57 protein-coding genes (2 of these 57 only partly in view) are annotated in these 54,904 nt (G+C 63.5%); 29 read left to right on the top strand and 28 right to left on the bottom strand.

Annotated features, from left to right (window positions below):
* Positions 1-178, top strand: partial view of a carboxymuconolactone decarboxylase family protein gene (locus tag BM338_RS07960; RefSeq protein WP_090450357.1) — the 3' portion only. Its footprint begins 164 nt before the window's first position; the window shows 178 of its 342 coding nt (coding positions 165-342); the start codon falls outside the window, past its left edge; its stop codon occupies positions 176-178.
* Positions 179-219: 41 nt separating this feature from the next.
* Here the strand turns inward: BM338_RS07960 and BM338_RS07955 are convergent, their stop codons facing one another.
* Positions 220-645 (bottom strand): hypothetical protein, encoded by a 426-nt coding sequence (locus BM338_RS07955; RefSeq protein WP_143109271.1) that lies wholly within the window; start codon positions 643-645, stop codon positions 220-222.
* 61 nt (positions 646-706) lie between these two features.
* Between BM338_RS07955 and BM338_RS07950 the strand changes: the two genes are divergently transcribed.
* Both BM338_RS07950 and BM338_RS07945 read left to right on the top strand, forming a co-directional pair.
* Positions 707-1,771: a class I SAM-dependent methyltransferase gene (locus BM338_RS07950; RefSeq protein WP_090450355.1), complete on the top strand. Its 1,065-nt coding sequence runs from the start codon at positions 707-709 to the stop codon at positions 1,769-1,771.
* Positions 1,768-2,469 carry a pseudouridine synthase gene (locus BM338_RS07945; protein WP_090450354.1) on the top strand — a complete coding sequence of 234 codons (702 nt, stop codon included), beginning with the start codon at positions 1,768-1,770 and terminating at the stop codon, positions 2,467-2,469. Before BM338_RS07950 ends, BM338_RS07945 begins: the two co-directional genes overlap by 4 nt.
* Before the next feature lie 6 nt (positions 2,470-2,475).
* On the opposite strand, the gene BM338_RS07940 is transcribed toward BM338_RS07945, so the two are convergent.
* Entirely contained in the window at positions 2,476-2,778 is a 303-nt protein-coding gene (locus BM338_RS07940; protein ID WP_090450353.1) for a hypothetical protein, read from the bottom strand.
* 131 nt (positions 2,779-2,909) lie between these two features.
* On the opposite strand from BM338_RS07940, the gene BM338_RS07935 reads away from it, so the two are divergent.
* Positions 2,910-4,469, top strand: a complete 1,560-nt coding sequence (locus BM338_RS07935; RefSeq protein ID WP_090450352.1) for a protein adenylyltransferase SelO — start codon at positions 2,910-2,912, stop codon at positions 4,467-4,469.
* Positions 4,470-4,912: 443 nt separating this feature from the next.
* On the opposite strand, the gene trxC is transcribed toward BM338_RS07935, so the two are convergent.
* Entirely contained in the window at positions 4,913-5,350 is a 438-nt protein-coding gene (trxC, locus tag BM338_RS07930; protein ID WP_090450351.1) for a thioredoxin TrxC, read from the bottom strand.
* A 130-nt stretch (positions 5,351-5,480) separates the two neighbouring features.
* Between trxC and BM338_RS07925 the strand changes: the two genes are divergently transcribed.
* Positions 5,481-5,915 (top strand): hypothetical protein, encoded by a 435-nt coding sequence (locus BM338_RS07925; RefSeq protein WP_090451210.1) that lies wholly within the window; start codon positions 5,481-5,483, stop codon positions 5,913-5,915.
* A 667-nt stretch (positions 5,916-6,582) separates the two neighbouring features.
* Here the strand turns inward: BM338_RS07925 and BM338_RS07920 are convergent.
* The 6 genes from BM338_RS07920 to BM338_RS07895 all read right to left on the bottom strand — a co-directional run bounded on the left by BM338_RS07920 (position 6,583) and on the right by BM338_RS07895 (position 15,267).
* Complete coding sequence (locus BM338_RS07920) at positions 6,583-7,995, bottom strand: YfgM family protein (protein ID WP_090450350.1); 1,413 nt, start codon at positions 7,993-7,995, stop codon at positions 6,583-6,585.
* On the bottom strand, positions 7,992-9,374 hold the full coding sequence (locus BM338_RS07915) for a glycosyltransferase family 2 protein (protein WP_090450349.1): 1,383 nt from the start codon (positions 9,372-9,374) through the stop codon (positions 7,992-7,994). The genes BM338_RS07920 and BM338_RS07915 overlap by 4 nt, the downstream gene beginning before the upstream one ends.
* A 376-nt stretch (positions 9,375-9,750) precedes the next feature.
* Positions 9,751-10,506: an SH3 domain-containing protein gene (locus BM338_RS07910; protein ID WP_090450348.1), complete on the bottom strand. Its 756-nt coding sequence runs from the start codon at positions 10,504-10,506 to the stop codon at positions 9,751-9,753.
* A gap of 96 nt (positions 10,507-10,602) precedes the next feature.
* A complete protein-coding gene (locus tag BM338_RS07905; protein WP_090450347.1) occupies positions 10,603-11,904 on the bottom strand; it encodes an amino acid permease in 1,302 nt (433 codons plus the stop codon).
* The gene (locus BM338_RS07900; protein WP_090450346.1) at positions 11,901-12,995 is read right to left on the bottom strand and encodes an aromatic ring-hydroxylating oxygenase subunit alpha; all 1,095 of its coding nucleotides are present in this window, start codon (positions 12,993-12,995) and stop codon (positions 11,901-11,903) included. The genes BM338_RS07905 and BM338_RS07900 overlap by 4 nt, the downstream gene beginning before the upstream one ends.
* 400 nt (positions 12,996-13,395) lie before the next feature.
* Entirely contained in the window at positions 13,396-15,267 is a 1,872-nt protein-coding gene (locus BM338_RS07895; protein WP_255367233.1) for a 3'-5' exonuclease, read from the bottom strand.
* A 150-nt stretch (positions 15,268-15,417) separates the two neighbouring features.
* Between BM338_RS07895 and BM338_RS07890 the strand changes: the two genes are divergently transcribed.
* The gene (locus BM338_RS07890) at positions 15,418-15,882 is read left to right on the top strand and encodes a VOC family protein (protein WP_090450344.1); all 465 of its coding nucleotides are present in this window, start codon (positions 15,418-15,420) and stop codon (positions 15,880-15,882) included.
* A 461-nt stretch (positions 15,883-16,343) separates the two neighbouring features.
* Here BM338_RS07890 and BM338_RS07885 read toward each other — a convergent pair whose 3' ends face one another.
* On the bottom strand, positions 16,344-17,267 hold the full coding sequence (locus tag BM338_RS07885) for an oxygenase MpaB family protein (RefSeq protein ID WP_090450343.1): 924 nt from the start codon (positions 17,265-17,267) through the stop codon (positions 16,344-16,346).
* Positions 17,268-17,557: 290 nt separating this feature from the next.
* Here BM338_RS07885 and BM338_RS07880 point away from each other — a divergent pair, with 290 nt between their 5' ends.
* A complete protein-coding gene (locus BM338_RS07880; RefSeq protein WP_090450342.1) occupies positions 17,558-18,655 on the top strand; it encodes a 3-deoxy-7-phosphoheptulonate synthase in 1,098 nt (365 codons plus the stop codon).
* 1 nt (position 18,656) lies between these two features.
* Here the strand turns inward: BM338_RS07880 and BM338_RS21590 are convergent, their stop codons facing one another.
* Positions 18,657-19,478, bottom strand: a complete 822-nt coding sequence (locus BM338_RS21590; protein WP_177229271.1) for an intradiol ring-cleavage dioxygenase — start codon at positions 19,476-19,478, stop codon at positions 18,657-18,659.
* A gap of 86 nt (positions 19,479-19,564) precedes the next feature.
* Entirely contained in the window at positions 19,565-19,990 is a 426-nt protein-coding gene (locus BM338_RS07870) for an OsmC family protein (protein WP_090450341.1), read from the bottom strand.
* 152 nt (positions 19,991-20,142) lie between these two features.
* Between BM338_RS07870 and BM338_RS07865 the strand changes: the two genes are divergently transcribed.
* Both BM338_RS07865 and BM338_RS07860 read left to right on the top strand, forming a co-directional pair.
* On the top strand, positions 20,143-20,421 hold the full coding sequence (locus BM338_RS07865) for a GNAT family N-acetyltransferase (protein WP_090450340.1): 279 nt from the start codon (positions 20,143-20,145) through the stop codon (positions 20,419-20,421).
* An 83-nt stretch (positions 20,422-20,504) separates the two neighbouring features.
* Positions 20,505-21,182 (top strand): DUF1345 domain-containing protein, encoded by a 678-nt coding sequence (locus tag BM338_RS07860; protein ID WP_090450339.1) that lies wholly within the window; start codon positions 20,505-20,507, stop codon positions 21,180-21,182.
* Positions 21,183-21,233: 51 nt separating this feature from the next.
* On the opposite strand, the gene BM338_RS07855 is transcribed toward BM338_RS07860, so the two are convergent.
* On the bottom strand, positions 21,234-21,716 hold the full coding sequence (locus tag BM338_RS07855) for a YajQ family cyclic di-GMP-binding protein (RefSeq protein ID WP_090450338.1): 483 nt from the start codon (positions 21,714-21,716) through the stop codon (positions 21,234-21,236).
* Between the two features lie 110 nt (positions 21,717-21,826).
* On the opposite strand from BM338_RS07855, the gene BM338_RS07850 reads away from it, so the two are divergent.
* Together BM338_RS07850 and BM338_RS07845 are read left to right on the top strand one after the other, a co-directional pair.
* A complete protein-coding gene (locus tag BM338_RS07850) occupies positions 21,827-23,005 on the top strand; it encodes a BaiN/RdsA family NAD(P)/FAD-dependent oxidoreductase (protein ID WP_090450337.1) in 1,179 nt (392 codons plus the stop codon).
* 64 nt (positions 23,006-23,069) lie between these two features.
* The gene (locus BM338_RS07845; RefSeq protein ID WP_343124153.1) at positions 23,070-23,948 is read left to right on the top strand and encodes an NAD(P)-dependent oxidoreductase; all 879 of its coding nucleotides are present in this window, start codon (positions 23,070-23,072) and stop codon (positions 23,946-23,948) included.
* 109 nt (positions 23,949-24,057) lie between these two features.
* On the opposite strand, the gene BM338_RS07840 is transcribed toward BM338_RS07845, so the two are convergent.
* On the bottom strand, positions 24,058-24,531 hold the full coding sequence (locus tag BM338_RS07840) for a YaiI/YqxD family protein (RefSeq protein WP_090450335.1): 474 nt from the start codon (positions 24,529-24,531) through the stop codon (positions 24,058-24,060).
* Positions 24,528-25,412, bottom strand: a complete 885-nt coding sequence (locus BM338_RS07835; RefSeq protein WP_090450334.1) for a PhzF family phenazine biosynthesis protein — start codon at positions 25,410-25,412, stop codon at positions 24,528-24,530. The genes BM338_RS07840 and BM338_RS07835 overlap by 4 nt, the downstream gene beginning before the upstream one ends.
* 128 nt (positions 25,413-25,540) lie before the next feature.
* On the opposite strand from BM338_RS07835, the gene BM338_RS07830 reads away from it, so the two are divergent.
* The 4 genes from BM338_RS07830 (at position 25,541) to BM338_RS07815 (ending at position 29,139) form a co-directional block, all read left to right on the top strand.
* On the top strand, positions 25,541-26,146 hold the full coding sequence (locus BM338_RS07830) for a rhomboid family intramembrane serine protease (RefSeq protein ID WP_090450333.1): 606 nt from the start codon (positions 25,541-25,543) through the stop codon (positions 26,144-26,146).
* Between the two features lie 114 nt (positions 26,147-26,260).
* Complete coding sequence (locus BM338_RS21585) at positions 26,261-26,665, top strand: hypothetical protein (RefSeq protein WP_090450332.1); 405 nt, start codon at positions 26,261-26,263, stop codon at positions 26,663-26,665.
* A 30-nt stretch (positions 26,666-26,695) separates the two neighbouring features.
* Entirely contained in the window at positions 26,696-27,760 is a 1,065-nt protein-coding gene (locus BM338_RS07820) for an aminopeptidase (RefSeq protein ID WP_218156316.1), read from the top strand.
* 95 nt (positions 27,761-27,855) lie between these two features.
* Positions 27,856-29,139 carry a dicarboxylate/amino acid:cation symporter gene (locus BM338_RS07815; protein WP_090450330.1) on the top strand — a complete coding sequence of 428 codons (1,284 nt, stop codon included), beginning with the start codon at positions 27,856-27,858 and terminating at the stop codon, positions 29,137-29,139.
* Between the two features lie 58 nt (positions 29,140-29,197).
* Here BM338_RS07815 and BM338_RS07810 read toward each other — a convergent pair whose 3' ends face one another.
* A complete protein-coding gene (locus tag BM338_RS07810; protein ID WP_090450329.1) occupies positions 29,198-30,010 on the bottom strand; it encodes a c-type cytochrome in 813 nt (270 codons plus the stop codon).
* Between the two features lie 336 nt (positions 30,011-30,346).
* Between BM338_RS07810 and pncB the strand changes: the two genes are divergently transcribed.
* Positions 30,347-31,540, top strand: a complete 1,194-nt coding sequence (pncB, locus tag BM338_RS07805; RefSeq protein ID WP_090450328.1) for a nicotinate phosphoribosyltransferase — start codon at positions 30,347-30,349, stop codon at positions 31,538-31,540.
* A 59-nt stretch (positions 31,541-31,599) separates the two neighbouring features.
* Here pncB and BM338_RS07800 read toward each other — a convergent pair whose 3' ends face one another.
* The 3 genes from BM338_RS07800 to BM338_RS07790 all read right to left on the bottom strand — a co-directional run bounded on the left by BM338_RS07800 (position 31,600) and on the right by BM338_RS07790 (position 34,201).
* Entirely contained in the window at positions 31,600-32,400 is an 801-nt protein-coding gene (locus BM338_RS07800; RefSeq protein WP_090450327.1) for a MetQ/NlpA family ABC transporter substrate-binding protein, read from the bottom strand.
* A 110-nt stretch (positions 32,401-32,510) separates the two neighbouring features.
* Entirely contained in the window at positions 32,511-33,194 is a 684-nt protein-coding gene (locus BM338_RS07795) for a methionine ABC transporter permease (protein WP_090450326.1), read from the bottom strand.
* Positions 33,191-34,201, bottom strand: coding sequence for a methionine ABC transporter ATP-binding protein (locus tag BM338_RS07790; protein ID WP_090450325.1), 1,011 nt, complete (start codon positions 34,199-34,201; stop codon positions 33,191-33,193). Before BM338_RS07790 ends, BM338_RS07795 begins: the two co-directional genes overlap by 4 nt.
* 95 nt (positions 34,202-34,296) lie before the next feature.
* On the opposite strand from BM338_RS07790, the gene BM338_RS07785 reads away from it, so the two are divergent.
* Positions 34,297-34,782 (top strand): glutathione peroxidase, encoded by a 486-nt coding sequence (locus BM338_RS07785; protein WP_090450324.1) that lies wholly within the window; start codon positions 34,297-34,299, stop codon positions 34,780-34,782.
* On the opposite strand, the gene dacB is transcribed toward BM338_RS07785, so the two are convergent.
* Together dacB and BM338_RS07775 are read right to left on the bottom strand one after the other, a co-directional pair.
* Complete coding sequence (gene dacB / locus BM338_RS07780; protein WP_090451209.1) at positions 34,767-36,341, bottom strand: D-alanyl-D-alanine carboxypeptidase/D-alanyl-D-alanine endopeptidase; 1,575 nt, start codon at positions 36,339-36,341, stop codon at positions 34,767-34,769. The genes BM338_RS07785 and dacB overlap by 16 nt on opposite strands.
* A 5-nt stretch (positions 36,342-36,346) precedes the next feature.
* A complete protein-coding gene (locus BM338_RS07775; protein WP_090450323.1) occupies positions 36,347-37,711 on the bottom strand; it encodes an MATE family efflux transporter in 1,365 nt (454 codons plus the stop codon).
* A gap of 134 nt (positions 37,712-37,845) precedes the next feature.
* On the opposite strand from BM338_RS07775, the gene BM338_RS07770 reads away from it, so the two are divergent.
* Together BM338_RS07770 and BM338_RS07765 are read left to right on the top strand one after the other, a co-directional pair.
* The gene (locus BM338_RS07770) at positions 37,846-38,328 is read left to right on the top strand and encodes an FKBP-type peptidyl-prolyl cis-trans isomerase (protein WP_090450322.1); all 483 of its coding nucleotides are present in this window, start codon (positions 37,846-37,848) and stop codon (positions 38,326-38,328) included.
* A gap of 91 nt (positions 38,329-38,419) precedes the next feature.
* Positions 38,420-39,604, top strand: a complete 1,185-nt coding sequence (locus tag BM338_RS07765; protein WP_090450321.1) for an FAD-dependent oxidoreductase — start codon at positions 38,420-38,422, stop codon at positions 39,602-39,604.
* Positions 39,605-39,631: 27 nt separating this feature from the next.
* On the opposite strand, the gene BM338_RS07760 is transcribed toward BM338_RS07765, so the two are convergent.
* Together BM338_RS07760 and BM338_RS07755 are read right to left on the bottom strand one after the other, a co-directional pair.
* Positions 39,632-40,723 carry a phospholipase A gene (locus tag BM338_RS07760; RefSeq protein ID WP_090450320.1) on the bottom strand — a complete coding sequence of 364 codons (1,092 nt, stop codon included), beginning with the start codon at positions 40,721-40,723 and terminating at the stop codon, positions 39,632-39,634.
* A gap of 112 nt (positions 40,724-40,835) precedes the next feature.
* Positions 40,836-41,240, bottom strand: coding sequence for a hypothetical protein (locus tag BM338_RS07755; RefSeq protein WP_255367232.1), 405 nt, complete (start codon positions 41,238-41,240; stop codon positions 40,836-40,838).
* 215 nt (positions 41,241-41,455) lie between these two features.
* Here BM338_RS07755 and BM338_RS07750 point away from each other — a divergent pair, with 215 nt between their 5' ends.
* Positions 41,456-42,658: a winged helix-turn-helix domain-containing protein gene (locus BM338_RS07750; protein ID WP_255367287.1), complete on the top strand. Its 1,203-nt coding sequence runs from the start codon at positions 41,456-41,458 to the stop codon at positions 42,656-42,658.
* Between the two features lie 4 nt (positions 42,659-42,662).
* Here the strand turns inward: BM338_RS07750 and BM338_RS07745 are convergent, their stop codons facing one another.
* Positions 42,663-43,136 carry a hypothetical protein gene (locus tag BM338_RS07745; protein WP_090450317.1) on the bottom strand — a complete coding sequence of 158 codons (474 nt, stop codon included), beginning with the start codon at positions 43,134-43,136 and terminating at the stop codon, positions 42,663-42,665.
* Between the two features lie 400 nt (positions 43,137-43,536).
* Between BM338_RS07745 and BM338_RS07740 the strand changes: the two genes are divergently transcribed.
* The 6 genes from BM338_RS07740 (at position 43,537) to BM338_RS07715 (ending at position 47,647) form a co-directional block, all read left to right on the top strand.
* Positions 43,537-43,746 (top strand): cold-shock protein, encoded by a 210-nt coding sequence (locus BM338_RS07740; protein ID WP_090450316.1) that lies wholly within the window; start codon positions 43,537-43,539, stop codon positions 43,744-43,746.
* Positions 43,747-44,015: 269 nt separating this feature from the next.
* Entirely contained in the window at positions 44,016-44,225 is a 210-nt protein-coding gene (locus BM338_RS07735) for a cold-shock protein (protein ID WP_090450315.1), read from the top strand.
* 120 nt (positions 44,226-44,345) lie between these two features.
* Complete coding sequence (locus BM338_RS07730; RefSeq protein ID WP_090450314.1) at positions 44,346-45,257, top strand: alpha/beta hydrolase family protein; 912 nt, start codon at positions 44,346-44,348, stop codon at positions 45,255-45,257.
* 53 nt (positions 45,258-45,310) lie between these two features.
* On the top strand, positions 45,311-46,369 hold the full coding sequence (locus BM338_RS07725; protein WP_090451208.1) for an NADH:flavin oxidoreductase/NADH oxidase: 1,059 nt from the start codon (positions 45,311-45,313) through the stop codon (positions 46,367-46,369).
* Positions 46,370-46,397: 28 nt separating this feature from the next.
* Positions 46,398-47,273, top strand: a complete 876-nt coding sequence (locus tag BM338_RS07720; protein ID WP_090450313.1) for a pirin family protein — start codon at positions 46,398-46,400, stop codon at positions 47,271-47,273.
* Positions 47,274-47,344: 71 nt separating this feature from the next.
* Positions 47,345-47,647 carry an Mpo1-like protein gene (locus tag BM338_RS07715; RefSeq protein ID WP_090450312.1) on the top strand — a complete coding sequence of 101 codons (303 nt, stop codon included), beginning with the start codon at positions 47,345-47,347 and terminating at the stop codon, positions 47,645-47,647.
* Between the two features lie 199 nt (positions 47,648-47,846).
* Here BM338_RS07715 and BM338_RS07710 read toward each other — a convergent pair whose 3' ends face one another.
* Positions 47,847-48,236: a cytochrome c gene (locus BM338_RS07710; RefSeq protein WP_090450311.1), complete on the bottom strand. Its 390-nt coding sequence runs from the start codon at positions 48,234-48,236 to the stop codon at positions 47,847-47,849.
* 166 nt (positions 48,237-48,402) lie between these two features.
* Between BM338_RS07710 and BM338_RS07705 the strand changes: the two genes are divergently transcribed.
* Positions 48,403-49,194 (top strand): tRNA threonylcarbamoyladenosine dehydratase, encoded by a 792-nt coding sequence (locus tag BM338_RS07705; RefSeq protein WP_090450310.1) that lies wholly within the window; start codon positions 48,403-48,405, stop codon positions 49,192-49,194.
* A gap of 91 nt (positions 49,195-49,285) precedes the next feature.
* Here BM338_RS07705 and phbB read toward each other — a convergent pair whose 3' ends face one another.
* Together phbB and gluQRS are read right to left on the bottom strand one after the other, a co-directional pair.
* Positions 49,286-50,026 carry an acetoacetyl-CoA reductase gene (gene phbB, locus BM338_RS07700; protein WP_090450309.1) on the bottom strand — a complete coding sequence of 247 codons (741 nt, stop codon included), beginning with the start codon at positions 50,024-50,026 and terminating at the stop codon, positions 49,286-49,288.
* Positions 50,027-50,180: 154 nt separating this feature from the next.
* Positions 50,181-51,047 carry a tRNA glutamyl-Q(34) synthetase GluQRS gene (gene gluQRS, locus BM338_RS07695; RefSeq protein WP_090450308.1) on the bottom strand — a complete coding sequence of 289 codons (867 nt, stop codon included), beginning with the start codon at positions 51,045-51,047 and terminating at the stop codon, positions 50,181-50,183.
* A 117-nt stretch (positions 51,048-51,164) separates the two neighbouring features.
* Between gluQRS and htpX the strand changes: the two genes are divergently transcribed.
* Positions 51,165-52,061, top strand: a complete 897-nt coding sequence (htpX, locus tag BM338_RS07690; protein WP_090450307.1) for a protease HtpX — start codon at positions 51,165-51,167, stop codon at positions 52,059-52,061.
* Between the two features lie 112 nt (positions 52,062-52,173).
* A complete protein-coding gene (gene htpG, locus BM338_RS07685; protein ID WP_090450306.1) occupies positions 52,174-54,042 on the top strand; it encodes a molecular chaperone HtpG in 1,869 nt (622 codons plus the stop codon).
* Positions 54,043-54,117: 75 nt separating this feature from the next.
* On the opposite strand, the gene BM338_RS07680 is transcribed toward htpG, so the two are convergent.
* Positions 54,118-54,904, bottom strand: the 3' portion of a protein-coding gene (locus BM338_RS07680; protein WP_255367231.1) for a flavin-containing monooxygenase. Its footprint extends 470 nt past the window's final position; the window shows 787 of its 1,257 coding nt (coding positions 471-1,257); its start codon lies beyond the right edge, outside the window; the stop codon is at positions 54,118-54,120.

Below are 54,904 nucleotides of genomic sequence, written 5' to 3'. Positions count from 1 at the left end.
GGTGACCACTCGCTGCGATGGCTGTATCACCGTGCATGCCGCGCAAGCCCTGAAGAATGGTGCCAGCCGCGAGGAAATCGCCGAAGCACTGGGCGTGGCGATTGCGTTGAATGCCGGTGCGGCGCTGGTTTATTCAGCGCGCGTGATGGACGCCGTCTACGCACACAGCGCAGCGTAAAATTTGCGGGTAGGAGCGCACCCTGTGCGTTCCTACGGGGCTTAGCGATTCTTAGCCGTGGCTTGCCGCCGATAGCTGCCGGACAAAGTCTCGCCGTCGTGGCAGAAATAGGTGAGGCTGAAGCGGTCGTCTTCCTGTTCGCTCAATACATCGACGCCGCCCTGGACGGCGTGCCGCACGGTGAGCAGGGCACCGGCTTTCCAGTCTTGCAGCGATACCTGTAACTGCTCGCCGATCAGAATGGCGGGGCCTTCAAACTCGCATGAGCCCGTACTTTCGATATGCAGCCAGTAACCATCGTCGCGCCGCGTGATGTGCAGGTGCTTGGCGTTGTGGATGTACTCGCCGGCAAAGTCGGGCGGTGGCGCGGCGGGCGCGGCATGGGTCGATGGCTGCCTCGATTCACAGCCGGCCAGTGCGCCGGCCAGCGCGAACAGGGCCACGGGCAGGGCTAGAGAGCGCCGCATGGCGCGACAGTAGCGCAAGCCGCGTAAAATGGTGCTGATTTCCCTTCGATAAGGTCGGCGAGTGGGTGCTGCCGCGTTGTCCTCCGCCGATACGGCTTTGGAGGCTTTGTTCGTTCCGTTGGCTACTGGTGCCCTGGCGCTGCCGGCGGACGGTCGCGTGTTGTTTCTGCGCGCGCGCGATGGTTTTCGCCTGCGCGAAATGGCGCGGTCCGGCTGGGTATGCGAGCAAAGCTTCAAGCCATTTGCCGATGCCTTGATGCGCAGTGGCCTGCAGGTGGCGGAACCGTCACCGCAGGAACGCTTTGCATTGGTGCTGGTATTGCCGCCGCGGCAACGCGACGAAGCGCGCGCCTTGTTCGCGCGCGCGGTGCAACATGCGCAGCCCGGCGGGATCGTGCTGGCCTGCATTCCTAATGCGGAAGGCGCGAAGTCCGGTGAGGGCGACCTGGCCCGGCTGGCCGGTCCGCTGGCGCATCTGTCCAAGCACAAATGCCGCGTGTTCTGGAGCGCGCCGCTGGACGAACAAGTCGACGCTGCCTTGCTCGACGAGTGGCTGGCGCTGGATACGCCGCGCGCCAATGCGGCCGGCTACGCCAGTCGTCCCGGCCTGTTCGCCTGGGATCGGGTGGACGTGGCTTCCGCGCTGCTGGCCGGGCATCTGCCGGCCGATCTGCACGGACGCGTGGCTGACCTCGGCGCCGGTTATGGCTATCTCTCCGCGCAGGTGCTGGCGCGTTGCCCCAAGGTCGAGGCGCTTGATCTCTACGAGGCGGAGGCGCGTGCGCTGGAGCCGGCGCGCATCAATCTGGCCGCGGCGCAGCGTGCTTGTAGACGCGAGCTTGCGGTGGCGGTGCATTGGCACGATGTCGCCACCGGTCTGCCGCAGCGCTACGACGCCATCGTCAGCAATCCGCCGTTCCATCAGGGACGCGAGGATCTGCCGGCGCTGGGCCGCGCCTTTATCCAGACCGCCGCCGATGCGCTGCTACCCCATGGCCGGTTGTGGCTGGTGGCCAATCGCCATTTACCCTATGAAGCGACCTTAGCGTCGCGATTCAACGATGTGCGCACGGTAGTGACGCAAGAAGGATTCAAAGTGATCGAAGCTCGGGGCGTTCGCGCATGAAACTGGTCAAACTGATCGCCAATCTCGGCTATGGCAGCCGCAAGGACGTGGCGCTGATGTTCCGCGAAGGACGCATCACCGATCCCGATGGCGAAGTGCTGTACGCCGACGACAAAGTGCCGCACGAACATATCCGCGTCGACGACGAGCCGCTCGATCCACCAACCGGTCTGGCGCTGATGATGAACAAACCGCTGGGCGCTACCTGCTCGCGCAAGGATCCGGGCCGCGTGGTGTACGACTTGCTGCCGCAGCGCTACCGCATGCGCGATCCGGCGCTGTCCACGGTGGGGCGGCTCGACCGCGATACCTCGGGGTTATTGCTATTCACTGACGACGGCGCGCTCTTGCACAAGATCATCTCGCCGCGCGCGCAGGTGGCCAAGGTGTACGAGGCGGTGCTGGCGCACGATCTGCGCGGCGACGAGGCTGCGCTGTTCGCCAGTGGCGACATGATGCTGGAGTCGGAGAAGGAGCCATTGGCGCCAGCGCAGCTGGAAGTGATCGAGCCGCGGCGGGCGCGCCTCGCCATCACCGAGGGCCGTTATCACCAGGTGCGCCGCATGTTCGCCGCGGTGGGTAACCACGTTGAGGCGTTGCATCGGGTATCGGTCGGCGGTCTGACGCTGGGCGACCTGCCCGCCGGTGAATGGCGGGCGCTGTCAGTAGACGACGTGGCGCGGATCTTCGGCGCCTGACGACGATCAGGATTCGATGGGCGTGAGCAGGTGTTGTTGCTCGCGACATCGTGCCAGCTCGTCTTCCCGGCGGGAGCGAGCTCCTTGGTGCCAGGAAACCAGCTGGAAGTGCGTTTCGGTGTTCTTTGCGGGTTTGGCGTCCAGCCCCGCTTTCGCGATGAGCATCCCTGCAACCCGCTGCATTCCGCGCCCTAGGGCGGAACCAGCAAGAGGCATGTGCATGGTCTCTACTCCCGGCTGCCCCTGTGCAGCCGTGAATCCATAGTAAACAGAAATTCCTGCGAATGTGTGAAGTGTGACACTGGTCATGCGCCTCCTGCTTGCGTTTTTCCCGACATCACAACTGACGGTTGGCGTCGCCGGAATTTGCAAGCCTTGCGAAGGGCAACAGGCGGCCGGATATAGGTAAACCGCCGCCCGCTTCCGGATGTCACCGCTCCATGTACAAGCTCCGTTTCGACAACGCCTTCGTCCGCGACCTGCCCGGCGACCCGGTGCAGGTCGCCGGTATCCGGCAAGTGGAGGGAGCGCTGTATTCGCTGGTCGAGCCGACGCCGGTCGCGGCGCCGAAGCTGATCGCCTGGTCGGCGGAAATGGCCGCGCAGCTCGGCTTGAGCGAAGCGGATCTGGCACGGCCGGAATTCGCCCAGGTGTTCGGCGGCAACGCGCTGCTGCCGGGTATGGAAGCCTGGGCCGCCAACTATGGTGGCCATCAGTTCGGCGTGTGGGCCGGGCAGTTGGGCGACGGGCGGGCGATCTCGCTGGGCGAGCTGGTCAACCACGAAAGCCAGCGCCTGGAATTGCAGCTCAAGGGCGCCGGACCCACGCCGTATTCGCGTGGCGCCGATGGCCGCGCCGTACTGCGTTCGTCCATCCGCGAATTCCTGTGTAGCGAGGCCATGCACCATCTGGGCGTGCCGACCACGCGCGCGCTGAGCCTGGTGCTGACCGGCGACACGGTGGTGCGCGACATGTTCTACGACGGCCACCCGCAGGCCGAGCCCGGCGCCATTGTGTGTCGTGTGGCGCCGTCGTTCATCCGCTTTGGCAACTTCGAGTTGCCGGGTTCGCGCGGCGACGTCGCGCTGCTGCGTCAGCTGGTGGATTTCACCATCCGTCGCGACTTCCCCGAGCTGCACGGCGAGGGCGAATCGCTGTACGCCGAGTGGTTCGGCCAGGTGTGCGAACGCACCGCGGTGATGGTGGCGCACTGGATGCGCGTGGGTTTTGTGCACGGTGTGATGAATACCGACAACATGTCCATCCTCGGTCTCACGATCGACTACGGCCCGTACGGCTGGATCGACGGCTTCGATCCCGACTGGACGCCGAATACCACCGACGCCGGCCGCCGCCGCTATCGCTTCGGCCAGCAGCCCAACGTCGCCTGGTGGAATTTGAGTCGCCTGGCTGGCGCGCTGGCGCCGCTGTTCACCAGCGTCGAGCCGTTGCAGAAAGGGCTGGATCGCTACGCCGCCACTTACGCTGCTGCCGACCGGCTTGCGACCGCGGCGAAACTCGGTCTGGCGGAATGCCGCGATGAAGATATGGAGCTGATGCAGTCGCTGCACACGTTGTTGCAGGAAGGCGAGGTGGACATGACATTGTTCTTCCGCGCGCTATCCGATGTGGATCCTTATGCGCCTTCGCTGGATCCGTTCCGCCATGCTTTCTATGACGAAGCGAAGATGTGGAAGGTGGAGGCGGATTTTGAGGCGTGGCTGGCGCGTTATACGGCGCGCCTGATCGAGGATCCGCTTTCGCCCGATGCGCGGCGCGCGCGGATGCATGCGGTGAATCCGTGCTATGTGCTGCGCAATTATCTGGCGCAGGAGGCGATTGACCGGGCGGAGCAGGGGGATTACGCGGGCATCCATGAGTTGTTGGATGTGATGCGCCATCCCTACGAGGAGCAGCCTGGGAGGGAGCGGTTTGGTGGGAAGAGGCCGGAGTGGGCTCGGGTGAAGGCGGGGTGTTCGATGTTGTCCTGCAGCTCCTGATTTTCTTTCTCTTTTCGCAACTGAATCCCCTCTACTTCGTCATTCCGGCGAAGGCCGGAATCCAGTGGCGTTGTCGCTCGGTTTTAGCGTCTGCGTGCTCTGGCTCGCCTGCCGCGGGCTTCCGAACCGCTGCCGCGGTCCGGGTCACTTTCTCTTTGCTGGCCCAAAGAGAAAGTAACCAAAGAGAAATGGCCTGAAGAGCGGGCGGTGTGCTTCGTAGCTACGCCTTTTCCAGTGTCAGGCGTCGGGATGGTTTCCTTCGAGGACTGGTCTCGTCCAGCTCTCACCACTTCCGCTCCTGAGCTCGCTTGCGCATCGCCTAGTGCGGCACTTCTCCCTCCCCTGCTTGCAGGGGAGGGGTGATGGGTGCTCGGGGTGACGTTGCTACGTAGCGTTGTGAGTTCGGTGTTTGTCGACAGCTTTGATCTGCGCGCCGTCATCTTTCAGCGCAGCGCCCCATCAACAAACTGCCGCAACTGCCCCGCACTAAGCGCTCCTGCTTGCCGCGCAATTTCCTTCCCACCACGCAATAACAGCAAGGTCGGAATGCTGCGAATCGCATATCGCTGCGCAAGTGTGGGTTGTGCATCAGTGTCGACTTTGGCGAAGCGCAGTTTGGGTTCCATAGTGCGTGCGGCGTCGGTGAAGATGGGGGCGAAGCTTCGGCAGGGGCCGCACCAGGTGGCCCAGAAATCGACGAGGACGGGTAGGTCGCCGCGGCCGGCGATGGGGTCGAAGTTGGCGGCGGTGAGGTCGATGGGATGGCCTTGGAATAGGCGTTGCTTGCAGCGACCACAGACGGGGTGTTCGCCGAGGCGTTCGGCGGGGACGCGGTTGAGTGCGCCGCAGTGGGGGCAGGGGACACTCAGTGGGGTGGACATGGCAGACTCTGGCGGCGAAGGCTCGATGCCGCATCAGATGGTGCTGGCGGCTATGGGAAACAAGGCGCGGATGCGTGGGAGTCCGGTGATGAGCGACGAACTTGGCGGCGTACGCAAGGTTTCCGTGTCTATGCGTCTGTTGTGTGCGGCGGGTATCTGCTGGACGTTGCCGAACAGTTTTCTGGGGCTGGTCGTCGGTGTGGTGTGCATGGCGCTCGGCGCGCGTCCGCAGTGGCGGCGGCGCGATCTGGCGCTGGTGTTCCGGCATGTGCCATGGCGCGGCAGTGGCGGCGGAGCGATCACGCTGGGCAACGTGATTCTGTATACCGGCAGCGAACTGGATACGCCGTGTCTCACCTATGCGCATCGCGCTGGACAGTGCAGAGAGTTGCCGGTTTCTTTGGCCGACCATGAGCGGGCGCACGTCTACCAGTACATGGTGCTAGGGCCGTTGTTTCTGCCGCTGTATGCCTTGTGCGGTGGAGTGAGTGTGCGCAACCCGTTTGAGCGCGCGGCGGATCGTTATGCGCAGTCGGGGCGTGGTTGGTGGCCGCTGAATATGTAGAGCCTGTTCAAAATTTCTACGCGGGAATATGTGGAGCTGGCGCTGAGGGGGGCTTTGTGTTCTGTTCGCGACAATCGACGCGTTACTGCGGCCTGGCCGCTTATGCAGCGGGCATTCCGCCTCGCTGCCGCGAGCCGGGTCACTTTCTCTTTGCTGGCCCAAAGAGAAAGTAACCAAAGAGAAATGGCCTGAAGAGCAGGCGGTGTGCTCTGTAGCTACGCCTTTTCCAGTGTCAGACGTCTGGAGGACTTCTCTTCTTGCGCTCTCTCCTCTGGATCTGATTAGCGTCGAGTTAGAGCCACGCGTGCTTTTCTCCTCCCCCTGCTCGCAGGGGGAGGCCGGGAGGGGGTAAGCCCTTGTGAAAACCTCTCCCGATACGCTTTCTCAAGTACTCACCCCTCCCCAACCCTCCCCTGCAAGCAGGGGAGGGAGCAAGGCGAAAAACCATTCCGACGTCTGACACTGGAAAAGGCGCAGCTACGAAGCACGCCGCGCTCTTTAGACCATTTCTCTTTGGTTACTTTCTCTCTAGGCCCCCTTGGGGGGGTTGGGTCAGCAAAGAGAAAGTGACTCGGGCGCCGGCAGGCGTCCGAAATGCCCGCTGCATAAGCGGCCAGGTCGCGATAACCCAACATCAAAGTAAAAGTAGGAAACCGCAAAACAGACCTTAGAGCGGGTAGCGCACCACCAGGTTCACGCTGTTGTTCCAGTAGCCGGAACCGCCGTTGCTGGCAGAGGCGGCCGAGCTGCGGCCGAGTTGCAGTTCCAATCTGCCGTTGCCAGGCAGGCGGCCGTTGAGCGAAACGCCGAGGGTGTAGACACTCGCACTCGCACCGTCGATCACCTGGCGGCCGACGGCGGCCAGCGCACGCAGTTTCCATTCGGGACTGAAGCTATACACGCCGACCAGGCCGAACTGGGCGGTGCGGTAGTTGGCGGGATTGAAATACACGCCATGACTGGGTTGGCTGCTGTGGAAGATGCGTGCGGAGAACTCGCCGCCGATCGCCATGCGCGTGTCCGCGATGTCGTAAGGGCTCAGCAGCACGCGCAGGCTGCCACCGTTGCGGTGATTACCGTCGTTGAAGTTCTGCCGGTAGTAGGTGGGCAGCACATACCAGCGCGCGTCGGGCCGGAAGTTCGCACCCACGCTATAGAGGTTGTAGATCAGGCGATGCTCGATAGCGGTGTCGGTGGGCACGGGTGCGCGCTCGGCACCGGCGGATAGGCCGAAGCGATCGCCGGGCTGCCAGTTCCAGTGTGCTGTGCCTTGCCAGTAGTGCCAATTGCCGCTGCGGCCGGGCCCCAGGTCGAGATCGATGCTGTGGTGATCGCCGATGCTCAGTTGCCCCAGCAGCGACAGGTCGTCGAGATGGCGTGTCTGTTGGCCATCATCCACGCGCGTGGTGTTGGCGGCGACACCCCAGCGCTGCACCCAGTCGCCACGGCGGAACGGCGCGAAGCGATAGGCCGCACCGACGTGCAAAGTATCCAGGCCGTCGCTGTCGTGGCTGTAGCCGAAGTCGCCTTCGACTTGCGGTGCGAGTGCGAAGCGCAGGTCGTCTTTCAGCAAGCGGTATGACGTGCCCAGGTAACCCTGCGCCGGCGGTGGCGGCGCCGCATCGAGATAGCTGGCGGCGCGATCCTGCCAGCCGAGTGATTGCGCGGCACGCAGCAGTTCGACGGTGGGCTTGGTCTGGCTCTGAGCATACGGCGCGACCAGTGCGTATGCGGCACGCGGATAGTCCTGCGCGTTGAGCGCCTGCGCGAGGCCGGTGTCCGCCGCCTGTTGTGCGGTCGCATCGCCGGTCGTGTCGCGCGCCGTGCGGAACGCGGTTGCCGCCGTGGGGTAGTCACCCAGCCACAGCGCGGATTGGCCAAGGCCCATCGCTGCCGCATAACGGTCTTCGCGTGCGCTGCCGGATTGCGCTAGCGCCGCGGCGAATAGTGCGCGCGCTTGAGCGGGATGGCTGTCGGCCAGCGCCGCGCGGCCCGCGCGAATATCGTTCGCCACTACGTTTGTTTGCGCGTGTACCGCAGGCATCAACAGCAACGCGAGTAAAGGCCCGCGCGTTTTCATTTTGTTCCCCAGCGCTTGCGCAGCTTGAGCAACTCGGCGAAGTAGCCCATCACGCAGCCGGGTTGCAGCACGATGCCGTAGAACAGGGTGTAGATCACCAGGCCCATCGCGTTGTGACGCACCTGGAGTCCTTGCGCGCGAAACATGCGCGACTGGATGACGTACATCAGGTAATTCACCAGAAACGCCATCGGCAGCACCAGCAGCGTCATCGGCCCGGCCAGCCAGTAGATGCCGAAGCAGGCAAGCAGCAGGCCCGGGATGAAGACCAGCGTGTAGATCAGATCCATGTACGGGAACAGCAGGTTCCACCAGATAAACAGCGTGCTCATGCGGCGCTGGAACAGCAGCCCTCCGTGTGTCTTGAACGCTTCGATCAATCCGCGCGACCAGCGCTGCCGCTGGCGAATGAACTGATGAAATGTGGTGGGCGCGTTGGTAAAGGTGATCGCGTCTTCGCAGTAGCCCACGCGATAGCCGCGCCGCAGGATCGCCCAGGTCAGCACGATGTCTTCGCCCACGCTGTCTGGCCAGCCGCCCACGCTGCGCAGCACATCCGTGCGATACAGCGAGAACGCGCCCTGTGCCACCAGCGTGCCCTGGAACAGACTCTGCAGGCGCTTCACCGCGGCGATGCCGTGGAAGTAATCCCACTCTTGCATGCGTGTGATGAGGTTGAGGCGCGAGTTGCGCACCAGCACCGCACCGGCTACCGCCGCGGTGTCGGGCGGGTCGCTGAGGAAGCGTTCCACCAGTCGGCGCAGTGCCTCGGAATACAGATAAGAGTCGGCATCCAGCGTGACGGTGAGCGGGTAGGTGGCGTGACGCAGGCCTACGTTCAGCGCATTCGCCTTGCCGCCGTTGCAGCGCAAGTCGATCACGTGCAGCCACGGATAGGAGACACTGCGCAGCCGTTCCATAGTGCCATCAGTGGAACCGTCGTTGATCACGATTACTTCGACTGGCGACGGATAATCCTGGCGATCCAGGCTGGCCAGCGTGGAGAGAATGGATTCCTCTTCGTTGTAAGCAGCAACCAGCACGGTGACGCTGGGCAGATCGCTATCGGCGAAATGGCGGCGCGGCGGCCGCCGGTCAAGCAGCAGGCCCACGACCAGGAAGGCGTTCATGAAGCCGGGCAGGATGGCGATGCCGAAGATCATCAGGTCCGCCAGCGCGCGGCCTTCCATCGACGAGAGATCGTGGATCCAGCGACGGGCCAGGCTATAGGAGAACACCGCCCAGGCCAGCGAGAGCAGCAAGGTGAGTACGAACTTGTAGCGCACCGACAGGTAATGGCGACGATGTGCGTCGCTGTCGACGGATGGCGCCCGCCATGACGACGTGTACTTCGGCCAATCCTGCGCGTGGATGCTCATGGGAGGTTCCCGTGGTGCGGCGCGGGGCGATATCGGGACGAGCGCTTCCGGCCCCGCCGGTGCTGGATGCCGGAGGGAGCAGCGTTTTCGCGGTGGTATCGAACGGCGACCCTGGTGGTGCGGATGCGTAATGTGTTGATTGAAAAAGCTGGGCCTTGCATTAAGTAATGGGGCAAGAGCCGTGCCAGGGGCTGGTTTTTTGTTTTTATCTACAAATCAATACATTGCATATTCGCAGGTGACGTAAATCACGTTTTAGACGCAGCTGCGGGACGCTTCGAGGCACAAACTGACTGGGTGCGTGCGGGGCCGGCGAAGCCACTAACGACAAACGCCACGGCGAGCCGTGGCGTTTGTGTGATGCGAACGGCAGGGATCAGTTGCCGTTGGTGTTGGTAGGCAGCGGACGCGTTTGCGGTCTCGGCGCCGGCTTTTGGCCGTTGCCCGGAGCCGGTGGGCGCGTACCGCCACCCGATCCATTGCCGGGTCGCGGCGGACGTGTTCCACCACCTGACCCATTGCCGGGATTGGGTGGACGTGTTCCACCGCCCGGGCCACCACCGTTGCCAGGATTGGGTGGGCGTGTGCCACCACCGTTACCGGGATTCGGCGGGCGCGTGCCGCCCGATCCACCATGGCCGGGCCTCGGTGGACGCGTGCCGTTACCGGGGTTCGGACGATGTCCTCCGCTCCAGCTGGGCGGGCGTGGGCGCACCGGTGGGCGATGGTGCGACGGCCAGGGGCGGTGATACCAGTAGTCGCGCTGGCGATAGAACGGACGATCCTGGTAGTAGCTGCCCCAGTAGCTGCCGATCACGAATGAGATGACCGGAATGCCGATGCGTGCGCCATAGTCCTGCACCACCACGCGCTGGTCCTGATAGGTGTACTGGATATAGCCGCCGGAGACCCATCCGCGTGTGCCCATGGTGACCACGTCGCACCAGGCAAAACCTTCCGTGCAACCCTGGATGGAGACGTTGGTGCCGAGCGGTACGACCGTGATGATCGGGTATTCCGTATCCGGACCGGCGCGCAGATTCACGTTGCCGGTGACAAAGCCGTCGGCCGCCATGGCCGGCACGGCGATGCATGCGAACAGAGCAAAGGCGTACTGCAGGAGACGTCTCATCGCTAACTCCCGGGCAGTCAGATGGAGGGGGCCAGCAGCGTGGCCGGCCGGCGCACTGTGGCGCTTCGCACGAGTCCGCGCAAGCGAGTGCAGGCTTCAGGATTTGCGTGCTGATCGTTGCAGCAATTGCCGCCGCTGCCACAGGAATACCGGCAGGCCGAGCAGCAATAACACCGCACCCCACAACAAGGCTTCGGTCCCCGTACCGATCAGCGCCCACAGGCTATAGGCGAGCGCGAGTACTGCCACCGTCTTGCGCATGACGCTTGCGCCGGCATCGATGCGCCACCAGGCCAGCACGCTCAGCACATAGGGCAGCAGCGTGGCCGCCGTGGAAAGCAGGATGGCCAGCGTAAACAGCGCCACCAGTGACTTGCTGCCATTAGCAACGATCAGCACGCTCGCCAGCACACTGCTGAGCAGCAGGCCGAACCAAGGTGTGCCGCGCGCATCGATACGCGCGAATGGCGCGGGAAACAAACCGTCCTGCGCGGCGGCGTAAGGCGTTTGCCCTTGTAACAACACCCAGCCGTTCAAGGCGCCGAGACACGATACGGTAGCGACCAGCCCGATCATCCAGCCGGCCGCATGCCCCCACGCACGCGTCGCTGCCTCGGCCATCGGTGCGGCAGAGGTCTGCGCTACGCCGGGCGGCAGCATGCCGATCACCACGGTGCAGGCGAGCATGGTGGCGATGCCGGCGATCAGCATGCCAGCGATGGTGGCGCGCGGCACGGTGCGTTGCGGATCGCGTACCACGCCAGTGGGTACGGTCGCCGCCTCGAGTCCGAGAAAGGCCCACAAGGTCAGCGAAGCCGTGGCCGTCGTCACGCTCAACAAGGATTGCCCGCTCGGGTTGAAGGGCCGATACGCATCGCCGTGCACCAGGCCGAGTGCGAACAGGCCGAACACCAGCAGTGGAATCACCTTCAGCGCTGTAGTCACCAGTTGCATGCGGCCCGCTTCGCGCACGCCGGCGGCATTGATCGCCGTGCATAGCCACAACACGGCCAGCGCACTGCATGTGCTACGCCATGGTGTTGATGCGGCCGCGGGCCAGATCGCGCCAAGGCTGCCAGCGAACGCCACCGCGATGGCCGCATTGGCCGTCCAGACGCAGATCCAGTAACTCCACGCGGCGACGAAACCTATCGCATCACCGAAAGCGAGTCGCGCATACGCATAGGCGCCGCCGTGGTTGGCCACGATCTGCGACAGCCATGCGTGTACCAAAGCCAGCAGCAACGCGCCGGCCAAGGTGAAGCCCCAACCGAGCAGGCTGGCTGCGCCATATGGCGCCAATGCGGCTGGCAGCACGAACACGCCGGAGCCGATCATGTTGCCCACCACCAGGGCGGTAAGCATCCATGGGCCCAGCAGCCGGGCCGGATTCTTCATGCGTGTTCGCTGGCGGAAGCGTTGCGGTAGGCGCGGCGCAGCAGTTCGTGGAAATGGTGGACGGCGTTTTCGCGCAGCGGATTGAGCCGCCCAGCTTCATAGGAGCCAGAGGCGAGGCCGCGTTGCACGTCTTCGCAGATGGTTACATCTTCCACCTGCACTTCATCGCTGAATTCGACATCGCGCGCGCGGCGCAGCAGAGCCTGTTCGCTGGTATCCGGCGCGTAGTAGAAGTCGAACTTCACGCGGCAGCGATCCACGCCCAGCGGCAGCACGCGATTGGTCTGGAGGCGGCCGGGCAGGATGTTGAGCATGGTGTTCGGGTAAAGGAAGTAATACAGCGCTTCGCCACTGCCGTAGAGATCGGACGCGCTTTCCAGCGGACTGTATTGATACGAATACCACTCGGCCGTCTCGGTGATGTAGCTGCGATAGTCGAGCAGGCTGTTCAATCCCGGGTGGATGTGCGGTACGTGGTAACCCTCCAGGTAATTGTCCACGTACACCTTCCAGTTGCATGCCACGTCGTAGCTGGAGCGGTGATGAAATTCGAAGTTGGCCAGTGAGCGTTCTGCGCCGAGGCGTGCGTCGATGCCGGCGACGAAGTCGGCGAACGGCGCGGCGTCGCCGGTGGCGACAAACACCAATCCCTGCCACAGCTGCACATGCACTTCGGGCAGCCGGATGTCTGCAGGATCGAAGTCCGGCGTGCGGCCCATCTCCGGCGCGCCGCGCAGGACGCCATCGAGGCCGTAGGTCCAGCCGTGATAGCGGCAACGCAATGCCTTCGCGCTGCGGCCGTCGCAGCTGGCGATCGGGCCGGCGCGGTGGCGACACACGTTGTGGAAGGCGCGGATGGTGGTTTCATCGCTGCGCACGACCAGCAGTGGCAGGCCGGCGATCGTGGTGACGACGTGATCGCCGACACCGGTGAGTTGCGATTGGTGGCAGACGAGTTGCCAGCTGCGGCGGAATACGGCGTGCGCATCGAGCGCAGGCATACGTGGGTCGGTGTAGTAGCGCGCGGGTAGAGCTAGTGCGTGGTCTAGTGGTTGGGGGGCGAGGGTGCGGGCTTCGAGCAGGTCGGGCATGGGCGGCGAGCCGGCTGAGGGTGTGAGGGGAGTATTGATCGCTTTGGGAGGGGTGGGAAGAGGTGTGTTTTTGCTCCCTCTCCCTCTGTGAGGGGTTCGACCCTTGCGACATTCCTTCCTACTTCGTCATTCCGGCGTAGGCCGGAGGCGCTTCACAACAGCGAAGCTGGTCATCCAGTGCCTTATCGCTCGGTTGTCGCGTCTGCGTGCACTGGCTCGCCTGCCGCGGGCTTCCGAACCGCTGCCGCGGTCCGGGTTACTTTCTCTTTGCTGGCCCAAAGAGAAAGTAACCAAAGAGAAATGGCCTGAAGAGCAGGCGGCGTGCTCTGTAGTGGCGTCTTTTCCAGTGTCAGGCGTCGGGATGGTTTGCTTCGAGGCATTTCGTCCTGCCTCGCCGCGTTCAGGCCATCGCCCCCAACTGCCCCTGCACGTCATTGATCGAGTTGCGGATGCGTGCGCTGAAGACGGAGTCGGCATGGTGGATCATGACGAGGCGTTCGGTGGCTCGGGTCATGGCGACGTAGAGGAGGCGTGCTTCTTCGGGCTCGTCTTTGCCGGGCATGGGAAGTGAGCCGAGGCCGGGGATGATGACCAGTGGGAATTCCAGGCCTTTGCTGGAGTGCATGGTGACGAGTTTGACGGTGTCGTCGGCGACGAAGAGTGTGCTTTTGCCGTTGCCTTCGGCGAGGCGGCTGGGGATGCCGGCGCGCTGCAAGGCCTCATGCAATTTCTCGCCTTCCCATTTATTGCGGAAGATCACGGCCATGTCGGATAGCGGACGGCCCAGCGTTTGCTCGTCGCGCAGGCGGTCGATGATGGCGGGGAGCTGATCTTCGGTGCGTTCGACGCGGATCAGTTCCGGCAGTGCGCCGCGGCGGCCGGCGCTTTCGGGAGAGATCAGGGGCACGCCGTCGTCTTCCTCGTCGCGGCCGAGCAGCAGTTCGTTGGCGAAGCCGCGGGCGACGGAGAGGATTTCTAGCGTGTTGCGGTAGTTGAGCTTGAGGATGGTGGTGCGGCCTTGCGCCTGCACGCCCAGGCTTTTCCAGCTGAGCTGCTTGCGGGTGGCCTTGCCGTAGATGTTCTGAGCGTCGTCGTACAACACCAGCAGCGAATTGGTGTTGGGGTCGATCATCTGCACGATCAGCTTGTACCAGTCTGGTTCGAAATCGTGGCCTTCGTCGATCAGCACAGCGCCGTACTGGAAGCGCGGGATCTGGCCCTTGTCCACGCCTTCGATCACCGCGGGCGGCAGCGCATCGAAAAAGTCCCGGCCCTCGGGTGGTAGCGGTACGTGATAAGCGGTGAGCATGCTGCGGCACCACTTGTGGAAGTTGTACACCTGTACTTTGTCGCTGAGGCCGCGTTCGCCCATCAGCTGGTCCAGTCGCGCGGCGAGCGTCTTGTTGTAGCAGAGCACCAGGATCGGCTTATTCAAGGCGCGCGCCAGCGCCATGGCACGGAAACCGAGGATCATGGTTTTGCCGGAGCCGGCGACGCCGTGGATGATGCGGTGCTCGTCGCCGAGCGAACGAGCGAGTTGCTCCTGCTGCGCGTCCATCACCTTGATCAGGTCGGGAATCTCCACCTTGTTCACCGCGCCGCTGGTGGAGCGGTCGAACAGGCCGAACTGGCCGGAGCCGGGTTCAACGCGGATTTCGGGGAACAGGTGCCAGCGCACGCGATCGATCTGCGGCAAGGTGAGCGCGGTGGGGAACACTTGCGGGTACATCGCCCACAGCCGTTCCTGGAAATCCTCGGCTTCGACCGACTCGTACATCTCGTCCTGGCAGATCACCAGATGCGGCGGGATCACTGCTTCCAGCCCGCCCGCCACGTAGTTCTTGCGACTGATATTGGAGAGCACCACGCCGTAGCCCCACGGCATCAGCAGCTTGCCCTCGTAGTGATGGCCGGGCGGATGGCGCAGCGCCGGGTCATGCTGCAGGACCTTGTAAACCTCGCTGGCGCAATCGCGTGCCTGCATCAGCGGGTTGTGCTCCTTCACGCTGCTGCGGCCGGTGAGCAGGGTAAACAGGGTGGGGTCGGCCTGCTGGATGGTGTCCGGCTTCCAATCCTTCACTTCCAGCACCAACAGGCCGCGGCGCGGGTGGAACACGATGAAGTCGGGGCGGCGCTGCTTGGGGCCGACCGGCACGTCGTACCACAGCAGGTAGTCGTCTTCGAGCTTCTGCTCCAGGCGCTCGGAGAAGCGTTTTTCGCCGCTGGTCATCCGCGACAGGCAGCTGTTTCGGGTTGGAATAAGCGTCGCCACCGGGGCCTCCTTGCGGGATGCGGCGACGTTAACGGATCGCCGGGCGGTGTCAATCCGCGCTGCGACGGGCTTTCACTCGGATTTTCTACAAGACGGCGTTTGCTGGCGGGTGCAGCATGGCCGTCGATCCCTCACTACGGAGTGCTTGTCATGGATACCCAAGCCGCATCCACGGTCCACGAAGTGTTTCCTTATCTACGCGTCAAAAACGCCGCCGCGGCGCTGGCGTACTACCAGCAGGCCTTCGGCGCCAAACTGCGCTATCAGCTCAACGAGCCGGGTACCGGCCGCATCGGCCATGCCGAACTGGAGCTGGGGCCGGCGGTGATCATGGTGTCGGACGAGTATCCGGAGTGCGGCATCGTGGGACCGCAGAGCATTGGCGGGACCAGTGTGTCGATCCATCTGCATGTCGATAACGCGGACGTGATGCTGGCGCGGGCGGTGAAGGCGGGCGGGACCTTGGTGCGGCCGGCGGCGGATGCGTTTTATGGGGAGCGTGGCGGGACGGTGCGCGATCCGTTTGGGCATGAGTGGTTGATTGGGCACAGCATTGAGAAGGTTAGTCCGGAGGAGATGCAGCGGCGGTATGACGCGATGATGGGGGAGGGGTGATTTGGCTTTGGCTCCCTCTTCGCTCGACGGCCCGAAAGTATTCCCTGTGGGAGAGAGGGCTGGGGGGAGGGTTCGGCCCTTGCGATATCCCTTCCTACTCCGTCATTCCGGCGTAGGCCGGAGGCGCTTTTCAACAGCGAAGCTGGTCATCCAGTGGCGTTATCGCTTGGTTGTCGCGTTGTCGCGACTGGGCTCGCCTGCCGCGGGCTTCCGAACCGCTGCCGCGGCTCGGGTCACTTTCTCTTTGCTGGCCCAAAGAGAAAGTAACCAAAGAGAAATGGCCTGAGAGCTGGCGGTGTGCTCTGTAGCTGCGCTTTTTCCAGTGTCAGGCGTCGGATGGTTTTCTTCGGGCCTGATCGCCGACCACAGACTGACGGCACATAGCTTTTGCTCCCTCTCCCCTCCGGGGAGAGGGTTGGGGTGAGGGGTGGGTGCTTGGGATAACGCTTCAGTGGTTGGCTTTATGCCCAGCTCTGCAAGCTCTCGCTCGTAACGCTCACTCGCGCGCATGCGCGACTCGCGATGCCATCCTTCAACGCTGCACGGAACACCGGAGACACTGACCACAAGGCACGCGCTGCGAGTCGCGCTTGCGCTCGTTGCAGTGGTGTCCGTTGCAGCATGCGTTCCGCCCATTCCGGTAACAGGGCGGCACCGGCCAGCAGGAAGACGTTGCGGGAGAGGCCGGCGATGGGTACTGGCAGGCGTACGCGGGAGAGTATGTCGAGTACGACGCGGGAGCGTTCGCTGTAGATCAGTTCGGAACGCATATGGCGGAAATAGGCGGTGACTTCCGCTTCGGAAGCGGGGACGTCGCGGGCGCCGAGGGCTTCGGCGATGCGTCGCACTTCGTCGTAGTAGCGGTCGGCGGCGCCTGCGGGCAGCGTGATATGGCTGAAGCGGCGATAGCCCTGCAGGAAGCTGTGGGCTTCGGTGACGTGGACCCAAGTGAGCAGGTGGGGATCGTCGGCGGCGTAGGGGCGCCCGTCTTCGCCGTGGCCGATGACCTGGGCGTGGATGTGTTTGACGCGTTCGATCAGTTGCTGCGCCTGTTCGTGTGGGGCGTAGGTGGTGCCGCCGACGAAGGCGGTGGTGCGGCGCAGGCGGCCGAGCAGGTCGTCGCGGAAGTTGGAGTGGTCCCATACGCCGGCCAGGGCCAGCGGGTGCAGGGTTTGCAGCATCAGCGCGGCGAGGCCGCCGGCGAGCATGCCGGGAAAGTCGGAGTGGATGCGCCAGGTGGCGCTGTCGGGTCCGAATAGCCCGGGGTCGCCGATGGGGTGGTCATAGTCGATGGTGCCGCCGCCATTGCGGGGAAAGGCACTCAATACCCAGCGGCGGATGGGTTCGCGGGCGGGGTGGGTCAGCAGATGGAGTGGGGAGGGCATGGCGGGATTCTATCGTCGAGTGACGTACCGTCCGGTGGTTTCAATGGATACTGATTTGGAAGGCTAAATGCCGCGGCGGGGTTTGCATCGCACCTACTCTGTGTTATCACTACGCGTCATGATCCTCACCTCCACCCGCTATTACTTTTGGTTTTACGGCTATCCGATGCCGTTGGCGGAAGTAGGGGCGCGATCGTAAGTAAAGAAGATCGAACCAAATCCCTGAAAGCCGCCAGCCTCCACTGGCGGTTTTTTTTTGGCCGCCGCTGGAACCCCACCAGGAGCAAGCCGTGACCCGACAGACCACCGACGACCTGCGCATCCGCGCCATCACCACGCTGAGTACGCCAGCGCAGGTGATGCGCGATTGCGCGGCCACTGAAAGCGCCGCCGACACCGTGGCCCACGCACGCGAGGCCGTGCACAGCATCCTTGCTGGACAGGACGATCGGCTGGTGGTGGTGATCGGGCCGTGCTCGATCCACGACACCGCGGCCGCGCTGGAGTACGCAGGCCGGCTGGCGGCGCAGCGCGAGCGCTTCGCCGATACGCTGGAAATCGTCATGCGTGTGTATTTTGAGAAACCGCGCACCACGGTGGGTTGGAAAGGACTGATCAATGATCCCGATCTCGATGGCAGTTTCCAGATCGACAAGGGGCTGCGTCTTGCGCGCAAGCTACTGTGCGACATCAACGATCTGGGCGTGCCGGCGGGTTGCGAGTTTCTCGACATGATCACGCCGCAGTACATCGCTGATCTGGTGGCCTGGGGTGCGATCGGTGCGCGTACCACGGAGAGTCAGGTGCATCGCGAGCTGGCTTCCGGTTTGTCCTGCCCGGTGGGTTTCAAGAACGGCACCGACGGCAACGTGAAGATCGCGGTGGATGCGGTGCAGGCGGCGTCGCAGCCGCATCATTTCATGGCAGTGACCAAGGACGGCCAGACGGCGATCGCCAGCACGACCGGCAACGGCGATTGTCACGTGATTCTGCGCGGTGGCAAGTTGCCGAACTACAACGCGGCGAGCGTCGATGCCGCTTGCGATGCGGTAGTGCGCGCGGGGCTGCCGGCGCGGGTGATGATCGACGCCAGCCACGCCAACAGCGCCAAGCAGCCGGAGAATCAGCCGCGCGTGATCGACGACATCGCGGAGCAGATCGAGGCCGACGAGCGGCGCATCATTGGTGTGATGGTGGAGAGTCATCTGGTCGGCGGACGCCAGGATCTGGTGGAAGGCCAGCCGTTGCGTTATGGCCAGAGCATCACCGATGGTTGCATCGATTGGGAAAGTTCATTGCGCGTGCTGGAGCGATTGGCCGATGCGGTACGTCGTCGCCGCGCCGGCTCGGGCGTGGCGGTTCGGTTGCAGCAAGCGGTGGGCTGTTAGTTCAGGAGCCTTCGCGGCTTTGCTGCGTCGGATCGATGGCGAGCGTAAGCCGGGCGATGCGTGGCACATCGCCGTTCGTCGGCATTAGTGTGGCGATGGATTGCTCGCCATGCTGGGTGGTGTAGACGTTGTCCCGTTCCAGCGTCATGCGTTCGAGGCCGTGACGTTGATAGGCGGGTAGCACCATTGCCGCAAGACTGTCCGCTTCAGTGAAGAACAGTTGCCCGGTATGCACGGTATGGCCACCGCGATAGTGGCCGTCCGCGGTCTGCCCGCCGACATGCAGTTTCAGGTGGATGTGGTTGCAGCGGCCGGCGTAATAGCCCGGAAAAATACTGCGGAAGGTCACGTGGCCGCGCGCATTGGCAATCTGCACGCCGCGCAGGAAAGTAAGTTGATCGGTCGGATGCGACATCGGCGGATGTCCTCCAGGGCTGCGATCGCCGCGCGGCGGAGGCCCGTGCGGTGCGTCACCGGGTGGCGGTCCCAGCGGTGGCGGCATGCCGGGTCCGCCCATACCGCCGAAGCCGGAATACGCGCCTTGCGCATCGCAATGCCAGATTTCCAGCGCGGCGCCGGCAAGCGGCCGGCAGGTGCGCGCATCCAGCACTTCAAACTGCAAACTCAGGGGCAGGCCAGGCTTGCCTTCGGTGATGTCCTGTCGCAGCAAGGCGCGATCGAGGTAGTACGGGCCTTCCGTCTGTTCCGCGCTGAGGCGGCAGGCGCTGCGGCCATCGGGCAGGGCGCGCACCCGGGAAACTTGCAGGGCGGCAAACGCACCGAGGCAGGCTTGAACAAACTGGCGGCGGTTCCATGCAGGCATCGATCAATACTCGGTTCTGACGAAGATGCGTGCGATAGCCGGCACGCCGGGAAGGGAACGCGCCGGCACGGAAGTGGATGACGCGCTCAGTTATCCAGCGCGGCATCCAGGCTTATCTTGGCTTTGAGTACTTTCGATACGGGGCAGCCGAGCTTGGTGGCCTGCGCGATCTGATCGAAAGCGGCGGTATCGATCTTCGGCACCCTGGCGCGGCAGGTGAGTTCGACGGTAGTGATGGCAAAACCGTCGCCCTCTTTGTCCAGTGTGACCACGGCGCGCGTGTCGATATGGTCGGCGGTGAAGCCGGCCTGGCCGAGGCCGGCGGCAAGCGCCATGGTGTAGCAACCGGCATGGGCGGCGCCGAGCAGTTCTTCGGGATTGGTGCCGGGGCCATCTTCGAAGCGGGCGCGGAAACCGTAGGGCGCATCGTGCAGCACGCCGGTTTCGGTGGAGATCTGGCCTTTGCCGTTCTTGAGGTCGCCGCTCCAGGCGGCGGAAGCAGAGCGTTTCATGGGCGGGTGTCCTGCGTGGGGAAGCGTGCAGTGTGCGCAACGCGGCATGCAGGGAATGCGAATGCTCCGTCGAGAGGGCACGCGGCCGCTTAACACACCGGAGCCCGGCTCATGACCTATGCTGACGGCTTTGCGCCGCTCGTGGAGCCGTCATGACCCTCGATATCCGCCACCAACCCGCCGAACACCGCTTCGAGACCGAGGTTGAGGGTTTGCTCTGTGTAGTCGACTACAGCCTGGCGCACGGCGTGATGACCATCACCCACACCTTGGTACCCGAGGCGGTCGGTGGTCGCGGCATTGCGGCGAGCCTGGTGAAGACCGCGCTGGAGCATGCGCGGCGTGAGCACTGGAAAGTGGTGCCCGCATGTTCCTACGCGGAGGCGTGGATGCGGCGCCATCCCGAGTACGACGATCTGCGCGTCGGCTAAGACCATAGTGGCTATCATCCCCCGCATTGACGGACTGAATCGGGAGATCTAGCCATGTGTGTCGTTGAGTCCAGGGAGCAGGCATGAATAGCGCAAGCCACGACACGCCGACCGAGCGTTCGCATCGCCGCTTCCATAATTTGAGAGCGCGGCCGCGCCTGATGGCGGCGACGGTCGTCTTTGTACTGGCCGTGGCGGCGCTGTATGCCAGCGGCGTGCATCCTTGGATGGCTTTGCTGCTCGGCTTCGACCTGGCCGCATTGGTCTATCTGATCATGCTTGCCGTGCTGTTCAATCGTGCCTCGCCGGCGCTGATGCGTTGCCAGGCGCGCGCGCAGGATGCGGGGCGCTGGGGTTTCCTGTGGAGCGGTATCGTGCTGACCGCAGTGGTGATGGTGGCGCTGAATGCCGAGCTGCACAGCGGCAAGGGCAGCGGCGTGTCGAGCATCGTGCTGGCGGCAATCAGCATCGTGCTGTCATGGCTGTTCATGAACACCATGTTCGCCATGCACTATGCCCATGGCTATTACGGCGATTTCGGCAAAAATCACGAAGGGCTGCAGTTTCCTGACACGCCGCAGCCGGACTATTGGGATTTCGCGTATTTCGCCATCGTGATCGGCATGACCTTCCAGGTCTCCGATGTGCAGATCACCAGCCGCTATCTGCGCCGCGTGGCGCTGCTGCATAGCGTGATCGCGTTCTTCTTCAACGTGTTCATCATTGCGTTGAGCGTGAACGTGGTGGCCGGGCAGGCCTGAGCTTTTCTCCCTCCCCCGTTTGGAGGGGAGGGTTGGGGCGGAGCAAGAAGTTCAATCGCGGAAGTTATCGAACTGCAGCGGCAGTTCGATATCGGCCTTGCGCAGCACGGCCATGGCCAGCTGCAGGTCGTCGCGCTTCTTGCCGGTGACGCGCAGCTTGTCGCCGTTGATCTGCGCCTCGACCTTGAGCTTGGCTTCTTTCAGTGCAGCTACCAGCTTCTTCGCTACCGGCTGTTCGATGCCCTGTTTGACGGTGACTTTCTGGCGCGCACCGCCGAGGTTGGTTTCCGGATCGGCGATGTCGAGCGCGCGGATATCGATCTTCCGCGAGGTCAGGCGGCCGCGCAGGATGTCCAGCATCTGCTGCAGCTGGAACTCGCTGGGCGCGGTCTGAGTGATCTCGAACTTGTCCAGTTCGAACTTCGCGTCGGTGCCCTTGAAGTCGAAGCGGCTGGTCAGTTCGCGGTTGGCCTGGTCGACGGCATTGGTCAGCTCGTGCTTGTCGACTTCGGAAACAACGTCGAAGGAAGGCATGGCGTCTCTCGATTAGGAAGGCGGATGGGCAAGTGTAAGCGATGTAACTGGGGGATAATCCGCCCTCATGTTTTCGGGATGGCGGCTGGAATGGGTATGCGGGTGATGGCGTGAAGGTAGATGTACTGGTGATCGGCGCGGGCGCGGCCGGGCTGATGTGCGCCATCGCGGCCGGGCAGCGCGGGCGGCAGGTGCTGGTGGTGGACCATGCCAACAAGGTCGGCAAGAAGATCCTGATGTCGGGTGGCGGCCGCTGCAATTTCACCAATACTGGCGTGACGCCGGCCAGCTATCTGTCGGCCAATCCTCATTTCGCCAAGTCCGCGCTGGCGCGCTACACGCCGGCGGACTTCATTGAGTTGGTAGAAAAGCATCGCATCGCTTATCACGAGAAAGAACTCGGCCAGCTGTTCTGCGACGAGTCCTCGAAATTGATTGTGCGCATGTTGCTGGACGAGTGCACGCAGGCCGGCGTGCGCATCGAGACCAGTTGCGGCGTGGAGCGGGTGAGCAAGAGCGAAGAAGGTTTCAGCGTGCGCACGGCCCGCGGCGAAGTGCACGCCGCATCGCTGGTGGTCGCGACCGGTGGTCTGTCGATTCCCAGCATGGGCGCCACTGGCTTCGGCTACGAACTGGCGCGGCAGTTCGGGCATCAGGTGTTGCCTACGCGTGCGGGGTTGGTGCCGCTGACCTTGAGCGGCAAGCATCAGGAGCGTTACCAGGATCTCGCCGGTGTGGCGTTGCCGCAGGTGTCGGCACGCGTAGGCAAGCATTCGTTCCGCGCCGGCCTGTTGTTCACGCATCGTGGCGTCAGCGGGCCGTCAATTCTGCAGATTTCCTCGTACTGGCAGCCGGGCGATGACCTGCGTATCGATCTGCTGCCCGAGCTGGATATGGCCGACTGGCTCAACGCACAACGCGCCGCACGGCCGGCGATGGAGCTGAAGAACGTGTTGGCCGATGCCTTGCCCAAGCGGCTCGCGCAGCGTTTGTGCGAGCTGTGGTTCGAGAGCCGGCCGATGAAGCAGTACCGCGACGCGGAACTCAACCAGATCGCCGCGCAATTGCATGACTGGCCGATCGTCGCCAGCGGCACCGAAGGCTATCGCACAGCAGAGGTCACGCTGGGTGGCATCGATACCGACGGACTGTCGTCGAGCACGATGCAGTCGAAGTTGGTGCCCGGTTTGTATTTCATCGGCGAAGTAGTGGATGTCACCGGCTGGCTCGGCGGCTACAACTTCCAATGGGCATGGGCTTCGGGGCAGGCGGCGGGGCAGGTGGTTTGAATCCACGTGCCATGCACCCCAGGTAGAGCACCATGATGTGCTTGGCGACGAACGAGGTATGCGCATGAAAGTCGGATTCATCGGTCTTGGCGCCATGGGTAGTGCCATGGCCAGCAACCTGATCAAGGCGGGACATGCGGTGACGGTGTGGAACCGTTCGCCGCAGGCCGCCGAATCGCTGGTGTCGCTGGGCGCGAAGCTGGCCCGTACGCCCGATCGTGCTGCGCAAGGCGACGTGCTTTTCAGCATGCTGGCGAATGATCGCGCGGTGCGTGAGGTGATACTTGATAGCGGCTTGCTCGACGCGATGGATCGCGGTGCCGTGCACGTGAATCACGCGACGGTGTCTGTGGCGCTGGCGAAAGAGTTGGCGGCAGCGCATGCGGAGCGCGGCCTGGATTATCTCGCCGCGCCGGTGTTTGGCCGTCCGGATGTGGCTGCGGCCGGCAAGTTGAATATCGTGGTAGGTGGCAAGGCGGCCGTGCTCGAACGCGTGCGTCCGTTGTTGGAGGCGATGGCCGGCGGCATCTGGCCGATGGGCGAGGAGCCCGAGCGCGCCAACGTAGTGAAGATCGCTGGCAACTTCATGATCGGCGCCGCCATCGAAAGCATGGCCGAGGCGGTGGCGCTGACCCGTGCGCATGGCGTCGAGGCGGCGGACTTCCTTGGGCTGATGACGGGTACGTTGTTTGCCACCCCGGTTTACAAGGGTTACGGACAGCTGATTGCCGAGCAGCGCTTCAAGCCGGCGGGTTTCGCGTTGCCACTGGGCTACAAGGACATCAATCTGGCGCTTGCGGCTGGCGATGCCGCGCGCGTGCCGTTGCCATTCGCCAGCGTGCTGCGGGACAGCCTGCTGGAGACCCTGGCGGCCGGCGATGAAGACGTGGATTGGGCAGCACTGGCGACTGTCGCCGCGCGTCGCGCCGGCCTGGATCGCTGAGCGCTTTGTAGGAGCGCACCCTGTGCGCGAAACGACTCGCAAGGGTCGCGCGTTTCTTCGCGTCATCGCAAAAACCATCGCGCACAGGGTGCGCTCCTACAGGTTTTCTTCAGGCCTTGCGCGCCTGACGCAAGCGGGCGAGCCAGCTGTCGAGCTGATTGGCGAAGGCCTGCTTGTCGCGCGCATGGAAGGCCGCGGGTCCACCGGTATCTACGCCGGCGCCGCGCAGTTCTTCCATAAAGTTACGCATGCCCAGTCGCTGGGCAATGGTGTCGCGCGTGTACAGCTCGCCGCGCGGATGCATGGCGAGTGCACCCTTGGCGATCACCTGCGCGGCTAGCGGAATATCCTGGGTGATCACCAGGTCGTCCGCCGTGACGCGCTGGGCGATCTCGTTATCCGCCACGTCGAAACCGCCGGGCACTTGCAGCGAGCGGACAAAACGCGAGGGCGGTGTGCGCAGGAACTGGTTGGCGACCAGGGTGACCGAAACCTGCTCGCGCTCGGCGGCGCGGAACAGGATTTCCTTGATCGCCACCGGGCAGGCGTCGGCGTCGACCCAGATCTGCGCACCGGCGTTCAAGCGTCGCCGTTCCAGTTCAGGCGGCCGTCGATCACGGTATGCGTGCGTCCGCCGATCCACACCACGCCATCGATGATGTGCACCAGCAGGCTGGCGTCGTGGCCTATCTCGCGGCCCTGGCTCACGGTGTAGCCGGCAGCGAGCGGACCTTGCGGCTCGGCGTGCGCGATATAAGCCGCGATCAGGCCGTTGGCGGCACCGGAGGCGGGATCTTCCACAATGCCGACGCCGGCCGGGAAGGCGCGCACCACGAGCTGGTAATCCGCGTGGCTGCTGCGTGCGAAGGCGCACAGGCCCAGGCTGTCGGTGGCCCTGGCCAGGGCGCCGATGGCGGCATGGTCGGGCTGCCAGGCGCGCAGGCTGGCCTCGTCGGCGCATTCGGCCAGCCACCAGTGGCGGCCGCCGGCGACGTAGGCCGGCGGCAATTTGCCTAGCTCGATACCGGACAGGGCCGCGCCGAGCAGGGGATGTGCATCCGAGCCGGTCTTTTCCACCGTGGCTTTGGGCGATTGCAGCAACAGCTGGCGTGTCGCGCCCTCACCCTCGATGCGGATCGGCAGCACACCGGCGCCGCACTCCTGCCACAGCAGGCCGTCGCGCGGGGTGGCCAGGCCGCATTCGAGCACCGCGTGTGCGCTGCCGATGCTGGGATGGCCGGCGAAGGGAATTTCCTTCTGCGGCGTGAAGATACGCACGCAATAGCTGGCCTTGGGGTCGCTTGGCGGCAGCAGGAAGGTGGTTTCGACCAGGTCGGCCCAGCGGGCGAAGCGCTGCATTTGCGCGTCGCTCCAGCCGGTGGCGTCGGTCACGACGCCGAGATGATTGCCGCCGCCGTAAGAAGCGGCAAAGACGTCCAGATGCAAATAGCGAATGGGGGGCATGGAAGCGGTGATAGTCGCGGGGGAAAGCGCGGAAGCCGCGCATCATACTCGGCTTGGTGACGGCGGTGAGGTCGACAAGCGCAGGCCGTGCGGCCAAGATGCCCGCCTGCCTTACAGGGGAAACGTACATGCTGATCACCTTGCTCATCATCGCCATCACCTGCATCGTCTCGTTCATGGCGTTCAACAATCGCCGCCTGATGGACGACCTGATCCTGTGGCCGCCCGCGATCGAGAAGCAGCGCGAATACCACCGGCTGGTGACCTACGGGCTGATCCACGCGGATTTCGGGCACTTGCTGTTCAATATGATCACGCTGTTTTTCTTTGGGCGCGTGATGGAGGGGTTTTACAGCACGCAGCTGGGCACCATGGGTTTTGCGCTGTTCTATATCGGCGCGCTGGTCATATCGATCCTGCCGACCTATTTGCAGAACCGACATAACCCGAACTACCGCAGCCTGGGTGCTTCCGGAGCGGTGTCGGCGGTGCTGTTTGCCTACATCCTGCTGGCGCCGTGGTCGCGCATCATCGTCTTTGTGATCCCCATGCCGGCGATCATCTATGCGGTGCTTTACGTGGCCTATTCGATCTACATGGACCGCCAGGCGCGTGACAACGTCAATCACAGTGCGCATTTGTGGGGAGCGGCGTTCGGTATTGCGTTTACCGTGATAATCCGCCCGGACATTATTTCGCACTTCCTGGCCCAGCTTTCGCAGCCGCGCTTCTGATCCAGGCAACGAGATGGCTGGCGAGTAAATGCCCGCCGGCCGGTAAGTTTGCACTCAGTGCGCATTCAACGCGCCGGGCCTAGCGTGATGACGTGATCCCAACTGGGGTGTGTCATGAAACGTCTGCTTGCCGGCCTGACTCTGGTTGTCGCCACCGCGGCGCTGTCGGGCTGTTATTACGATCCGGGCTACAGCTACGTCCGCAGCTCCACCTATGCGGGCGATGCCTATTACGGCAGCCGATCCACCGTGGTGTATGACGACGGTTATTACGCGCCGGGCTACTACGGTGGTTACTACGGCTGCTGTTACGGGCCGCCGGTGACGGTAGGTATCGGTGGCGCGTGGTACGGCGGATCGCGCTGGCGCGACGGTGACCGTCATTGGGATCGCGGCGGCTGGCGAGGCGGTAATGGCGGCTGGCGCGGCCGGGGCGACGGTGGTCACCGGGGCAACTGGAGTGGCGGTCGCGACGGGCATGGTGGGCATGACGGGCACTGGGGTGACCGCGGGCACTGAGGCCGGCACAATCGCGGCATGGTTCTTCCCATGCCGCTACAAGGGCTCGCAAGGCTCATCGCTGTCACGGCGGTGAGCCTTTTGCTATCCGGGTGTTATTACGCGCATGTGGCGCGCGGGCAGAGCGAGCTGGTGTTGCGGCAACGCTCGGTGGAGAAGGTGGTGGCAGACCCGGTCACCGATCAAAAGCTGGCGGGTCGTCTTGAGTTGTCGCAGCAGGCAAGGCGTTTCGCCTCGCGGGAACTCGGGCTGCCGGACAACCGCAGCTATACCCGCTATGTCGACTTGCACCGTCCTTACGTGGTGTGGAACGTATTTGCCACGCCGCGCTATTCGGTGGAGGCGGTGCGGCATTGTTTCCCCGTCGCCGGTTGCGTGGCCTACCGGGGCTATTTCGATGAAGCCAAGGCAAGGGCCGAAGCGGCGCGGCTGAAGGCCGGTGGCGACGATGTCTACGTGGGCGGCGTGTCAGCGTATTCCACCCTGGGCTGGTTCGCCGACCCGATCCTCAGCAGCATGCTGCGCTGGGACGACGACGAACTGGCCGGCACGATCTTCCACGAGCTGGCCCATCAGCTGATCTACGTGAAGGACGACAGCGCCTTCAACGAATCTTTCGCCAGCTTCGTACAGGAGCAGGGCCTGCGCGAATGGCGCACGTCGCGCGGGTTGCCGCCGCAGGATGGCGAGGCTCAGGCGATGGACGATGCTTTCACCCAGCTGGTGCTGGACCTGCGCGACCGGCTCAAGAAGCGGTATGCCGGCGGGGGCGACGAAGCAGCCATGGAGGCGGGCAAGCAGCGTGAGATCGCCGATTTCCGCCAGCGCTACGAGGTGTGGCGCGATCAGGGGTGGCCGAAGCAGCATCGCTATGACGCGTGGGTGGCTGCCCCGATCAATAACGCACGGCTGCTGCCGTTTGGTCTCTACGATCAATGGAAGCCCGCGTTCGCCGCGTTGTTCTGCCAGGGCGGCGGGCAGTGGCCAGTGTTCTACGCCGGGGTGCGTCGGCTCGGGCAGCTGCCTAAGTCGCAGCGGGATCAGGCCCTTAAGCGGTTGGCAGCCGGGGCCGATGTCGCCCGTCGCGGCGATTGATCGTTCGCCTTCGCGAACGCTGTGTTGCGATTTAGCCGTATGGACGGCTGTTCCCGGTGTAAGGTCGGAGCCTTTCGCGCGGTTGGAGCAGGGCAGTGAGGCTGGTTTCCTGGTGGCTAGGCATTCGTTTCTGGAAGCGTGTGCTTGCGGGCTTCGTGCTGGGCGCGCTGGTGGGCTGGTTGTGCGGACCGTCGTCGGTGACCTGGTTCCAGCCGCTGGGCGATGTGTATATCGCGCTGATCAAGATGATCGCCGTACCGCTGGTGTTCTTCGCCGTGGTCAACAGTGTGGCCAGCTTGCATGGCGTGCAGCGCATGGCTGCGCTGGGTGGGCGCACCTTTCTTTGGTTCGCGATCACCGCGACGCTGGCGGTAGGCGTGGGCTTGCTGGTGGCGCATCTCACCAATCCCGGTCTGGGCGTGGGTGAGCTGGCGATGGCAAGCGACTACAAGGTGAAAGAAGTGCCTTCACCGGTGAAGGTGCTGCTCGACGTGGTGCCAACCAATCCGTTCAAGGCGCTGACCGAAGGCAAGATTCTGCAGGTGATTTTCTTTGCCGGCCTACTGGGCCTGGCCCTGGTGAAGATCGGTGAGAAGTCCGCGCGCCTGCGCGCACTGCTGGGTGAAGCCAACGACGCGATGATCCAGGTCACGCGCTTCGTGCTGGAAGTGACGCCGATCGGTACCTTCGGCTTGATTGCGGCGTTGGTGGGTGGCTACGGTTTCGAGAAGCTGTTGCCGCTGGGCAAGTTTGTGCTGGCGCTGTATCTCGCCTGCGGCGTGCAGATCCTGCTGGTTTATGGCGGCCTGCTACTGACGCACGGTTTGAGTCCGCGCCGGTTTTTCCGCGGCGTGCTGCCGGCGATGCAAGTGGCCTTTACCTCGTCATCCAGTTTCGCCTCGATGCCGGTGGCGCTGCGTAGCGTGACGCAGAATCTGGGCGTGGCGCCTGAATACGCCGCCTTTGCCGTGCCTCTCGGCGCGAGCATCAAGATGGATGGCTGCGGCGCGATCTATCCTGCGATCAGCTCGATCTTCGTGGCGCAGTATTTCGGCCTGCATCTGGAGCCCACGCAGTATTTCGTGATTCTGCTGGCTTCGGTGCTGGGTTCGTTCGGCACGGCGGGCGTGCCGGGTACCGCGACCGTGATGGTGACGCTGGTGCTGAGTTCGGCGGGCCTGCCGGTGGAAGGTATCGGCTATCTGGTGGCGATCGATCGCGTACTCGACATGATGCGCACCATGACCAATGTCACCGGCCAGATGCTGGTGCCGGTGCTGGTGGCGCGCGAGCAGGGGCTGCTGGATATGGAGGTCTACAACCGTGGTGCCGACCTGTTGCAGGTAGGAGCCCAGGCTGTGGGCGACACGGCGCGTTAGCGTCATCTCAAGGACGGTCGCGCACAGAGCCTGCCCCGGCTCGATCCGGGGTGCGCTCCTACGGGGTGTGTTTGCGGTCGGACATGTGGCGCAGATAGTCCAGCAGGGCATCCAGGTCGCTCTCACTCAGCACGCTGGTGCTGAAACCCGGCATCTTGGCCTGCGGCCAATGGCGCAGTGACTGCGGATCGCGCACATAGGCGCGCAGCAGATCGGCGCGCAGGTACTCGGTGGGATTGTGCGGGATATTCAGATCCGGTCCGAGCCGTGCATCGCCTTCGCCGTTGAGGGTGTGGCAGGCGAAGCAGTTGCGCTGGAATACTTCAAAGCCATGACGGACCGGGCTGTTCGCCGGCAGCGATGCCGCGGGCACGATGGCCGGAAAACGTGCGGCGATGTCTTCCTGCTTGCGGATCGCTGCGAGCTGATAAGGCCATTGTTCCGGGCCGATGCCGTTGGCTTCCGGCCGTATCCACACGACATAGAACGGACCGGCGCTGACATTTTTTCCGGGCAGAATCGGCCAGAGGTGGGTTGGGTCTTCCATGGCCAGCCAGGCTTCGGCGCCATGCGCATTGAGGATCAGCGCGGCCGGGATTTCCGCGGCGAAGCCGTCGTTGGCGACGAACTGCAGGTGGTCGTTCGGGTCGATGCCGGCAAGCAGCGTTTTCAGCGGCACCGCGCGATAGGTCATGGCGCGGTGATAGGCAACGTCGTCGGGAATGGCGATGTTACGGGCGTCTTTGCGGGCGGTTAATTGCGCGCTATCGAGCGTCTTCGCGCCATGCCCGAGATCAAGCTTGAGTTCGGCGGCGCCGGCGGGCAGGGCGACCATCAGGATGATCAGGCATAGACAACGCAGCAGGGGCATGGCGGACTCCGGCGGAAACCGCGGCATTGTAAGTGGCGATGAGCCAAGCTGGCAGAAAGCTGAACCGTTCCGGGACGCCCTTGAACTTGTATCGCGGCGACCACACTAACTACCCGTATCGCCGTGAGGCGACATGAGATGACGTAGTTGTTTCGCGTTGTCGGGGGCCGCCCCCTTTTCTCCCCCTCTTTGTGGGGGACGGCCTGACAGAACCCCGGTAGCTACTCCCCTGGCTACCGGGGTTTTTACTTTTTCGGGCTCGCGTAAACAGGCATGGCACGCGGATAATCAATGGAACACACCATGGCGTGTGCTTCCCTCCCGCGTGAGTCACCGATGATCATCACTTCGCTGCTCGACACCGACCTGTACAAGTTCTCGATGATGCAGGTGGTGCTGCACCACTATCCGGCCGCGCAGGTCGAGTACCGTTTCAAGTGCCGCAACCCCGGCGTGAATCTGGTGCCTTACATCGATGAGATTCGCGCCGAGCTGGATGCCTTGTGCCGTCTGCGCTTTACGCCGGAGGAGCTGGACTATCTGCGCAGCTGGCGTTTCATCAAGAGCGATTTCGTCGACTTTCTCGGGCTGTTCCAGCTCAATGCCAAGTATGTGGAGATCACGCCTGCGGTAAGCGGCAACGGCGAGATCGAGATACGCATCGTCGGGCCATGGCTGCACACCATTCTGTTCGAGGTGCCGCTGCTTTCCATTGTCAACGAGGTGTACTTCCGCAACACCCAGCCGGGGCTGGATATGGCGGAAGGGCGGCGGCGCCTGAAGGACAAGATCGCCTTGCTGCGCGACACGCCCGGCTACGAGGGTTGCAGGGTCGCCGATTACGGTTCGCGCCGGCGTTTCTCGCGCCTGTGGCATCAGGAAGTGGCGACCACCCTGCGCGATACGCTCGGGCCGCAGCTCGCCGGCACCAGCAACGTATGGCTGGCATGGAAGCTGGGCCTGACGCCGCTGGGTACGCTGGCGCACGAATATCTGCAGGCACATCAGGCGCTGGGTCCGCGCCTGCGCGATTCGCAGGTGGCGGCGTTGGAAACCTGGGCCAAGGAATACCGCGGCGACCTCGGTATCGCGCTATCTGACGTGTATGGCCTGAGCGCCTTTCTGCGCGATTTCGATATGTATTTCTGCAAGCTGTTCGACGGCACCCGGCATGATTCGGGCGATCCCTTCGCCTGGGGTGAGCGCGTGCTGGCGCACTATCGTTCGAACCGCGTCGACCCGCGCAGCAAGGTATTGGTGTTCAGCGATGGCCTGGACATTCCCAAGGTGATGCAGCTGTACACGCACTTCCGCGAGCGCTGCCTGCTGGCTTTCGGCGTGGGCACTAATCTCACTAATGACGTGGGGCCGACGCCGCTCAACATCGTCATCAAGATGGTCCGTTGCAACGGCCAGCCGGTGGCGAAGATCAGCGACTCACCCGGAAAGAACATGTGCGAGGACAAGGCTTACGTAACCTACCTGCGGCAGGTGTTCGAAATTCCCCAGCCGGTGGACGAAGCCGCCTGACAGGTAAACAAAAACGCCGGGCAATGCCCGGCGTTTTTTTCTGCATGCGCTGATGGAATTCAGAACGCCGGCAGCACGGCACCCTGGTATTTCTGCTCGATGAAAGCCTTCACTTCCGGGCTGGTCAGCGCCTTGGCCAGCTTCTGTACGCGCGGGTCGTCCTTGTTGTCGGGACGGCCGACCAGATAGTTCACGTAGGGCGAGTCCTTGCCTTCGATCAACAGTGCGTCCTTGGTCGGGTTGAGTCCGGCGGCCAGCGCGTAGTTGGTGTTGATCAAAGCCAGGTCCACTTCGTCCAGCGTGCGCGGCAGCATGGCGGCTTCCAGTTCGCGGAACTTGAAATGCTTCGGGTTGGCGGTGATGTCCTTCTGCGTCGCCAGCTCGTCGTTCGGATCCTTGAGCGTGATCAGGCCGTGGCGCGCCAACAGGAGCAGGGCGCGGCTGTTGTTGCTCGGGTCGTTGGGCAAGGTGACGGTGGCGCCGTCCGGCAACTGGTCGATGCTCTTGAGTTTGCGCGAGTACGCGCCGAACGGCTCGATATGCACGCCGGTGATGATGGTCAGCTGGGTACCGCGCTGGCGATTGAATTCGTCCAGATAGGGCTTGGTTTGAAAGTAGTTGAGGTCGATCGCCTTCTCGGCCACCTGCGTGTTCGGCTGCACGTAATCAGCGAAGACCTTGATCTCCAGATCTATGCCTTCCTTTGCCAGCAGCGGCTTGACCTGCTTGAGAATCTCCGCGTGGGGTACGGCGGTGGCGGCCACCACGAGTTTCTGGCTGTCGCTGCTGCTGCCGGAGTTGGAGGACGAGCAGCCGGCCAGCGCAAACAGGGCGGCGAGAGCAACGAGCAGCTTCTTCATGGCGACGGGCCTTGGTGCGGTGCGCCAGAATAGCCATCCATACCGCCGGATGCAAAACAAGGCGTCTGCTTGATGGTAGGAGCCCACAGGGTGGGCTCCTACAGGGGGCTTTAATGCCGGGTATAGCGCGCCACGATGCGGTCGCCGAGCATTTGCAGCAGCTGTACCAGCACGATCAGCAAGACGACTGTGACCAACATGTAGTCGGACTTGTAGCTGAGATAGCCGTAGCGGTAGGCCAGGTCGCCCAGGCCGCCCGCACCGATGGCGCCACCCATGGCGGTATAGCCGACCAGTGCGATGGCAGTGACGGTGGTGCCGGCGATCAAACCGCCGCGTGCCTCGGGCAGCAGTACATGGCGCACGATCTGCCAGGTGCTGGCGCCCATCGCCTGGCTTGCTTCGATCACGCCTTGCTGCACTTCGCGCAAGGCGGTTTCCACCAGGCGAGCGAAGAACGGCGCGGCACCGATCACCAGGGGCGGAATGGCACCGCGGATGCCGAGCTTGGTGCCAACCAGGATATAGGTCAGCGGCATCAGCACGATCATCAGAATGATGAAGGGAATCGAGCGCAACACATTCACCACCAGCGACAGCGCGGCGTACAACTTCGGCATCGCGCGCAGCTGCCCCCTGCCGGTGAGATAGAGCAGCACGCCGAGCGGCAGGCCGATCAGTACGGTAAGCAGCAGCGATCCGCCGAGCATGAGCAGAGTATCGATGCAGGCATGGCCGATCTCCGCCCAGTCATCGATGTTGGGAAATAGGTTTTGCAGGAAAGGGGCGGTCATCGCGCAAGCTCCTCGATTTCGATGCCGGCTTCGCGCAGCGTGGCGAGCGCGGCGTCCACGCCATCGCCCTGCATGGCGAGGGTGAGCTGGCCATAGGGCAGGTCCTTGATGCGGTCGACGCGGCCGGCAAGGATGTTGAAATCCACACCGGTTTCGCGTGCCACGCGACCCAGCGCAGGCGTCCAGGTGGCTTCGCCGCGGAACGACAGGCGCAGGATGCGGCCGGGGATGTGCGCATACAACGCGTGCTCGCCGGCTGCTTCTTCCGGCAATGCTTCGTTGACGAAGCGTCGCGTGGTGGGATGCGTGGGATGCAGGAACACGTCGGCCACCGAGCCATGCTCGACGATGCGGCCCGCGTCCAGCACCGCCACGCGGTCGCACACGCGGCGCACCACGTCCATCTCATGCGTGATCAGGACGATGGTCAGTTTCAGTTCGCGGTTGATCTCGGCCAGCAGTTCCAGCACCGAGGCGGTGGTCTGTGGATCGAGTGCGCTGGTGGCTTCGTCGCACAGCAGAATGGACGGCCGATTGGCAAGCGCGCGGGCGATGCCCACGCGCTGCTTCTGGCCACCCGAAAGCTGCGACGGGTGCTTGTTGACATGCTCGGTCAGGCCGACACGTTGCAGCAGTTCATCCACGCGGGTGCGGATCTTTGCCGCGTCGCGCTCGCCGGCCAGGCGCAGCGGGAAAGCGATGTTGTCGGCGACCGTCTGCGAGGACAGCAAGTTGAAGTGTTGGAAGATCATGCCGATGCGCAGGCGCTGTGCGCGCAGCTCGGCATCGCCCAGCGCAGTCATGTCGGTCTCGCCGATCAGGATGCGGCCGCCGCTGGGGCGCTCCAGCAGGTTGATCAAACGGATCAGCGTGGACTTGCCCGCGCCGGAATGCCCGATGATGCCGAACACCTCGCCATCGGCGATGTCCAGGCTGAAGGGCTGCAGAGCGGGAAGGTCCTTGCCGTCGACGCGGTAGGACTTGTGGACATCGACAAAGCGGATCACGACGGGCCTTGGACAGTGACCGGGACGGGCATTCTATGCCAGGTTCCCTTGCCCTTGGCGTAGACTCGTCAGCCGACCAACAGCGGAGCTCGGCCATGACCACGGTCTACGATTTCAGTGCAAAGGATATCGACGGCAACGAGCGCTCGCTCAGCGAATGGCGTGGCAAGGCCATGCTGATCGTCAACGTCGCCTCCAAGTGCGGCTTCACCCCGCAGTACACCGGCCTGGAAGCCTTGTGGCGCGCCCAGAAGGATCAGGGTCTGGTGGTGCTCGGTTTCCCCTGCGACCAGTTCGGCCATCAGGAGCCGGGCGACGAGGCCGAGATCAAGAACTTCTGCAGCACCAGCTATGACGTCAGCTTCCCGGTCTTCTCCAAGATCGAGGTGAACGGCGACAAGGCCCACCCGCTCTACAAGTGGTTGAAGAGCGAGGGCAAGGGCATCCTGGGCAGCGAGTCGATCAAGTGGAACTTCACCAAGTTCCTGGTCAACCGCGAGGGCGAAGTGGTAAAGCGCTATGCGCCCACTGATACACCCGAAAAGATCGGCAAGGATCTGGCCGCTCAGTTGACCGGCTGATTGGCGCTGGCCTGCGCTGCCGCCGGCTGCGGTGCGCCGGTGCGCAGGCCGGCCAGCATCACGGCGATGGCGTCGATGTCGCGACTCGCGCCGGGTGAGCCCGGCGGTGGGTCGTAGTTGTTGAGCATGATGGCGAAGGCCAGCCGCTCGCCGCCCGCGGTGGTGACATAGCCGGCGAGGCTATGCACCAGGTTCATACTGCCGGTCTTGGCCTGTACGTTGTTTTCGGCCGGGGTATTGCGCATACGCCATTGCAGGGTGCCGTCGACGCCGGCCAGGGGTAGCGCCTGGCGCAGGGTGGTGGCATAGGACTGCGAGGCGAGGAAGGTCAGCAGACGCGCCATCGCATTCGGCGTGCTCAGATCGCGGCGCGACAGGCCGGTGCCTTCCTCGATGAGTGTGGCCGTGGGTGCGACGCCCATGCGCTCGAGCAGTTGGCGCAGGCCGCGGATGCCCCAGTTCTCGGTGGTGAGAAAGCCACTGGGTGGTGATGGTCCTTGCATGGCATCGGTCTGCGCGCGCACGCCGGCAATCAGCAGCAGGTTTTGCAGATAGAGGTTTTGCGAGCGCTTGAGGCCACGTTGCAGAATCTCGGCTACTGGTGGCGACAGTACTTCGGCGACCGTCGACGTGTTCGCGTGCAGGCTCTCGCTGCTCTGCGGCCAGTGCAATGCGCGAAGCCGGCCTTGAATGCGGACACCATGTCGCGCCAGCGCTTTCAGCAATTGATCGCCTGCGAGCAGGGCGGGATCGAACGACGCCAGCTTGAAGCGTTGCGCAGGCGCGCGCGCAGCGATGCTGCCAAAGGCATACAGCGTGTTGTCGCCGGGCGCGCGATAAAGATTGATGTCGTTGCGCAGCTGCGGTGCGCCCGTGGTCATGCGGTTCACCACGCTCGGCACGGCGCCGGTTGGATCCAGCGCCACGATGGCGGGGCGGCCTTCACGCGCTGCCGGCGTGATCGTCACATCGACCTGGTTCTCCTGCACGCTCAGTGCGGAAGTAGGTACGGCGAACCAGCTTTGCAGATCGATCGCCTCCCAGCCGGAGCCCATTGGCGGACTGGCGAAATAGCTGTCGTCGGCGATCAGGTCGCCTTTGACGCGCTGGATGCCATGTTCGGCGACTTGCTTCGCCAGCTGGTCGGCCCAGTTCGCGGTGGAGGCATCCGCACCCAGCGTGGGGTCACCCATGCCGTAGAGAATCAGCGGACCGTCCAGCGTGCCGCTGCGTAGTTTGTCACTGGCCAGTACGCGCGTGGGAATGCGGTAATCGGCACCGACTTCGCTCAGCGTCAGCGCGGCGGTGAACAGCTTTGCCGTGGAGGCGGGCTGAAATAACTGATCCGCGTTGTGCGCGTAGAGCGTACGGCCATTGTCCAGCGACACCACGGCGATGCCCCAACTGGCACCTGAAAAGCGCGGCTGGCGGATGTGCGCGTCGATCCGTGTAGCCAGATCCTGTGCGCTCTGTACCGGCGCATCTTGCGCGGCCAGTGCTGCGATCGGCAGCGACAGTGCGGCTGCGGCAAGCAGCAGGCAACGGCGTCCCAGCGGCATGACTTTCATGGTGGCAGTATGGCGTGAACGCTTTCCGGCAGCCACGCCTGTCGCTGGCGCAGGCGCCAGCCGATCAGGCCAAGACTCAGGCCGCGCATCGCCATGAAGGCGAGAAACGCCAGCCACAAACCATGGTTGCCCCAGCCGCGCGCGAGCCACGCCAGCAGTACGAATAGCAGCACCGATAACAGCATGCCGTCGCGCATCTCGCGTGCCCGCGTGGCGCCGATGAACAAACCATCCAGCAGATAGCTCCACACCGCGACCACGGGTAATACGGATAGCCAGGGCAGGTAGCGGTAGGCGGTTTCGCGCACTTCGGGCAGGCTGGTTTGCAGATTGATGAACCAGTGTCCTGCAAGCGCGAAGAGCAATGCATAGCCGATACTGCCGAACAAAGACCAGCCGCCCGCCACCACTAGTGCTCGTCGTAACGCCAGGCGGTCGCGCGCGCCGATGGCGTGTCCGCACAGGGCTTCCACGGCATTGGCGAGTCCGTCCAGGCCGAACGCGGTGAGCATCAGGCCGTTCAACAGCAAGGCGTTGGCGGCGACGGTGGCATCGCCCAGTCGCGCACCCAGCAGGGACAGGCTGAAGAACACGCCTTCCAGCGCCAGCGTGCGCAGAAAGATGTCGCGATTCACCATCAGCAGCGGACGCCAGTGGGCGAAGCCGCGCATGGCGCGCCAGTCGATCTGTCCGGCCAGGCCACGCACTGCGCGTCGCGCGCACCACAAGCCATAGATGGCACCGAGCCATTCGCCGCAGGCCGAAGCCAGCGCGATACCCGGCACGCCCCAGCCAAGGCCGAGCACAAAACCGAGGTTGAGTGCGATGTTGGCGACGTTGGTGACCAGCAGCAAAGCCAGCGTGGTGCGGGCGTGCTGCGCACCGATAAACCAGCCGGCCAGTGCGTAATTGAGCAAGGCTGCGGGCAATCCCAGCAAGCGGATATGCAGGTAATCCAGGCTGCGTGCGGCGAGCGATGGCGTGGAATGCATCTGCCCGATCAGCCATGACAGCAGTGGCAGCATCAGGGCGCCGACCACCGCGCCGAGCACGGCGGCCAGCAACAACGCCTGTGCCTGCACAGTGCGCAGGGCCGCGCTATCGCCCGCTCCGCTGGCCTGGGCCGCAAAGCCGGTGGTGCCCATGCGTAGAAACCCCAGGCTCCATACTGGCAGGGCGTAGATCGCGCTGCCCACGGCTACGGCGCCGAGGTCCTGGGTCTGCGGCAAATGACCCGCCACCGCGCTGTCGACCAGTGCCACCAGCGGCACAGTCAGGTTGGACAGAATCATCGGCACGGCCATCGCCCAGACCCGCTGATGGGTAGGCCGATGGCGCCAGGCGTCGAGTATCGGAGACATGGGCGTGGACGGTGAAAGGCGGGCCATTCTGGCACGGCGCATGGCGCCGACTCTTCGGCAACGCTTGCCATGGATGTTAGGCTTGTAGCCACACGCCGGCGTCGGCCGGTCCCACCCGTACTTGCGAGAAGATCATGCAGATTGCCGAGCGCTCCGTCGCCTCTTTCCACTACACGCTGACCGACGACCAGGGTCAGGTCCTCGATAGCTCTGAGGGTCGTGAGCCGCTGACCTACTTGCATGGCACCGGTCAGATCGTGCCCGGTCTGGAGAAGGCGATGGAAGGCCGTCAGGCCGGCGACCAGTTCAAGGTAGACGTGGTGCCTGAAGAGGGTTACGGCGTGCATCACGCCGAGCTGATGCAAGAAGTGCCACGCGATGCCTTCCAGGGCGTGGACGATATCCAGCCGGGCATGCAGTTCCAGGGCCGCGGCCCGCAGGGCGTCATCAATGTCACGGTGACCAAGGTCGATGCCGACAAGGTGTATATCGACGGCAATCACCCGCTGGCCGGCAAGACCCTGCACTTCGCCATCGAAGTGACCGAAGTGCGTGACGCCAGCGAAGAAGAAATCGAGCACGGCCACGTGCACGGCGAAGGTGGCCATCACCACTGAGGCCGCTGATCGCGCCGGTCCGACCGGATCGGCGCGACACCCACGTTAAGCGGCTCCCGCGGAGTCGCCACTCAAGGATCGAGCCGCCATCATGCGGGAACGCTTGCGCATAGCCATCGTGGGGTATGGCGCCGCCGGTCAGGCGGCCGCCCTGTTTCTTTCCGGGCAAGGCCACGCGTTGAGCGTGTATGAGCAAGCCGCCGCACCGGGGCCGGTGGGCGCGGGATTTCTGCTGCAACCGACGGGGCTGGGCGTGCTGGCCCGGCTGGGGTTGCACGAGCAGGCGCTGGTGCGGGGCCAGCGCATCGAACGTCTGCATGGTGTCAATCGCCACAGTAGGCGCGTGATGGATATGCGCTATGCCGATCACGCACCGGATTGTTTTGGCCTTGGGCTGACGCGCGGCAGTCTGTTCACCCTGTTGCGCGACGCCTATGTCGATGCCTCGCGCATCCATACCGGCATCTGCATCGAATCGTTAGCTGAGGATGGCACATGCCTGCGTGACAGCCAGGGCGGTCTGCATGGACCGTTCGATCTAATCGTGGCGGCCGATGGCGCGCATTCGCGCCTGCGTCAGAGCATGCCGCAGCAGGTACGCCGCCAGACTGTGTATCCCTGGGGTGCGTTGTGGTGTCTGTTGCCGGCCGAAGATTGGCTACATCGCACTGAGCTGCGCCAACGCTATGGCGGTACCCGCGAAATGATCGGGCTGCTGCCAGTGGGGCAGCGAGCAGATCGCGAAGGCCAATGGCTTACCTTTTATTTCAGCCTGCCGGGCGAGCAGGTCGATGCTTTCGACGCGGCCGGACTGTCACGCTTGCGTGAGCGTGTCGCGGCGTTATGGCCCGAAGCCATGCCGCTGCTGGAGCACGTTACAGCGCACGATCAATTGCATCGCGCGCGTTATCGCGACGTGGTACTGCGCACGCCCATCCATGGCCGATTGGTATTTCTCGGTGATGCGGCGCATGCGATGAGCCCGCAACTGGGGCAGGGCGTGAACATGGCGCTGCTGGACGCCGAGGCCTTGTCGGATGCGCTTACGATCAGCCCGAGTGTGGATATCGCGCTACAGGATTATCGCCGTCGCCGTCGCGATCATCTGGCGGTCTATCAAAGGATGAGCCGCTGGCTGACGCCGTTGTTCCAATCCGATCGCGATGACCTGGCACGGTTGCGTGATGCGATGTTTCATCCGTTGAGTCGTTTGCCGCTGGCGCGCGGGCAGACGCTCAGGATTCTGACCGGCACAAAAAAAGCCTGGTGGCGCTAAGCACCAGGCTTTGTTGCGTTGCGAAGATCAATACCAATCGAGCAGCGAGACGCCGATGCCGAGGTAAGTGGCGTTGTGGTTGTAGTCGATCAGGCTTTCGCCGTAACCCTTGTACAGCTCCATGTAGCCGCGCAGGTTGCCTGATATCGGGAAGGCCCAGGTGAACTGGCCGGCACCGTGGCTGCGGCTGCCGCCACGCAACGAGTGACGCAACATCAGACCGAACTCCTGGCCGTTCCATTCGCGCACGATCTGCATATCGGCGCGGCCGACGTAATCGGTAATGTCCGGGTTGTTGTCGTCTTTGCCGCTTTCGGGAACACGCCACCAGGGGCGCAGCATGACTGTCCAGCCGTCGCGCTCCAGACCGATATTGGCAATCACACGGTTCCAGCTGCGCGAGAGAGGGTCGCCGCGGCCATTGGACTGATGGTTGAAGCCGATGCCAAGCAGTCGGCCGTTCCAGCCAGCGATCTGGTAGTTGGTGTTGAACACCAGCAGGGCCTCGGGTTCGTAGTTGGTTTCTCGAAACGGGCTGGAGTGCTTGCTGTTGTAGGCCTGCCAGCGCGAGGACTGGGTATAGCCGACCCACAGATCGCCCGCGTCGCCGAACACGCCCTGCCAGATTTTAGTCTTCAGGCTGAGCTGGAATTTCGTTTCGATGTTCTGCAGTGGCTGCGGCGTGGTGACGGTATTCAACGGATTGGGGCTGTGCGGCATGTCGTTCTGATTGCTGGTGGCAAATATCGGCATGACGTACAGCGGTTTATAGCCGCGCAGGTTGTAAGTGCCCAGCTTGCTCTCGGGCGACAGTTCCCAGCGAGAGTCGAGCAACGAAAGCGGGCGCGACACGTCGGGATTGCCGACCTGCGCGGTTTCGTGCGTGTCCTTCTCTTTGGCAAATACGCTCGGCGTCGTAGCCGTTGCATCTGTTCTCTTCCGCGCTGCGGGCAGATTGACCCGGCCGGTAGCGTGGTCGTAGCAGGCCAGGCGTTGTGCGTCGGTTTCGATCGCGGTACACGCGCGGATATCCATCGGGTCCGGATTCTGGGCGTGGCTGAGGGTGCTGGCGAAAGCCATCGCGAGCACGGCCGTCGTCGGCAGGATCGGTCGCGTCATTGCGTACTCCACGTTGCGCCCATCCGGGCGGTATGAATCGGCGCGTACGAAACACCGCACACGAAAACGCCGGCCGCGGCGAACCGCGGCCGGCGTCAAAGGTGCCGCAAGCTTAGCGCTGCTTCAACCAGCGGGCATAGGCGGCCTTGCTCAGATGCTTGCTGCCACCAGACGCATGCAGGAAGTCATTGGCCAGTGGCGGGTAAGCCGATGCTTCGTCTTCCGTGATGTAACCCTTGCCGCCCGACAGCTGCGCGAAGTCCGGTGGCGGGCCGGCATCCTTCACCGGCGGGACACTGGAGTTGATGGTGACCTGGGCCTGCTGCGGGCTGGCGCTGGCCTGGCCAGTCGGTGCTGGCGCGGTCATCGGAGCCTGCTGTGTCGGCGGAGGCGGCGTGTTCTGCGTGGGCGGCGGCGGTGGAGGCGGTGACATCGGCTGGTTCTGCGCCAGCAGCGTACCGGCGAACAACAGCGAGCCGGAGACGAGAAGGGTCAACAGTGGTTTGCGGGATTTCATCATCGATACTCCATGCCAGAATGACTGGCTCGAGGACGGAAGGCGTGGGAATCGAAAGCGGCTAGAGCCGCGGTACATCCCGCGCTGTGGACACGCTAACAAAGGCTGGGTAAATGCCTGCACAACATTTGCGCCCTGATGACGTGAAGACTTTGTCATCGTTGTCTCTCGCTTCATCTCCAACGATCAGTCTTAGCCTGTCGCAGGCACAGCGTATGCAACTGGCGGCGCAAGGTTTGCTGCGTGCGCCGCGCAAGCGCGCGAAGCGTGCCGATGTAGTGGATGCGATCGCGCGCATGCGGCTGTTGCAGATCGATACCATTCATGTCGTGGCGCGTAGTCCTTATCTGGTACTGCATTCGCGCCTGGGAGATTACGAGCCGGTGTGGCTGGATGAGGCACTGGCGCAAGGACGGCTGGCGGAATGCTGGGCGCATGAAGCCTGCTTTGTCACCGCCACCGACTATGCCTGGCATCGCGCATGGCGCGGACAGCGTGAAGGACATTGGGCACACCGCCATGCGGCGCGCATGCATCGCGAACAGCGTGAAGGCATGGATGGATTGCTGAAGCGCATTCGCGACTCCGGTCCGGCGCGCGCCGCCGATTTCGCGAGTGAGGGTCGTGGCACCAGTGGCTGGTGGTCGTGGAAGCCGGAGAAGCGCTGGCTGGAAGCGTGGTTCGCGCTGGGCGATTTGATGGTGGCGCGACGCGAGCGCTTCCAGCGCGTGTATGACCTGGCGGAGAACGTCATCGCCCGGCTCGATCCGCCGCTGGACGAAGCAGCGGTGGTGCTGGATCACGTCGCACTACGTCGCCACTTCATTCTCGACAGTGTGCGTGCGCTGGGTATCACGCAAGCGCGCTGGATCGCCGACTACTACCGGCTGAAACCTATGGTGACCGAGCAGGAGCTGGCGCCGCTGGTCGCCTCAGGCGAGTTGCTCAAGGTGTCGGTGCATGGCTGGAAGGTACCGGCCTATGTACATGCCGATCATGCGGACCTGTTGCAGCAGGCTACCCAGGGCCGGCTTCGCGCGACGCATACCACGTTGCTGTCCCCGTTCGACCCGCTGGTATGGGATCGCGCACGTGTGCAGGCGATGTTCGGCTTCGAATACACCATTGAGTGCTACGTGCCGGCACCCAAGCGGCGCTATGGTTATTACGTCCTGCCGATTCTGCATTGCGGCAGCCTGGTGGGGCGTCTCGATGCCAAGGCGCATCGGATAGAAGGTGTGTTCGAAGTGAAGTCACTGCACCTGGAAGTCGGCGTGGAGCCGTCGCCGTCGCTGCTGGCATCCCTGGCCGAGGCCATCGCCGCTACCGCGCAGTGGCACGGCACCCCGAAGGTCCGCCTGGGCCGATGCCAGCCTTCCGGCATTGCATCGGCCCTGCGGGCGCTATGGCGGGGTTAGCGGCTCAGGGTTGCGCGCTGCTGGTTGCTGTCGCGGGGCCGGCCGCGCAGGCCTTGCCATGTAGGGCCTGGTGCAGCTGACTGGCCAGCGAGGTGCAGCGGCGTTCAAGTTGCGGACGGATTGTCGGGTCCAGCGAGTCCTTTAGCAGACTATTGCGCATGGCCTCGTAGCGACCCTCGATCTGGTCGGGGGCGTAAATGCCTGCGGCCTGGTGACAGGCCATGTAGGAGGCAAGGTAGTCGTCGCAGGCCTGGACGCCGGTGTTGTCAGGCAGGGCCTGTGTGGCGGCCTTGGCCGGGCGTGGCTTGCTGACGGCGGTGCCGCTGCTGCGGGTAGTGGTGCCCTGGGTGGTGGTGGTCGAGGAACTGCCGCTCGTGGCCGAGGTGGTGGTCGGGCGCGTCGTCTTGTCGGCGCAGCCGGCCAGGACAAGCCCACCGGACAGGATGATCAAAGCAAGGCGTGAAGGCAGGCTGGACATGGTGGATCTCCTCGACTGGCGGGCCCGGGACGGGCATGTCCGCATGGATTGGGGCAGCCTTGTCGGGCTGCGTGAAAGCAGGCGCAATAGACAATGCGACGCGTAAAGAAAAGCTGAATCGAGTGCCGGTAAAGGGAAATAAAGGATGTCGGGGCTGCTTTTTTTGAACGCCGCCGGTAAACCCATTCAGCAGGGGAAAACCCCAGAATCGCCTTTCCACAGGGATGCGGGTATCATTCCCGCACTGTGTTTGCCGGGGTCACCAGAGTTTTGTGACCCGATGCCGCTGATCAGCGATCTGCTACATCGCCTCACCCCTAGGGTTTCCTTGCACACCAGTAAGCCGGCTATCCCGGTTGGGCTGGCCGAGTCTCATTAAAAACCTTATGGAGTGATTTACATGTCTGATCGTCAGATCGGTACCGTCAAGTGGTTCAACGACGCCAAGGGCTTCGGCTTCATCAGCCGTGACAACGGCCCCGACGTCTTCGTGCATTTTCGTGCTATCCAGGGCAATGGCTTCAAGAGCCTCCAGGAAGGCCAGAAGGTGAGCTTCAAGGTTGTGCAGGGCCAGAAGGGTCTGCAGGCTGACGAGGTTCAGGCGGCCTGATTTAATCCGCCGATGTACGTAAAAAAGCCAGGCAGCAATGCCTGGCTTTTTTTATGCAAGGCGGCGGCCGCATTAACTGTGACCATTAGCTACTTGCATTTAAGAAAATCCGCTATGCTCATTCCACTGTGTTTGTCAGGTCACGTGCGTGCCCCGGTGTCCGGCTCCAAGAGTCCCGCATCGCCTCACCCGATTCCCTGCATGCCCAGTAAGTCGTCGGCCAAAGGGGAGGCTGATTTGTCTCAGTATCGAGTCAATCGGAGTGAGTCATGTCGGATCGTGAAACAGGCACTGTCAAATGGTTCAACGACGCCAAAGGTTTTGGCTTCATTAGCAGGGAGAGTGGCCCGGATGTGTTCGTGCATTTCCGTGCCATCCAGGGTAGTGGCTTCAAGAGTTTGAAAGAGGGGCAGAAGGTCACCTTCAAGGTGGTCAACGGCCAAAAAGGCCTGCAGGCCGATGAAGTCGTGCCAGCCTGAATTCAGAACATAGTTTGGCAAAAAGGGTCGGCGCAAGCCGGCCCTTTTTCTTGTGGTGTGTAGCTGGCTTGAATCAACTTCGCTAGCCTGTGGGTTATCTCATTTGCTTGGAAATGTCCGGTGCAGGAATCACAGGCGTCCGTCTTCGGCCCACGGGTTTCCGCGATACTTCCGGTGATTGCCGCGGATGGCGCGAAAGCCGATTTGCTGCTGGTAACACCTTTGCATGCGCCAGCAGGGCTGCTTTATTGGCTACCGGCAATGGGCATTGCCGCGAAACACTACCTGCCCTTGGCTGAGGCGCTGGCTGCACGTGGTATCGCTGTGACACTGCATGAATGGCGCGGTATTGGCTCGAGCGATCAACGGGCGGGGCGGAATAACGACTGGGCGTATCGCGAACTGCTGCAGGCCGATTTGCCGGCGGGCATCGCCGCCGCTCGCGAGCGTTTTGTGGGGCTGCCGTGCTGGCTTGGCGGCCACAGTCTGGGCGGTCAGCTCGCGTCGCTTTATGCCAGCCTATATCCGCATGAACATGCCGGTATCGCGTTGGTAGCGAGTGGTTCGCCATATTGGCGGCGTTTTCGTCAGGCTTATCTGATTGGGCTTTCCTATGTACTCGCGCCGTGGCTGGCCCGTCTCATGGGTTATTTGCCGGGGCGACGGATCGGTTTCGGCGGCAACGAGGCACGCAGCGTGATTGCTGATTGGGCGCGCAGCGGCCGTACCGGTCGCTATGCGGCAGCTGGTGTGTCAGTGGATTTCGAGGCGCGCCTCTCCGAACTTGATCTGCCGCTGCTGGCTTTGCGTCTGCGCGACGACTGGTTGGGACCCGAAGCCTCGCTGGCCTGGCTGCTAGGGAAGATGCCTCGTGTCCATGCCGAGCGTGAGGTACTGACACCACAGGATCTGGATGGCACGCCAGCCGACCACTTTGCCTGGATGAAATCGTCGGAAGCGGTCGCCGCGCGCATCGCTCGCTGGATGGCGGCCACGACGAAGACGAACGCACGGAGTGCTGCCACCTCTTGAAGCCGGGCCTGCGTGCCGGCATCTGCAATATAGTTTTCTTCAAGGCAGCCCTGATGAATCTCTATACCCCGCTGACCCAGCGCAACCTCACCTTGCGCAATCGCTTGGCGGTCGCGCCGATGTGCCAGTACTCCGCCGTCGATGGTCTGCCGGACGATTGGCATCTCGTCCATCTCGGTAGCCGCGCAGTCGGTGGCGCAGCCGTAGTGATCGCTGAGGCTACGGCGATCTCTGCCCAAGGCCGCATTTCGCCTGCGGATGTGGGCTTGTGGAACGATGCTCAGCGCGATGCGTGGCGACCGATCACGCGCTTCATTGCAGCTCAGGGCGCCATCCCGGGCGTGCAGTTGGCGCATGCAGGGCGCAAGGCGAGCGTGCATCGGCCGTGGGAAGGCGGCGGTCCCTTGAATGCGGAGCAGGACGCCTGGACCACGGTGGCGCCGTCGGCGATTCCCTTTGATCAGGGGTGGCACACGCCGCAGGCCTTGGATGCCGAAGGTTTGCGCACAGTGGTGGCAGACTTCCGCACAGCCGCTGAGCGCGCGCTCGCGGCCGGTTTTCAGCTGGTGGAACTGCATGCGGCCCATGGCTATTTACTGCACCAATTTCTCTCGTCGCTCAGCAACCATCGTGACGATGCTTACGGCGGCAGCTTCGAAAATCGCACCCGCCTGTTGCGCGAAGTGATCGCTGCAGTACGCAAGGTATGGCCGGTCGAGTTGCCGTTGTGGGTGCGCATCTCCGCTACCGACTGGCATGAGGGTGGCTGGGATATCGAGCAGAGCGTGCGCTTGGCCCGAGAGTTGAAGGCATTGGATGTGGACTTGATCGATGTATCCAGCGGCGGCTTGGTGCCGCACGTGAAAATCCCGCTGGGGCCTGGCTATCAAGTGCCTTTCGCGGCGCGCATCCGCCGCGAAGCAGGCATCGCCACCGGTGCTGTGGGCCTGATCACCGAGGCCGGCCACGCGGCCGACATCATCAACGACGAAGATGCGGATGTGGTGCTGATCGCCCGCGAGAGTCTGCGCGACCCGTATTTCCCGCGCCGCGCGGCGCAGGAGCTGGGTGCGAAGATCGAAGCGCCGGCGCAATATCAGCGAGCCTGGTAAACCACGCCCGACAAACCAAGGAATCTTCATGGAACAGACCCCGACCCTGATCGAAGGACGCCTGCATGACCTCGGCGATGGCTTCACCGTGCGCCGCCTGCTGCCGGTGTTGCTGGCGCGGCACGTGGGGCCGTTCGTGTTCTTCGATTTGATGGGGCCTGTGGATTTTGCGCCGGGACGCGGCATGGATGTGCGGCCGCATCCGCATATCGGTCTGGCCACGGTGACCTGGCTGTTCGATGGCGCCATTCGCCATCGCGATACCGTGGGCAGCGAGGCGGATATCCGTCCGGGCGAAGTGAATTGGATGACGGCGGGGCGGGGCATTGCGCATTCGGAGCGCACGCCACCCGATGAGCGTCGCGACGGCCAGCGCATGCATGGTGTGCAGGTGTGGGTGGCATTGCCGCAGAAAGACGAAGAGGTCGATCCGGAGTTCCATCATCACGCCGCCGATACTTTGCCGCGTATCCGCCGGCCGGGCGCCGAACTGGTGCTGATCGCCGGTACGGGCTACGGCGAGCGCTCGCCGGTAAAGGTATTTGCGTCGATGTTTTTCGTGGAAGCAACCCTGGACACAGGAGCGGAGCTGGCCTGGCCAGAGAAACACATCGAGCGCGGACTCTGTGTGATCGAAGGTGAGGTGAGCTGGGATGGTCTGACCGTTCCAGCTGCGCAAGCCGCAGCACAGACCGGCGCCACCGCGGCACCGATCAAAGCCACCAAGGCCAGTCGCGTGATGCTGTTTGGCGGCGCACCGCTGGATGGCGAGCGGCATCTGTGGTGGAACTTCGTGTCGAGCCGCAAGGAGCGCATCGAACAGGCCAAGCTCGAATGGCAGGAGCAGCGCTATGGCAAAGTGGCGGGCGACGAGGTGGAATTCATTCCGTTACCCACGCGCTGATGCTGCGGGTGCGCATGCAATGGCATGGGCGGCGGATTACGCTCGCCGCCATGGCATTACGGGGATAACGCATGTCCGGGTTCGCTAGTTTTCGTGATTTCTATCCGTACTACCTGACCGAACACAGCGATCGCAATTGCCGGCGCATGCACTTCGTTGGCAGCACGCTGGTAGTGCTCGTAGTACTGCTGGCCATCGTTACGGGGCGCCTGGCCTGGTTGTGGCTGACGCCGGTGGCCGGTTATGGCTTTGCCTGGTTGGGGCACTTCGTGTTCGAGAAAAACCGGCCAGCCACATTCAGCCATCCGCTCTACAGCCTGCTGGGCGATTGGGTGATGTACTGGCAGATCCTGCGCGGCAAAGTGCGGATCTGAAGGCTTCTGGCGTAGTGCGTAGGAGCGCATCCTGTGCGTGTAGCTGGGCCAGCTCTCCCGAATGAAAAAGTGCGGCTCTTAGGGGCCGTTTCATTCGGGCCAGCCATGGCCCTCACCCTTCGGGCGGCTTCGCCGTGCAAACCGGCAGTCCCGACGGTTTGTCGCCCACAGGGCGGGCTTCTACATCAGAGCGGCGCGCTCAGCGGTATTTCTGATGACAGGACTGGCAGGTTTCGCCCACCGGCTTGAGGGCAGCGGTCAGCGCGGCGCAATCCGCCGGTGCGGCCTGTACGGCGGCCTGGATCTGGCTGTGCAGATGCTGCGCTTCGTCGGTAAAGCCCTGCTCCACGCCGGGAAAGGCCGCGGCGATATCCGTGGAGATGGCCAGCAGTCGGCCCAGCTGTTCCTGGTTTTGCGTGGCCTCGCAACGCTGGGCCTTCACGGCATTGCGCAGGTCGCCCACGTGATGTGCCATCACCACCATCACCGCGTGCGGGAACGGGTTGCGCTGCTTGATCGCATTCATGCTGAAGACCGTGCCGATGATGCCGATGGCGAGTCCGAGAACGATCAATAGCGCTGCACGCATGCGTGAAACTCCAAGCCGGTGTGGAAAGGCGGGGAGGGTAACACGTGCTCTGCGGGCGCTCATTCTGCGGCGCGGATAGAATGGCGCGTCCTGCAAACCCCTGGAGTACGTTCGTGATGTCCGGCCTTCGATTTCATTCCGCCAGCTGCCGCGCTGTGGTGAACGCATGAGTGCGATCGCGTTTCCGGCGGAGCGCTTTCAGGGCGTCGAGCGCTTGTATGGCGTCGGCAGTGTTGACCGGCTGCAGCAGGGGCATGTCTGCGTGATCGGCATCGGCGGCGTCGGCTCGTGGGCGGCCGAGGCGTTGGCGCGCAGTGGTGTAGGCAAGCTCACGCTGATCGATGCGGATGAGGTCTGCGTTTCCAACACCAATCGCCAGTTGCACGCATTGGATGGTGAGTACGGCAAGACCAAGGTCGGGGTGATCGCGGCACGTGCGAAGGCGATCAATCCGGCGATCCAGGTCGACGCGATCGAACGCTTCCTGACGCCCGCCACCCTGGATGAGTTGCTCGATCGGGGCTACGACGTTGTGCTCGACGCCTGCGACGCCTTTCGCGTGAAACTCGAAGCTATCGCCTGGTGCCGCCGCCGCAAGCTGCCGATAGTGACAGTGGGCTCGGCGGGCGGGCGCACCGATCCCACGCAGATTCGTGTGCGCGATCTGTCGCGCACGGAACACGACGCGATGTTCAGTCTGGTCCGGAAAAAGCTTCGCCAGGATTTCGGCTTCCCGCGCAATCCCGATCGTTATTTCGGCGTATCCGCCGTGTATTCGCTACAGAACGTGCAATACCCGCAGCCCGACGGCACCGTGTGCGGTACGCGTCCGCCAGGCGGCGATGCGCTCAATCTGGCTTGCGGTGGTGGCCTGGGTGCAGCCACGCATGTCACGGGGGCATTCGCTTTCGCGGCGGTGGGGAAAGTGATGGAAAAGCTGCTGGAGCCCCGGAAGTAGAGTCGGCGTTGCCGCCGACTCTTGTCATTACCAGCCGCTGTACTTACCAGCCTCGGCGCTTACCAATCCCTGCACTTACCAACCCCTGCACTTACCAGCCCATGTAGTGACCGCCATTGATGGCAAGGTTGGTTCCGGTGATCCAGGCTGCTTCCTCGCCCGTGAGGAAGGCCACCGCGTGTGCGATCTCCTCCGGCTTGCCGAGGCGGCCGACCGGGATCTGCGCCACGATTTTTTCGCGCACTTCTTCCGGCACAGCCATCACCATATCGGTGCCGACATAGCCGGGCGATACGGTGTTTACGGTGATGCCGAACTTGGCGTTTTCCTGCGCCAGCGAAATGGTGAAGCCATGCATGCCGGCCTTGGCGGCGGCGTAATTGGCCTGACCGTACTGACCCTTCTGGCCGTTGATCGAGCTGATCTGCACGATACGGCCCCATTTGTGCGAACGCATGCTCTCAATCACCTGGCGGGTGACGTTGAAGCAGGCGTTGAGGTTGGTGTTCACCACGTCCATCCACTGCTGGTAGGTCATCTTGTGGAAGGTGGTGTCGCGGGTGATGCCGGCGTTGTTGATCAGAATCTCGACCGGGCCCAGCTTGGCCTCGATCTCGCGCATCATGTTTTCGCACGACGCCGGATCGGAGACGTCGCCCTGCGCCAGGAATACCTCGATGCCTTCCTGCGCCATCGCCTGGCGCCACGCTTCGGCCTTGGCGGCATCCCGATAATTAGTGGCGACGCGGTGCCCTTGCCGGGCCAGATATCGAACGATGGCAGTGCCGATACCACCCGTGCCACCCGTGACCAATGCCGTGCGCTGCGTCATGCCTTGCCTCCAGAAGTCCACTGATAACGATGACCCGGTCGTGCTACCGGGCCGCACGCCATGTATATCGTTTCAACATGGCAAATCGTCTACGGGAGGCACGCTGCCGGTCGCGCGGTGCGACGGGTCGTGGCAGCCGTTTCTTTATAGCGGTTTATGCGGCCGAACGTTCGCTGCAGTGCGGCAAAAACGTGGGGTCGAAGCGTGCGAGTGCGTAGGCCAACAGCGCTTCGGCGTTCATGGCCTCGCCGGCGCAGGGCAAATCGAGAAAAGCCAGCGCGCGGCGCAATGCCGGCAACGGGTCATTCGGATCCACCGGATGGGCGTGTTCTGACTTGGACAATTTGCGGCCGCTGGCATCCAGCGCCAGCGGCAGATGGAGGTAAGCCGGCGTCGGCAGTCCCAGGCACTGCTGCAGCCAAATCTGCCGCGAAGTCGAATCGAGCAGATCGTTGCCGCGTACCACCTGGGTGACGCCCTGCCAAGCGTCGTCCACCACGCAGGCCAGCTGGTAGGCGTAAAAGCCCTCGACCCGCTTGATCACAAAATCGCCAGCGGATTCGCGCAGGTTTTGCCTTTGCGGCCCCTGCAGGGCGTCGTCGAAGCGAACCTCCCGATCTGGTGTGCGCAGGCGCCAGGCCGGCACCCGGTCGGGATCGGACCTGGCAACACAAGGGTCGTCGCGATGCAGGCCGCCCTGGTCCGCCAGATCCTGGCGGCTGCACCAGCAGGGGAAGACCTGATCGGCCGCGCGAAGCTGCTCGAAGGCCGCGTCATAGGCCGCAATGCGCTGTGACTGGTAAAGCACCGGCTCGTCGGCGACCAGGCCAAAGGCGGGCAGGGCAGCCAGGATGCTGTGCGCCGAGCCGGGCACCTCGCGGGGCGGGTCGATATCCTCCATCCGCAGCAACCATTGGCCGCCGGCATGCCGCGCGCAGAGCCAGCTCGCCACGGCGGCGACCAGGGAACCGAAGTGAAGATGGCCGGTCGGAGAGGGGGCGAAGCGTCCGCGATAGTTCATCGGTTTAGTTTACGGTGACGTCGAACCGTTCTTGCTCTTGAAACTGTGCCGTTTCGCCACGATTCTTTATCCGTGGCCGAGGCCGCATCCCTTTTCATGACTGCCCGAGAGACAGCCATGCGTCGCATCGCACTGTTCCTGCTTACCAATATCGCCGTCCTTCTTCTGCTCAGCATCGTATGCCGCATTTTCGGCATCGATCAGTGGGCCGCCGCCCGTGGTTATGGCGGCATGGGAGGTCTGCTCGTCTACGCCGCCGTGTTCGGCATGGGCGGCGCCTTCATCTCGCTGGCCATGTCCAAGTGGATGGCGAAGATGTCCACCGGCGCCCGCGTGATCGAACAGCCGCAGAACGAGACTGAGCGCTGGCTGGTCGACACCGTGCGCCGCCATGCCCAGAACGCGGGCATTGGTATGCCTGAGGTGGCCGTCTACGACGCACCGGAAATGAACGCGTTCGCCACTGGCATGACCAAGAACAGCTCGCTGGTGGCGGTGAGCACCGGCCTGTTGCAGCAGATGGACCGCGAGCAGGTTTCTGCTGTGCTCGGCCACGAGATCGGTCACGTCGCCAATGGCGACATGGTGACGCTGACCTTGATCCAGGGCGTGCTCAACACGCTGGTGATCGTGGCCGCGCGCATCGTTGGCCGGCTGGTGGACAGCTGGCTCTCTGGCGGCCGCGAGCGCGGTGGTGGCGGTATCGGTTACTTCGTGTCGGTGATGGTGCTACAGCTGGTGTTCGGCCTGTTCGCCTCGATGATCGTGATGGCCTTCTCGCGCTGGCGCGAGTTCCACGCCGACGCAGCGGGCGCCAAGCTGGCCGGCCGCGGTTCGATGATCTCGGCGCTGCAGCGCCTGCAGGCCAACCACGGCGAGAGCACCTTGCCGCAGACCATGGCAGCGTTCGGTATCTCCGGCCATCTGGCCACGGGCTTCAAGCGCCTGTTCATGAGCCACCCGCCGCTGGAAGAGCGCATCGCCGCGCTGCAGAACGCGTCGCCGCACGCCTGATGCATACGGCCGGCTTGATAGCCGGCCGTGTCGAAAACTCTCTGTCATCCCGGTCCGCCGGGATGATGTCTTTTGAACGAAGCAAACTCACGCAAGTCCGGATACGTCACCTATGAACGCACCCGCTGAAACCCGCAAATTCGAAGCCGAAGTCGCCCAGGTGCTGCACCTGGTCACTCACTCGCTGTATTCGCACAAGGAAATCTTCCTGCGCGAACTGATCTCCAACGCCTCCGACGCCTGCGACAAGCTGCGTTTCGAGTCGATCGCCAAGCCCGAACTACTGGCTGGCGACGGTGAACTGCGCATCGACGTGAGCTGGGACCCGGATGCGCGCACCATCACCGTGCGCGACAACGGCGTAGGCATGAGCCGCGACGAAGTGGTCGCCAATATCGGCACTATCGCCAGCTCCGGTACGCGTCGCTTTCTGGAAGCGATGAGCGCCGAGCAGAAGACCGACGCGCGCCTGATCGGCCAGTTCGGCGTGGGCTTCTACTCCGCCTTTGTGGTGGCCGATCGAGTTACTGTGCTCAGCCGCCGCGCCGATCTGCCGGCCAGCGAGGGCGTGAAGTGGGAAAGCGATGGCAAGGGCGAGTACTCGCTGGAGCAGGTCGATCTGGCCGAGCGTGGCACGGCTGTGATCCTGCACTTGAAGGCCGATGAGGATGAATTCCTCAAGCCGTGGACGCTCAAGTCGCTGATCACGCGCTATTCCGATCACGTGGCTTTCCCGATTCGCCTGCCGCTGGAAAAGGACGGCAAGCCAGGCGACGAGTGGGAGACGGTGAACGCGGCTTCCGCGCTGTGGACCAAGCCCAAGTCCGAGATCAGCGACGAGGATTACCAGAGCTTCTACAAATCCCTCGGTCACGATTTCAACGATGCGCTGGCCTGGACCCACAACCGCGTGGAAGGCAGCCAGAGCTTCACCACGCTGCTGTACATCCCGGCGCAGCCGCCATTCGACCTGATGATGGGCGGGCGCGACGAGCGCAAGGGGCTCAAGCTCTACATCAAGCGCGTTTTCATCATGGACGCCGCGGAAGAATTGCTGCCCAACTACCTGCGTTTTGTGCGCGGCGTGGTCGATGCGGACGATCTGCCACTCAACGTCAGCCGCGAAATCCTGCAGCAGAACCGCCAGTTGGAGCGCATCAAGGCCGCCTGCGTCAAACGCGTGCTGGATCTGATCGAAAAACTGGCGCGCGACGAACCCGAGAAGTTCACCACGTTCTACAAAGCCTTCGGCAACACGTTGAAGGAAGGCATCGCCGAGGACGCTACCAATCGCGAGCGCATCGCCAAGCTGCTGCGTTTCGCCTCGACCAAGGGCGAAGGCAGCGCGCAGAGCGTGTCGTTTGACGACTATATCGGTCGCATGGCGGTAGGCCAGGACACCATTTGGTACATCACTGCCGACAGTCACGCCGCGGCTATTGGCAGTCCGCAACTCGAAGCGTTCAAGGCCAAGGGCATCGAAGTGCTGTTGATGTCCGACCGCATCGACGAGTGGATGCTCGGCAGCCTCAATGAGTACGCCGGCAAGAAGCTGAAGAACGTCGCCAAAGGTGAGTTGGCGCTGGACGAGGCCGACAAGAAACAGCAGGAAGAGGCCAGCAAGGCAGCCGAGCCGCTGCTCAAAAAGCTGAAGGAGCTGCTGGGCGACCGCGTGTCCGACGTGCGTGTCTCCGCGCGCCTCACCGACTCGCCTTCCTGTCTGGCACTGTCCGACTATGAAATGGCGCCGCATCTCGCACGCTTGCTACGCGAAGCCGGCCACGACATGCCGGAGAGCAAGCCGACGCTGGAGATCAATCCGCAGCACACCTTGCTCAAGCGCGTCGAAGCCGAGGCCGATCTGGGCAAGGCCGGCGATCTTGCCAATCTGCTGCTGGAGCAGGCGGAGATCGCGGCTGGCGCGCCATTGCCGGACCCGGCTGCTTTCGTGCAGCGAATGAATCGGGTGTTGTTGGGTTGAACGACCGCCTGGCATCAGCGTGATTCATGCATGCGTTAGGTCGAAGACCTAACGCATGCGCGAAAGCCGGGTCGCTCAGCCAACCAGCGCCCTTGCCAGCCGTGCAATCCGTCTGGCCTCGATGCCGATCTCGCGCAGCTGTCCCGTCGGTGAGGGATGTTGTCCGCAGAAGAACAAGCCCGTGGCACCGCTGGGTTGGCCAGTGACCCGGGGCCGGCCTTGCGCATCGAGTGTGTCAGGCGCGTCTGGTAGCAACGGATGCAGGTCGGGTCGAAAGCCGGTGGCGAGGATCACGGCATCGAAAGGTTCGGCGGCGGGTTCGCCCGCCGGTTGAGGTGAAGTGGCGAACACCACGCCTTCGCGGGTGAAGCGCTCGATGCCGCCGCGCACCTTGATGCTGCCGTCGCGGATACGCGCCACTGTGCCAATGTCGAGCAGGGGAATCTTGCCGTCTTCGGCAATCATCTGGCGCGGGCCCTTGGGAGAGATGGTCAGGCCCAGGTCCCGGGTGGAACCCACGGCGAGGCGAATGGCTGGTGCGTTGAGTGTGTCGGCCAGGCGCGGCGGCAGCCACGCCTGCGCAATGGCCCAGGTCAGTAGCGGAAGGCCGAGCAAATCGCGTGGCAGGATGCGCACGGCTCCTCGCACCGCCATCGTCACATCAACGCCCGCCTCGGCCAAGTCGAGGGCGATCTCTCCGCCGGAGTTGCCGAAGCCCACTACCAATACGCGCTGGCCCGCATAGGGCGTTGCGTTGCGGTAATCGGCGCTGTGGATCACTTCACCGGTGTAGTCATCTTGTCCTGGCCAGGCTGGCGCGTGCGGGAAATCCGCCCAGCCGGTGGCGACCACCACGATGGGC

This window comes from Dyella sp. OK004 (genome assembly GCF_900114495.1).
Lineage (GTDB): Bacteria > Pseudomonadota > Gammaproteobacteria > Xanthomonadales > Rhodanobacteraceae > Dyella_D.
Note: the sequence above shows the minus strand (reverse complement) of the source record. Positions and strands in the feature narration are given on the sequence as shown.

Excerpts from the sequence above, each read along its gene's own strand:
- BM338_RS07955 (WP_143109271.1), bottom strand. The coding sequence starts at position 645 with ATGCGGCGCTCTCTAGCCCTGCCCGTGGCCCTGTTCGCGCTGGCCGGC.
- BM338_RS07945 (WP_090450354.1), top strand. The coding sequence starts at position 1,768 with ATGAAACTGGTCAAACTGATCGCCAATCTCGGCTATGGCAGCCGCAAG.
- BM338_RS07940 (WP_090450353.1), bottom strand. The coding sequence starts at position 2,778 with ATGACCAGTGTCACACTTCACACATTCGCAGGAATTTCTGTTTACTAT.
- BM338_RS07935 (WP_090450352.1), top strand. The coding sequence starts at position 2,910 with ATGTACAAGCTCCGTTTCGACAACGCCTTCGTCCGCGACCTGCCCGGC.
- trxC (WP_090450351.1), bottom strand. The coding sequence starts at position 5,350 with ATGTCCACCCCACTGAGTGTCCCCTGCCCCCACTGCGGCGCACTCAAC.
- BM338_RS07925 (WP_090451210.1), top strand. The coding sequence starts at position 5,481 with ATGCGTCTGTTGTGTGCGGCGGGTATCTGCTGGACGTTGCCGAACAGT.
- BM338_RS07920 (WP_090450350.1), bottom strand. The coding sequence starts at position 7,995 with ATGAAAACGCGCGGGCCTTTACTCGCGTTGCTGTTGATGCCTGCGGTA.
- BM338_RS07915 (WP_090450349.1), bottom strand. The coding sequence starts at position 9,374 with ATGAGCATCCACGCGCAGGATTGGCCGAAGTACACGTCGTCATGGCGG.
- BM338_RS07910 (WP_090450348.1), bottom strand. The coding sequence starts at position 10,506 with ATGAGACGTCTCCTGCAGTACGCCTTTGCTCTGTTCGCATGCATCGCC.
- BM338_RS07905 (WP_090450347.1), bottom strand. The coding sequence starts at position 11,904 with ATGAAGAATCCGGCCCGGCTGCTGGGCCCATGGATGCTTACCGCCCTG.
- BM338_RS07900 (WP_090450346.1), bottom strand. The coding sequence starts at position 12,995 with ATGCCCGACCTGCTCGAAGCCCGCACCCTCGCCCCCCAACCACTAGAC.
- BM338_RS07890 (WP_090450344.1), top strand. The coding sequence starts at position 15,418 with ATGGATACCCAAGCCGCATCCACGGTCCACGAAGTGTTTCCTTATCTA.
- BM338_RS07885 (WP_090450343.1), bottom strand. The coding sequence starts at position 17,267 with ATGCCCTCCCCACTCCATCTGCTGACCCACCCCGCCCGCGAACCCATC.
- BM338_RS21590 (WP_177229271.1), bottom strand. The coding sequence starts at position 19,478 with ATGCCTGCATGGAACCGCCGCCAGTTTGTTCAAGCCTGCCTCGGTGCG.
- BM338_RS07870 (WP_090450341.1), bottom strand. The coding sequence starts at position 19,990 with ATGAAACGCTCTGCTTCCGCCGCCTGGAGCGGCGACCTCAAGAACGGC.
- BM338_RS07865 (WP_090450340.1), top strand. The coding sequence starts at position 20,143 with ATGACCCTCGATATCCGCCACCAACCCGCCGAACACCGCTTCGAGACC.
- BM338_RS07860 (WP_090450339.1), top strand. The coding sequence starts at position 20,505 with ATGAATAGCGCAAGCCACGACACGCCGACCGAGCGTTCGCATCGCCGC.
- BM338_RS07855 (WP_090450338.1), bottom strand. The coding sequence starts at position 21,716 with ATGCCTTCCTTCGACGTTGTTTCCGAAGTCGACAAGCACGAGCTGACC.
- BM338_RS07845 (WP_343124153.1), top strand. The coding sequence starts at position 23,070 with ATGAAAGTCGGATTCATCGGTCTTGGCGCCATGGGTAGTGCCATGGCC.
- BM338_RS07835 (WP_090450334.1), bottom strand. The coding sequence starts at position 25,412 with ATGCCCCCCATTCGCTATTTGCATCTGGACGTCTTTGCCGCTTCTTAC.
- BM338_RS07830 (WP_090450333.1), top strand. The coding sequence starts at position 25,541 with ATGCTGATCACCTTGCTCATCATCGCCATCACCTGCATCGTCTCGTTC.
- BM338_RS21585 (WP_090450332.1), top strand. The coding sequence starts at position 26,261 with ATGAAACGTCTGCTTGCCGGCCTGACTCTGGTTGTCGCCACCGCGGCG.
- BM338_RS07820 (WP_218156316.1), top strand. The coding sequence starts at position 26,696 with ATGCCGCTACAAGGGCTCGCAAGGCTCATCGCTGTCACGGCGGTGAGC.
- BM338_RS07810 (WP_090450329.1), bottom strand. The coding sequence starts at position 30,010 with ATGCCCCTGCTGCGTTGTCTATGCCTGATCATCCTGATGGTCGCCCTG.
- pncB (WP_090450328.1), top strand. The coding sequence starts at position 30,347 with ATGATCATCACTTCGCTGCTCGACACCGACCTGTACAAGTTCTCGATG.
- BM338_RS07800 (WP_090450327.1), bottom strand. The coding sequence starts at position 32,400 with ATGAAGAAGCTGCTCGTTGCTCTCGCCGCCCTGTTTGCGCTGGCCGGC.
- BM338_RS07795 (WP_090450326.1), bottom strand. The coding sequence starts at position 33,194 with ATGACCGCCCCTTTCCTGCAAAACCTATTTCCCAACATCGATGACTGG.
- BM338_RS07785 (WP_090450324.1), top strand. The coding sequence starts at position 34,297 with ATGACCACGGTCTACGATTTCAGTGCAAAGGATATCGACGGCAACGAG.
- dacB (WP_090451209.1), bottom strand. The coding sequence starts at position 36,341 with ATGCCGCTGGGACGCCGTTGCCTGCTGCTTGCCGCAGCCGCACTGTCG.
- BM338_RS07775 (WP_090450323.1), bottom strand. The coding sequence starts at position 37,711 with ATGTCTCCGATACTCGACGCCTGGCGCCATCGGCCTACCCATCAGCGG.
- BM338_RS07770 (WP_090450322.1), top strand. The coding sequence starts at position 37,846 with ATGCAGATTGCCGAGCGCTCCGTCGCCTCTTTCCACTACACGCTGACC.
- BM338_RS07765 (WP_090450321.1), top strand. The coding sequence starts at position 38,420 with ATGCGGGAACGCTTGCGCATAGCCATCGTGGGGTATGGCGCCGCCGGT.
- BM338_RS07760 (WP_090450320.1), bottom strand. The coding sequence starts at position 40,723 with ATGACGCGACCGATCCTGCCGACGACGGCCGTGCTCGCGATGGCTTTC.
- BM338_RS07755 (WP_255367232.1), bottom strand. The coding sequence starts at position 41,240 with ATGAAATCCCGCAAACCACTGTTGACCCTTCTCGTCTCCGGCTCGCTG.
- BM338_RS07750 (WP_255367287.1), top strand. The coding sequence starts at position 41,456 with ATGCAACTGGCGGCGCAAGGTTTGCTGCGTGCGCCGCGCAAGCGCGCG.
- BM338_RS07745 (WP_090450317.1), bottom strand. The coding sequence starts at position 43,136 with ATGTCCAGCCTGCCTTCACGCCTTGCTTTGATCATCCTGTCCGGTGGG.
- BM338_RS07740 (WP_090450316.1), top strand. The coding sequence starts at position 43,537 with ATGTCTGATCGTCAGATCGGTACCGTCAAGTGGTTCAACGACGCCAAG.
- BM338_RS07735 (WP_090450315.1), top strand. The coding sequence starts at position 44,016 with ATGTCGGATCGTGAAACAGGCACTGTCAAATGGTTCAACGACGCCAAA.
- BM338_RS07725 (WP_090451208.1), top strand. The coding sequence starts at position 45,311 with ATGAATCTCTATACCCCGCTGACCCAGCGCAACCTCACCTTGCGCAAT.
- BM338_RS07720 (WP_090450313.1), top strand. The coding sequence starts at position 46,398 with ATGGAACAGACCCCGACCCTGATCGAAGGACGCCTGCATGACCTCGGC.
- BM338_RS07715 (WP_090450312.1), top strand. The coding sequence starts at position 47,345 with ATGTCCGGGTTCGCTAGTTTTCGTGATTTCTATCCGTACTACCTGACC.
- BM338_RS07710 (WP_090450311.1), bottom strand. The coding sequence starts at position 48,236 with ATGCGTGCAGCGCTATTGATCGTTCTCGGACTCGCCATCGGCATCATC.
- BM338_RS07705 (WP_090450310.1), top strand. The coding sequence starts at position 48,403 with ATGAGTGCGATCGCGTTTCCGGCGGAGCGCTTTCAGGGCGTCGAGCGC.
- phbB (WP_090450309.1), bottom strand. The coding sequence starts at position 50,026 with ATGACGCAGCGCACGGCATTGGTCACGGGTGGCACGGGTGGTATCGGC.
- gluQRS (WP_090450308.1), bottom strand. The coding sequence starts at position 51,047 with ATGAACTATCGCGGACGCTTCGCCCCCTCTCCGACCGGCCATCTTCAC.
- htpX (WP_090450307.1), top strand. The coding sequence starts at position 51,165 with ATGCGTCGCATCGCACTGTTCCTGCTTACCAATATCGCCGTCCTTCTT.
- htpG (WP_090450306.1), top strand. The coding sequence starts at position 52,174 with ATGAACGCACCCGCTGAAACCCGCAAATTCGAAGCCGAAGTCGCCCAG.